Genomic DNA, 56,079 nt, shown 5'->3' with positions numbered 1-56,079 from the left:
GCTCCAGGCCTGGCTGGCCTCGCCGGAGCGCCAGGCGCTGATCGCCGAGGTGGCGCCGCTGCTGCGCGAGGCCGATGCCCCCGAGGTGCATGCCGACGCCGAATTCTGGTTCAAGCCGCCACGCTCCGGCGTGCGCCAGCCGCCGGCCTGGAAGCAGGCGGTGCTGACCTACCTGGTCATCGCGCCGCTGACGATGCTGATCCCGCCGCTGTGGCAGCCGCTGTTCGCGCGCTATCCGCTGCTGGCCGGCCCGGTGCCGAGCAACCTGCTGATCACCCTGTGCATCGTGCCGCTGGTGGTGTTCCTGATCATGCCGAGGGTGAGCCGCCTGTGCACGCCCTGGCTCAACGCCCGCTCGGGCGCCTTTTCCACTCCCCCCACCCCTGGAGGCGAACAACCATGAGCACCTTTACCACCCGCGACGGCGTCGAGATCTATTTCAAGGACTGGGGCAGCGGCAAGCCCGTGCTGTTCAGCCACGGCTGGCCGCTGGACGCCGACATGTGGGACTACCAGCTGCACCATCTGGCCAGCCACGGCTATCGCGCCATCGCCTTCGACCGCCGAGGCTTCGGGCGCTCCGGCCAACCGTGGAACGGCTACGACTACGACACCTTCGCCGATGACATCGGCGAGCTGATCGAGCACCTGGACCTGCGCGACGTCACCCTGGTGGGCTTCTCCATGGGCGGTGGCGACGTCAGTCGCTACCTGGCACGCCACGGTTCGGCGCGCGTGGCCAAACTGGCGCTGCTCGGCGCCGTCACCCCGCTGTTCGGGCAGAAGCCGGACTTCCCCCAGGGCGTCGACCAGGGTGTCTTCGACGGTATCCGCGGGGGTCTGCTGAAGGATCGCGCCCAGTTCCTCGCCGACTTCGCGCCGGTGTTCTATGGCACCAACCAGGGCCAGCAGGTCTCCGCGGGCGTCTTCACCCAGACCCTCAACATCGCCCTGCTGGCCTCGCTCAAGGGCACGATCGACTGCGTGACTGCCTTCTCGGAAACCGACTTCCGGCCGGACATGGCCAAGATCGACGTGCCGACCCTGGTGATCCACGGCGACGCCGACCAGGTGGTGCCCTTCGAGACCACCGGCAAGCTCGCCGCCGAGCTGATCCGCGGCGCCGAACTCAAGGTGTACGCCGGCGCCCCCCATGGTTTCGCGGTGACCCACGCCGAGCAACTGAACCGCGACCTGCTGGCCTTCGTCGCCCGCTGAGCCTTCCCGGGCGCCCTGCGCCCGGGCTTCTGACCCTGGTCCCGGAGGCCACATGCAACACGCCGATCTGATCCTGCACAACGGCAAGCTCCACACCGTCGATCCCGAGCGCCCCGAGGCGACTGCGGTCGCCATCAGGGACGGCGTCTTCCTCGCCGTGGGCAGCGACAGTGACGCCATGGCCCATCGCGGTCCGGCCACCCAGGTGGTCGACCTGCGCGGGCGCCGCGCCATCCCCGGCCTCAACGACTCCCACCTGCACCTGATCCGTGGCGGCCTCAACTACAACCTGGAACTGCGCTGGGAGGGCGTGCCTTCGCTGGCCGATGCCCTGCGCATGCTCAAGGACCAGGCCGAGCGCACCCCGGCGCCCCAGTGGGTGCGGGTGGTGGGCGGCTGGAACGAATTCCAGTTCGCCGAGCGGCGGCTGCCGACCCTGGACGAACTCAATCAGGCGGCGCCGGACACCCCGGTGTTCATCCTCCACCTCTATGACCGGGCGCTGCTCAACCGCGCCGCCCTGCGGGTGGTCGGCTACACCCGGGACACGCCCAATCCGCCTGGTGGCGAGATCCAGCGCGATGCCCGCGGCGAGCCTACCGGCATGCTGATCGCCCGGCCCAACGCCATGATCCTCTACGCCACCCTGGCCAAGGGGCCCAAGCTGCCGCTGGAATACCAGGTCAACTCCACCCGCCAGTTCATGCGCGAACTCAATCGCCTGGGACTGACCAGCGCCATCGACGCCGGCGGCGGCTTCCAGAACTACCCGGACGACTACCAGGTGATCCAGGAGCTGGCCGACGCCGACCAGCTTACCGTGCGCATCGCCTACAACCTCTTCACCCAGCGGCCCAAGGAAGAGCTGACCGACTTCAGGAACTGGACCAGCAGCGTCACCCTGCACCAGGGCACCGACTTCCTCCGCCACAACGGCGCCGGCGAGATGCTGGCCTTCTCCGCGGCCGACTTCGAGGACTTCCTCGAACCGCGTCCGGACCTGCCACCCACCATGGAGGCCGATCTGGAGCCCGTGGTGCGTCACCTGGTGGAGCAGCGCTGGCCGTTCCGCCTGCACGCCACCTACGACGAATCCATCTCGCGGATGCTCGACGTCTTCGAGAGTGTCAACCGCGACGTGCCCTTCAACGGGCTGCCGTGGTTCTTCGACCACGCCGAGACCATCAGCCCGCGCAACATCGAGCGGGTCAGGGCGCTCGGCGGCGGCATCGCCATCCAGGACCGCATGGCCTTCCAGGGCGAATACTTCGTCGATCGCTATGGCGCCCAGGCCGCCGAGCAGACCCCGCCGATCCAGCGCATGCTGGCCGCCGGCGTGCCGGTGGGGGCGGGGACCGACGCCACCCGTGTCTCCAGCTACAACCCCTGGACCTCGCTGTACTGGCTGGTCAGTGGCCGTACCGTGGGCGGCCTCGCGCTCTACCAGGAAGGCCTGCCACGGGCCACCGCCCTGCAACTGTTCACCCAGGGCAGCGCCTGGTTCTCCTCGGAGCAAGGCAAGAAGGGCCAGCTGCGGGTCGGCCAGCTGGCTGACGTGGCCGTGCTCTCGGCGGACTTCTTCAGCGTCGAGGAAGAGGCCATCAAGCACCTGGAATCGGTGCTGACCGTGGTCGGTGGCCGTATCGTCCATGGCGCCGAGGAATTCGAGCGCCTGGGTCCGCCGCCCCTGCCGGTCACCCCGGACTGGTCGCCAGTGGTCAAGGTGCCCGGTCACTGGAAGCCCGGCGCGCCGCTGCAGGCCGCCGTGCACCAGTGCGCCGGCGCTTGCTCCGTGCATGGCCACGGCCATGAGCGGGCGCGCCAGAGCCGGGTGCCGGTAAGCGACTTCAGTGGCTTCTGGGGCGCCTTCGGCTGCTCCTGCTTCAGCTTCTGAGGAGCGCCGTCATGACCGCCGCCGCCGTGACTCCCAACGCCGCCTCGCCCTGGCAGCCGCTGCGCCAGCGCACCTTTCGCTGGCTGTGGCTGGCCAGCATCGCCTCCAACATCGGCACCTGGATGCACGAGGTGGGCGCCGGCTGGTTGATGACCTCGCTGTCGGCCAGCCCCCTGGCGGTGGCCCTGGTCCAGGTGGCGGGGGCCTTGCCGATGTTCCTGCTGGCGCTGCCGGCCGGCGCCCTGGCCGACATCGTCGACCGGCGCCGCTATCTGCTCGGCGTGCAGCTGTGGATGGCCGTGGTGGCGCTGGCCCTGGCCGGCCTGACCCTGGCCGGCTGGATGACCGTGCCGCTGCTGCTGGGGCTGACCCTGGCGATGGGCGTGGGCACCGCGCTGATGCTGCCAGCCTGGTCGGCGCTGACCCCCGAGCTGGTCGACAAGCGCGAACTGCCCGCGGCCATCGCCCTGTCCAGCCTGGGCATGAACGTGGCCCGCGCCCTCGGCCCGGCCCTGGCCGGGGTGCTGGTCAGCCTGGCCGGTCCCTGGCTGACTTTCGCCCTCAATGCCGTTTCCTTCCTTGCCGTGATCGTCGCGCTCCTGACCTGGCGACGCCAACCTGCAGCCGCCGTGCTGCCCGCGGAGCGCCTGCTGGGCGCCGTCCGGGTCGGCCTCCGCTATGCCCGCAGCTCGCTCCAGCTGCAGGTGGTGCTGGCCCGGACCGCCGCGTTTTTCCTCGGCGCCAGCGCCGGCATGGCCCTGCTGCCCCTGCTGGTGCGCCAGGCCCTGCAGGGCACCGCCCTGGATTTCGGCATCCTGCTCGGTTGCGTCGGCCTGGGCGCCATCGGCGGCGCCATGCTCCTGCCGCGCCTGCGTGAACGACTCTCCAGCGACCTGCTGGTGGCCGGTGCCAGTGCGCTCTATGCGCTGGTCCTGCTCGGCCTGGCCTGGATCCGCGACTTCGCCTGGCTGCTGCCGGTGATGCTCGCCAGCGGCCTGGCCTGGATCGCCGTGCTCTCCAGCCTGCAGGTGGCGGCCCAGACCGCCGTGCCCGGCTGGGTGCGCGCCCGCGCCCTGGCCGTCTACATCCTGGTGTTCTTTGGCACCAGCGCCTTGGGCGGCTTGCTCTGGGGCGCCCTGGCCAGTCATTTTTCCCTGAGCCTGGCCCTGAGCGCGGCAGCCGGGGTGCTGCTGGCCTGCATCGGGCTGACCTGGCGCCTGCGCCTGCCGGTCACCCCGGCGGCCGACATCGCCCCTTCGCTGCACTGGCCGGCGCCCATCCTCGACGACTCCCTGGACCGCGAGCGCGGCCCGGTGATGGTCACCCTGGAATACGACATCGCCCCCGAGCACGGTCCGGCCTTTCGCCAGGCCATGCAGGCGGTGGGCGCCATGCGCCGACGCAACGGCGCCTTCTCCTGGGCGCTGCTGCAGGACAGCGCCGAACCGCGGCGCTGGCAGGAATTCTTCTGCGACGAATCCTGGCTGGAACACCTGCGCCACCACCACCGCGTCACCCAGGGCGAACAGCGCCTGGAAGCGGCGGCGCGCCAGTACCAGACCCCCGGCGTGCCCATCGCCATCCGCCATCTCCTGGGCGGCGCCTAGCGCACGCCCATTCAATCCCTAACCCACCACCACCCTGAGGACTCCACCATGAGCAAGCCCTACAACCGTCTCGACAAGAACGATGCCGTCGTCCTGCTGATCGACCACCAGGCCGGTCTGATCTCCCTGGTGCAGGATTTCACTCCCAGCGACTTCAAGAACAACGTCCTGGCCCTGGCCAACAGCGCCAAGTTCTTCGGCCTGCCCACCATCCTCACCACCAGCTTCGAGCAAGGCCCCAACGGCCCGCTGGTGCCCGAGCTGGTCGAGCTGTTCCCCGAGGCGCCGTACATCGCCCGGCCCGGCCAGATCAACGCCTGGGACAACGAGGACTTCGTCGCCGCCATCAAGGCCACCGGCCGCAAGCAGCTCATCATCGCCGGCGTGGTGACCGATGTCTGCGTGACCTTCCCGGCCCTGGCCGCCATCGCCGAAGGCTTCGACGTCTTCGTGGTGACCGATGCCTCCGGCACCTTCGACAAGACCGTGCAGCAGGCCGCCTGGGCACGCATGAGCGCCGCTGGCGTACAGCTGATGAACTGGTTCAGCGTCGCCTGCGAACTGCACCGCGACTGGCGCAACGACATCGAGGGCCTGGGCGCCCTGCTGTCCAACCACATCCCCAACTACCGCAACCTGATGACCAGCTACGCCAAGCTGGCCGCCAAGTAAGAGCCTATCCAAAGTCTGCTGCGCGTCGGCCAAACGGCGTTGAAGAGGCCCTGGGTCGCCAGCCCGGTCGGAATGCTCATTTACTATTTGTAAACTCCGCTTCCTCAGGCCTCTTCGCCTTGTTTGGCTCTAGCTCGCGAGACTTTGAACAGACTCTAAGGTAACGACAGTCAGGCGCCCTCCCGGCGCCTGGCCTTCGCGGAGGGATGCCGTGAATCGCAACGACCTGCGCCGCATCGACCTGCACCTGCTGGTGGTGTTCGAAAGCCTGATGCACGAGCGCAACCTCACCCGCACCGCGGAAAAGCTCTTTCTCGGCCAGCCGGCCATCAGCGCCGCCCTGGTACGCCTGCGTCTATTCTTCGACGATCCCCTGCTGGTGCGCAGCGGGCGGGCGATGGAGCCCACGCCGCGGGCCCTCGCCATTCTCGAACGGCTGCGCCCGGCGCTGGACGGCCTGTCCAATGCCCTGAGCGAGGTCGACGACTTCGACCCCGGCGCCAGTCGCGCGGTGTTTCGCCTGGGCATGTCCGACGACGTCGAATGTGGCCTGCTGCCGCCGTTGCTGGCCCATCTGCGCGAGGTGGCGCCGCACTGCGTGCTGGTGGTGCGCAACGCCAACTTCCTGCTCTTGCCCGGCCTGCTGGCCAGCGGCGAGGTGTCCCTGGGCATCAGCTACACCACCCAGCTGCCGGCCAATGCCAAGTGCCGCACCCTGAGGCACATCCGCGCCCTGGTGGTGCGCGCCGACCGCGATCCCGCGCCGCTGACCTTGGACGACTACTGCGCCCGGCCCCATGTGCTGGTGTCCATGTCCGGCGATCTCTGCGGCAACATCGACGACGACCTGGCGCGCCTCGGCCGCAGTCGCAAGGTGGCCCTGGGCGTGCCCCATTTCAACGGCCTCGGCGCGCTGCTGGCCGGCAGCGAATTGCTCGCCACGGTGCCCGACTACGCCGCCCGGGCGCTGGCTGCGGGCGGCGGCCTGCGTATCGAGGAACCGCCGTTTCCCATCGTCCCGGCCAAGCTGTCGCTGGTCTGGCGCGCGGCCCAGGACCAGGACCCGGGCGAGCGCTGGCTGCGCGGCGAGATCATCAGATTCATGGGCGAGACCCCCTAGCGCGGCGGCTATCAGCGCTGTCGATAAGCGCTATCCGCCGGTACGATTTATGGGAGAGGGGGTTGGCTTTCTAGGATGGCTGCATGTCTTCCGGAGCCCCTCCCATGAACCTCGCCATCCTCCGCAACGCCCTCCGCCTGCTGGCCTGTGCCGGCTTCCTCGCCCTGCTGGCCGGCTGCGCCAGCTCCCACAACGCCTACCTCAGGGATGGCAGCACGGCCTACCTGGTGCAGTGCAACGGAGTCTTCGGCAGCTGGTCCGGTTGCACTGGCGAAGCCGAGGAGCGCTGCAGCACCGGCAGTTACCGGGTACTCGCCCGCAACCACCTGGACGGCGCCAGCGAGGCCCAGGCCGAAGCCAGCGTCGCCGGCCAGTCCTACCCGGTGCGCAACCTGCTGGTGCAGTGCCAGGGCGAACAGCTGGCCTGGCGAGTGGGCAACTTCGTGCGCCGGCTGCCGGTCAGCGAGGGTTGAGGGTAGCCCAGCAGGCTGCCGCGCGTTCTGCAGCGCCTGAACACTTGCTCTGTTAGCCTGCCCGAATAGCCCCCTCTCCCTCTGGGAGAGGGCTGGGGTGAGGGCGCTCCCCGCACAGCGACGTCATCCTCGGAAAAGGCTGCGCCGTTTTCCAGCCTACGCTCCGATAGAGCTGAACGCCTGCTCGAATAGCCCCCTCTCCCTCTGGGAGAGGGCTGGGGTGAGGGCGCTCCGCACAACGACGTCACCCCTGGAAAAGGCTGTGTCGTTTTCCAGGCTACGCTCCGATAGAGCTGAACGCCTGCTCGAATAGCCCCCTCTCCCTCTGGGAGAGGGCTGGGGTGAGGGTGTTCCCCGCACAACGACATCATCCTTGGAAAAGGCTGCGCCGTTTTCCAGGCTACGCTCCGATAGAGCTGAACGCTCGCTCGAATAGCCCCCTCTCCCTCTGGGAGAGGGCTGGGGTGAGGGCGTTCCCCGCACAACGACGTCATCCCTGGAAAAGACTGCGCCGTTTTCCAGGCTACGGCTCTGCAATCAGACCGTAGGTTGGGTTGAGACGGCTCCATCGTCGAAGCCCAACAGGGATGTTCAGCCTCGGTCAATGTTGGGCTTCGCTGCGCTCAACCCAACCTACGCGGGCTCCAAGGCGCGGGCGCATTGGCGGGCCACCATGGCCGCGACGAGCCAAGCAGATTGCGATAGACCGTAGGTTGGTTTGAGACGGCTCCATCGTCGAAGCCCAACAGGGATGTTCAGCCTCGGGCAATGTTGGGCTTCGCTGCGCTCAACCCAACCTACGCGGGCTCCAAGGCGCGGCCGCATCAGAATCGCGGACCAAGAAGCGACTCACGCCCCAGGGGCCCGTCACCGGACCATACTCCGGCACGTAGCCCGCGCGGATCGCCTCAACGGCTGCACGGCCGACCGATGAGCGAGGGCTAATCCGCCAGCGCCTCTTCCAGGACCTTGAGAAACTCCCGCGTCGCCGGCGTCGGCAGGGGCGACCAGATGGCGTGGACGTTACGCTGCGGCGCATCGCTGACCGGCACCCGGGCCAGGTCGGCAAAGGTGCTGGCGATACTCTGGGGCACCAGGCCGATGGCCAGGCCGCGGCGGACGAAGCGCTCCAGCAACTGCATGTTGCCCGTCTCGAAACGCACCCGATGGGGCAGGCCCAGGGCGGCGAAGGCCTCGTCGGTCTGCCGCCGGGCACCGCTGCCTGCGGGCAGGTCCACCAGCGGCAGATCCACCAGCTCGTGGAGCGACAGCCTCTCCCGTCCCGCAAGAGCGTGCGCGGCCGGCAGCACCGCCACCAGTTCCTCGCTGAGCAGCAGGCGGCTGTCCACCGCCTCCAGGGCCACCTGGCGCGACAGGCCGATCAGGGCGAAATCCAGTTGCCGCTCGCGCACCGCCGCCAGCAGCGTCTCGCTCTTGTCCTGGCGCAGGCGGATGTCCACTTGGGGATGACGGGCATGGAAGGTGGCCAGCAACTCGACGATATCCAGGCGCGGCACTGAAGAGATCAGGCCCAGCGTCAGGGTGCCGCGAATGGCGCCGACCGCGGCGGCCACGTCCTGCTGCAACCGTTCCACCGCCGCCAGCGCCTGGCGCGCATGGACCAGCAACGCCTCGCCGGCGGGAGTGATGCGCACCTGGCGCGGCAGGCGCTCGAACAGGGTGGCGCCCAACTCGGCTTCCAGGCGGGCGATCTGGTGACTGAGCGCCGATTGCACCACATGGCAACGCTCGGCGGCGCGGGTGAAGTGGCGCTCCTCGGCCAGGGCGACGGCGAATTCCAGCTGCTTGAGATTCATGGTGCTATCTTTAAATGAGATCGAAGCCATCTTAACGATTCATTTAACCGATAGCTGCCGTTGGCCGATACTGACCAGCCCCTTTCTTGCCGGACCCTGCGGATGTCGAACCCCACGCCTCCTCTCAGCCGCTGGCTGACCCTGCTCATGGCCGTCGCCACCGGCATCGCCGTAGCCAGCAACTACTACAACCAGCCGCTGCTGCACACCATCGCCCAGCGCTTCGACCTCAGCTACACCCAGGCCGGCAGCATCGTCACCACCGCCCAACTCAGCTACGCCGCCGGCCTCCTGCTGCTGGTGCCCCTGGGGGACCTGCTGGAGCGCCGCCGGCTGATCGTCACCATGAGCGTGATCGCCGCCGCCGGCCTGGCCTTGAGCGCCACCGCCACCAGTCTGACCTGGCTGCTGGTGGGCACCGCCATGACCGGGCTCTTCTCGGTGGTGGCCCAGGTGCTGGTGCCCTTCGCCGCGACCCTGGCCGCGCCGGAGCAGCGGGGCAGGGCGGTGGGCACGGTGATGAGCGGACTCATCCTCGGCATCCTGCTGGCCCGCACCGTGGCCGGCGCACTCTCGTCCCTGGGCGACTGGCGTACCGTCTATGCCGTGGCGGCCGGTCTGATGCTGGCCACCGCCCTGGCCCTGCAGCTGGCGCTGCCGCGCTATCAGCAATCGGCGGGCCTGAGCTATCCGCGGCTGCTGGGTTCGGTGTTCGAGCTCTTGCGCGACGAACCCCTGCACCGCCTGCGCACCCTGCTGGGTTGCCTGGGCTTCGCCGTCTTCGCGGTGTTCTGGACGCCCCTGGCCTTTCTGCTCGCCGCCGAACCCTATGGCTTCAGCGACGGCACCATCGGCCTGTTCGGTCTCGCCGGCGCCGTGGGCGCGCTGGCTGCCAACCTGGCCGGGCGCATGGCCGACCAGGGCAAGGGAGGGCTCGCCACCAGCATCGGCCTGGCCTCCCTGACCCTGGCCTGGCTGCCCCTGGCCTTCGCCCAGCAGTCGCTGGCGGCGCTGCTGGTCGGCATCCTGGTGCTGGATCTCGCCGTGCAGCTCAGCCACGTCAGCAACCAGAACGTGGTCTATCGGCTGCGCCCGGAAGCCCGTAGCCGCCTCAACGCCGGCTACATGACCGGCTACTTCCTTGGCGGCTCCCTGGGTTCGCTGCTGTCGGCACGACTGTACGAACACTTCGGCTGGACCGGCGTCAGCCTGGCCGGGTGCCTGCTGGCCGCCACGGCGCTGGCCGTCTGGTGCCTGTTCCTGCTGCGTCAGCGTCAGGCGCGCGCCTGAACGCCATTATCAGCGCGGTCGATGATCGCTATCCCGAGGGACGATTTCTAGGCGCGGGGTGGGCTGGCGACAATGAGTCCACACCCACCCGACACAGGTACTCGCCATGAAAGCCCTCACCGCCCTCTTCGCCGCCACCCTGCTCACCACCGCCATCGCCCAATCCGCCCAGGCCGAGGAAAGCGCCCTGCGCCCCCTGGGTTCGCTAATCGAAACGCACCAGCAGCAGGATCGCACCCTGGCCGAGAACGGCGCTGAGCGCAGCCTGCAGCCCTCGATCCAGCGTCAGCAACAGCGCCTCGATCCGCGTCGCACCCTGGCCGAGAACGGCGCCGAGCGCAGTCTGCAACCCTCGATCCAGCGTCAGCAACAGCGCCTCGATCCGCGTCGCGCCCTGGCCGAAAACGGTGCCGAGCGCAGCCTGCAACCCTCGATCCAGCGCCAGCAACAGCGCCTGGACGGCCAACGCCTGGCCGCCGACGGCGCCGAGCGGACCCTCCAGCAGTGGCCCCAGCGTCAACCGACTCGCGGCGCCGTGGCGTGAGTCGGCCGGACCGTCAGCCGGTCGCGCAGATAGTCCGAGAACAGCTGGACGATGCGCGCCGACTGACGATGCTGGGGATAGACCGCATAGACCGCCGCGCTGGGCAGGGCGAAGTCTTCCAGCACCTGCACCAGCGCCCCTGAGGCCAGCGCCGCGCCGATGATGAAGGTCGGCAGCACCGCGATGCCCTGACCGGCGATGGCCGCGTCCCGCACCACTTCCCCGTTGTTGGCCCTGAGTTGACCCTGCATGGGTAGCACCAGCGGCTTGCCCCCACGCTGAAAGCGCCATTCCACCTGGCGGCCATGCCCATAGAGCAGACAGCTGTGCTCGGCCAGATCCTCCGGCTGCAGCAGCGGCGGCGCCTTCTGCAGATAATCCGGACTGGCACAGGTCACCAGCTGCATCTCGGTCAGGCGCTTGGCGATCAGACTGGAATCGGCCAGGGTGCCGATGCGGATCGACATGTCGTAGCCCTCCGCTAGCAGATCCACCGCCCGGTCATTGAGATCCAGCTCCAGGCGGATCTGCGGATAGGCCGAGAGAAAATCCGGCAGCAGGGGACTCAGGTGCAGGGTGCCAAAGGTCATGGGCGCACTGACGCGTAGCACTCCCTGGGGCACCGTCCGCCGGCTGGAAAGCAATTCCTCGGTGTCGTTGACGTCTTCGAGGATCTTCACCGCCCGTTCGTAGAGCAGCATTCCCAACTCGGTCGCCTGCAGGCGCCGCGTGGTGCGATTGAGCAGTCGCACCCCCAGACTTTCCTCCAGGGCCATGGTCCGCCGGCTGACGTATTGCTTGGACAGCCCCAGCTTGTCGGCGGCGGCGGTGAAGCTGCCCTCGTTCAGGGTGGTGACGAACAGGCGCAGGTCTTCGAAATTCATGGCGGCATCCAGGCAGCGGGAGACGTTTGACGACGGTCGGATCGCCGTCATTGTGCCAAATCGCCAGGCGTCCAGCGTCAGCCAGGCCGCTGGCGAGCGCGCAAAAGAAAACCCCCTCGCCACCTTGCGGTGAGGAGAGGGTTCTGGCGTTCGCCGTCGCTTAGACGTTGAAGCGGAAGTGCATGACATCACCGTCCTTGACGATGTAGTCCTTGCCTTCCAGGCGCCACTTGCCGGCTTCCTTGGCGCCGTTCTCGCCCTTGAAGGCGATGAAGTCGGCATAGGCCACCACTTCGGCGCGGATGAATCCCTTCTCGAAGTCGGTGTGGATGGCGGCGGCCGACTGGGGCGCGGTGGCGCCGACGCGGACTGTCCAGGCACGGACTTCCTTCACCCCGGCGGTGAAGTAGGTCTGCAGGTTGAGCAGTTCGTAGCCGGCGCGGATCACCCGGTTCAGGCCCGGCTCTTCCATGCCCATGGACTCGAGGAACATCTGCTTTTCCTCGTCGTCATCCAGTTCGGCGATTTCCGCCTCGATCTTGTTGCACACCGGCACCACCACGGCGCCTTCTTCTTCGGCGATGGCACGGACCACGTCCAGATGCGGGTTGTTCTCGAAGCCGTCTTCGGCGACGTTGGCGATGTACATCACCGGCTTGCTGGTCAGCAGGTGGAAGCTGCGCACCAGGCGCTTCTGTTCGTCGTCCAGGCCCTTCAGCAGGCTACGGGCAGGCTTGCCGGCTTCGAAGTGGGGGATCAGCTGCTCCAGCAGGGCCTTTTGCGCCAGGGCTTCCTTGTCACCGCCCTTGGCGTTGCGGGTCACGCGCTGCAGTTGCTTCTCGCAGCTGTCGAGGTCGGCGAAGATCAGCTCCAGGTCGATCACCTCGATGTCCCGCTTGGGATCCACCGAATTCGACACGTGGATGACGTTCTCGTCTTCGAAGCAGCGCACCACGTGGGCGATGGCGTCGGTCTCGCGGATGTTGGCGAGAAACTTGTTGCCCAGGCCTTCACCCTTGGAGGCACCGGCCACCAGGCCCGCGATGTCGACGAACTCCATGGTGGTGGGGATCACCCGCTCGGGTTTGACGATCTCCGCCAGGGCATTCAGTCGTGCATCGGGCATGGGCACGATGCCGCTGTTGGGCTCGATGGTGCAGAAGGGGAAGTTTTCCGCCGCGATACCAGATTGGGTCAGGGCATTGAACAGGGTGGACTTGCCGACGTTGGGCAGGCCGACGATGCCGCAATTGAATCCCATGGTGTGTGTCCTCGCGGAAGAAAAGGAAGAGGGTAGGGTAGGTCAGGCCTTGCGGCTGTGCAGGCGTTGCATGGCGCGGGTCAGGTCGCCGCTCAGCAGCTCCGGAACCACCTCCAGGGCGGCATCGATGCTGGTGTCGAGCAGGTCCTGCTCGCTGCGCGGTGCGCGGCCCAGCACGAAATTGGAGACCAGGCTGGCATGCCCCGGATGACCGATGCCCAGGCGCAGGCGCTGGAAGCCGTTCTGATTGCCGAGCTGGGCGATGATGTCGCGCAGTCCGTTGTGCCCCCCATGGCCGCCGCCGGTCTTGAGACGGGCGGTACCGGGTGGCAGGTCGAGTTCGTCGTGTGCCACCAGGATGGCTGCCGGCGGGATGCGGAAGAAGCCGGCGAGCGCCGCCACGGCCTGGCCGCTGCGGTTCATGTAGGTGGTGGGGATGAGCAGACGAACATCGTTGCCCGCGTGGCGAAAGCGCCCCACGAGGCCATGATACTTGCGCTCGACAGCCAGGCTCGCGCCTTGGGCGGCTGCCAATCGCTCAACGAAAAGGGCCCCTGCATTGTGCCGGGTCTGGTCGTATTCGGGGCCCGGATTACCCAGGCCGACGATCAGTTGGACGGCAGTCATGTCAAGAGCCCTTCTCTTTCAGGCGTGCGAGAACTTACTCGGCAGCGCCTTCTTCGGCAGCGCCGTCTTCAGCTTCTTCACGGATGCGCGGCATGTGGATGCTGGCAACCGGCAGATCGCTGCCGTGGGCCAGGGACACCAGCTCGACGCCAGCCGGGACGTTCAGGTCGCTCAGGTGAACGATCTGGTCCAGCTCGACCTTGGCCATGTCGACTTCGATGAATTCCGGCAGGTCTTTCGGCAGGCAGGAAACTTCGACTTCGTTGATGGTGTGCAGGATCTCGCCACCCTGTTGCTTCACGCCCACGGAGCTTTCCTGGTTCATGAAGTGCAGGGGCACGTGAGCGGTCAGCTTCTGACCGGCGACGACGCGCAGGAAGTCGGCGTGCATGACGTAGCCCTTGGAGGGGTGACGCTGCAGGGCCTTGACCAGGACGCTTTCGTTGCTGCCATCAACCTTCAGGGTGATGACGCTGGCGAAGGCGGCTTCGCTTTCCAGCATCTTGGCCAGGTCTTTGCCGACCAGGGTGATGGACGTCGGGGCCTTTTCGCCACCGTAGATCACGGCGGGAACGTTACCGGCATTGCGACGCAGGCGGCGGCTCGCACCTTTCCCCAGGTCGGAACGCACTTCGGCATTCAGAGTGAAATCTACCATTGTGAATCTCCAAGATAAGGAATCGGCAGTCCGAGACTTGCGACCAGTTCTACGGCCCTACCGACTAAAAAGCCCCGGTAGACCGTCACGGCCTTCCGGGGCGCTTCCAGAGCGGCTGTTCCTTAACGGAACATCGCGCTGATGGATTCTTCGTTGCTGATCCGACGTACCGCCTCGGCCACCACCGGCGCGATGTCCAGCTGGCGGATACGGCTGCAGGCCTGAGCCGCGGCGGACAGCGGAATGGTGTTGGTCACCACCAGCTCGTCCAGCACGGAGTTGTCGATGTTCTCGATGGCCCGACCCGACAGCACCGGGTGGGTGCAGTAGGCCAGGACCTTGGCGGCGCCGTGTTCCTTCAGGGCCTTGGCCGCGTGGCACAGGGTGCCGGCGGTATCGACCATGTCGTCGACCAGCACGCAGGTGCGGTCCTGGATGTCACCGATGATGTGCATCACTTCCGACTGGTTGGCCTTGGGACGACGCTTGTCGATGATCGCCAGGTCCACACCCAGGCTCTTGGCCACGGCGCGCGCACGCACCACGCCACCGATATCCGGGGAGACGATCATCAGATTTTCGAAACGCTGGTCTTCGATGTCATCCACCAGGGCGGGGGAGCCGTAGATGTTGTCCACGGGAATATCGAAGAAGCCCTGGATCTGGTCGGCGTGCAGATCGACGGTGAGCACACGATTGATGCCCACCACGGTCAGCATGTCAGCCACGACCTTGGCGGTGATGGCGACGCGTGCGGAACGCGGACGGCGATCCTGGCGCGCATAACCGAAATAGGGGATGACTGCGGTGATACGAGTGGCCGAGGAGCGGCGGAAGGCATCGGCCATCACCACCAGTTCCATCAGGTTGTCGTTGGTCGGCTCGCAGGTGGGCTGGATGATGAAGACATCCTTGCCCCGTACGTTCTCGTTGATTTCGACACTGATCTCGCCATCGGAGAATTTTCCGACGGAGACGTCACCGAGAGGGATATGCAGCTGGCGCACGATGCGCCGTGCCAGATCGGGGTTGGCGTTCCCCGTGAAGACCATCATCTTGGACACGCTGCAGTTCCTGCGGCTTGAGGTGGGTCTTGGAAGGAAAATGGCAGGGGCGGCTGGATTCGAACCAACGCATGGCAGGATCAAAACCTGCTGCCTTACCGCTTGGCGACGCCCCTGTATCTTGCAGAGTACTAGCTGTACTCATTCTCTGGTCAGGCTTGCCAGCGCCCGGTGCAACATGGAAGTGTTGCTACCTTTGGCTACGAAGCCTGGAAGTGATGCTGGTAGCTGGCTAGCTACTGTATCAGCTTCGGTCTTATTTGGAAAGCTTCCAAATATGCAACCTCCAGTGCCGGTTAATCTAGCTGAAACAAATTTGTTTAGCAAGATCAAAGCGTTACGAATTTCTGGGTAACGCCTTTCGACCGTACTCTGGCAGTCGTTTCGACCTGACCACTTGAGAACGGCGCAAACTTTAATGGGGGGAGTGTCCCGTGTCAACAGCGGATCGGAAAAAATTTCTGCTGTACTTACAGAGACTTGCGGCACGGCCACGAGATACCAGGGTTCCGGGGGGGCGACCGGGGTGAGCTTTTCACCCACGCCCTCGGCGAAGGCGGCCTGGCCACGGACGAATACCGGCACGTCGGCGCCCAGGCGCAGCCCCAGTGCCGCCAGGTCGTCGAGGCTGGCGCCCAGGCCCCAGAGATGATTCAGGCCGAGCAGGGTGGTGGCGGCATCCGAACTGCCGCCACCAATGCCGCCACCCATGGGCAGGCGCTTGGTCAGCCAAAGGTCGGCACCCTGGCGGGTGCCGCTTTCCTGCTGCAGCAGCCGGGCGGCGCGCAGGATGAGATTCTGCTCGGGGGCGACGCCCGGCAGGCCGTCGTGCAGGTGCAATTCGTCGTCATCGCGTCCGGCAAAGCCCAGGTCGTCGCCCCAGTCGAGAAACTGGAACAGCGTCTGCAGCTCGTGATAGCCGTCCGGGCGGCGGCCGAGGATGTGCAGGAACAGATTGAGCTTGGCCGGCGCCGGCAGGGTGAAGGCAGGCGCCATGGTCATTTGCCCAGCTCGCGCGGCTGCCAGGTCTTCACCACCAGAATGACTTCCAGGTCCTTGCCGGTGAGCTTGAGGCGCTCGGGCAGGGTGTAGCCGTTCTGCTCGGTGTAACGGGTGTATTCGACGGTCCAGCCGTCCTGTACCAGGCGCGCCAGGTGGCTGTCGGCGTCCAGGGTCAACTGGCTGCGACTGTCCGGCGCCGGCAGGCCGCGCACCCACCAGAGCAGGTGCGAGACCGGCAGGCGCCAGCCGAGTTGCTGTTCCAGCAGGGCCTCGGGGGAATCGGCCTGGTAGCTGCCCTGGCCGGAGACATCGAGGGTGACGGCACCCGGACGCCCGGTGAGCCGGGTGGCGCCACGGCCGAGGGGGCCGGCCAGGCGGATGTCGTAGTAGTCCTGGCGCTGCAGCCAGAACAGGGTGCCGCTACCGGAATCGCGCGGGGCGCGGATGCCGACCTTGCCGTCGATCTGCCAGCCGTCGAGGGCGGCGATACGTTGCTTGTGGGCCTGCCACTGGGCGGCATTGCCCTGGCCTTCCACGGCCTCCTGGCGAGAGGTGCTGGCGCAACCGGCCAGCAGGGCGAGCAGGAACAGGGTGAAGAGGGTACGCACGCGGATCATCGGAGGGTTTCGCTTCCAGTCAGGCGTTTGAGGGTGCTGCGCAGGATGGCGTCATCGGCGTCGGCGTCGAGGCCCACGCGCCAGACCTTGCGCGCTTCGCTGCGCTTGCCCTGGGCCCAGAGCACCTCGCCCAGATGGGCCGCCACTTCGGCGTCGGGAAAGCGTTCGTAGGCCTGGCGCAGATAGCGTTCGGCGTCGGCCAGCTGGCCCTGGCGATAGCGGATCCAGCCCATGCTGTCGAGGATCGCCGGGTCGTCCGGACTCAGCTGGTGCGCCTTGTCGATCAGCTGGCGCGCCTCGGCCAGTCGCGGGGTGCGATCGGCCAGGGTGTAGCCGAGGGCGTTGAGCGCCATGGCGTTGTCGGGGTCGTGGGCGATGATGTAGCGCAGATCGGCCTCCAACTGACCGAGATCGCCGCGCTTTTCCGCCAGCATGGAGCGGACATAGAGCAGGTTGAGGTCGTTGGGATACTGCTGCAAGGCCTGCTGCACGGTCTGGTCGGCGAGGGTGGTCTGGTCGGCACTGGCCAGGCCTTCGACTTCCAGCAGATAGAGCGGCACGGCGTATTCGCTCTGGCGCTTGCGGGCATCGGCCAGGCGCTGACGGGCCTCGGCGATACGGCCGCTGCCCAGCAGGATTTCCGCCTGGCGCTGCTGGGCGGCCAGGTAGTCGGTGCCTGGCCCGACCTGGGTGTATTCGGCCAGCGCCTGCTCGGGCTGGTCGAGTTCTTCGTAGCTGCGACCCAGGTTGAGGTGCGCGGCGTCCACATGGCTGCCGCGGTCGATCAGTTCTTTCAGATAGATCTGGGCTTCGCGCCAGGCCTGGGCTTCCAGGCAGACCAGCGCCAGGGAGAATCTCAGGTCGTCGTCGTCCGGGAACTGGGTGACCAGCTCGGCGAATTCGCGCTTTGCCTGGTCCAGGCGATCCAGTTCCACCAGCAGCCGGGCATGGGCCAGGCGCAGGCGGCGGTCTTCCGGGTGCTGGCGGATGCCGGCTTCGAGCAGCGGCAGGGCCTCGGCGCTGCGGTCCTGGCTCTGCAACAGGCGGGCGCGCAGGAGCAGCGGCGCGACTTCGCGCCTGGCCGCCGGATTGCGCTCCAGCAGCTTGAGGGCTTCGTCAGCCCGGCCATCCTGCTGCAAGAGCAGCGCCTTGCCGAACAGCAGCTGGCCATTGTGCGGATACTTGGCCAGCAGCCGGTCGAAGCTCTTGAGCAGGCCGGCGCGGGTGGTCTCGTCGGTTTCAGCCGCCGAGAGGGCGAGGAAATCGAAATGGGTGTCGCCCTGACCCTGGAGCACGCGCTCCATGTAGACCATGGATTCGTCATAGCGACCGGCGCGGGCCAGCATGATGGCGGCGGCGCGCTGGGCATCCAGGTTGTCGGGGGCGTTGCGCGCCCAGATCTGCGCGGTTTCCAGCGCCGGGGTATCGGCGCCCAGGTATTCGGCGATGCGGAAGGCCCGCTCGGCTATCCCCGGATCCTGGGTCGACTTGGCCTGCTCGACATAGTTGGTCAGGGCGATGTCGAAACGGTTGCGCTGACCGGCCAGCTCGCCGACCAGCAGGTCATAGAGGGTGTCTTCGCGAAAGGAGCCGGCCGGTTGCGGCGTGCTGGTCTTGGCGGTGGGCGGCGGGATGGCGGCGGCGGGCGTCGGCTGCCGGCCGAGGTTCTGGCAGCCGGCGAGCAGCAGGGCGGTCGTCAGCAGCGCAAGGTATCTGGTCATAGGGTCAAGGCGGCCTTTTTACAGTCGGTCCATCATGCCACAAGAGTCGCCGTGGCCGCGTCGCGCATGCGGAGCGGCGGGCCGAGAAGTGCGGTGGTCGAGGCTGTTGACGCCTTTTGCCCGGCAAGATTCATTCGCCCAGGCTATGACGGCGATTGTCCGACGTCTCGTCGCTGCTGGTTGTCGCCACCGCCCGCGCGTAGGACAATGTTCGGCTTTCCCAATCCGTTCGACTGCTTGCGTCCATGGCCTTTCTCGCGCTCGGCATCAATCACAAGACCGCCTCGGTTGAGGTGCGCGAACGCGTGGCTTTCACTCCGGAGCAGACGGTCGAGGCCCTGCGCCAGCTGGAGCAGGCCACCCACAGTCGCGAAGCGGCGATTCTTTCCACCTGCAATCGCAGCGAACTCTACCTGGAGCTGGAGCCCAGCCTGGCGGAAGCCGTGCTGGCCTGGCTCGCCCAGTACCACCGGGTCCCCCTGGAAGACCTGCGCGCCAGCATCTACCTGCACCAGGACGAAGCCGCGGTCCGCCACATGATGCGGGTGGCCGCCGGACTGGATTCCATGGTGCTGGGCGAGCCGCAGATCCTCGGCCAGCTCAAGTCGGCCTATGCCGTGGCCCGCGAGGCCGGCACCGTGGGGCCGCTGCTGGGCCGGCTGTTCCAGGCCACCTTCAATACCGCCAAGGCGGTGCGCACCGACACGGCGATCGGCGAGAATCCGGTGTCGGTGGCCTTTGCCGCGGTCAGCCTGGCCAAGCAGATCTTCAGCGACCTCAGTCGCAGCCAGGCGCTGCTGATCGGCGCCGGCGAGACCATCACCCTGGTCGCGCGCCATCTGCACGAGCAGGGTGTGCGCCGCATCGTCGTCGCCAACCGCACCCTGGAGCGCGCCAGCCACCTGGCGGAAGAATTCGGCGCCCACACCGTGCTCCTGGCCGATATTCCCGACGAACTGGTCAACAGCGACATCGTCATCAGTTCCACCGCCAGCCAGCTGCCCATCCTCGGCAAAGGGGCGGTGGAGCGGGCGCTCAAGCAGCGGCGGCACAAGCCCATCTTCATGGTCGACATCGCCGTGCCGCGCGACATCGAGCCGGAGGTGAGCGAGCTGGAGGACGTCTACCTCTATACGGTGGACGACCTGCACGAGGTGGTAGCGGAAAATCTCAAGAGTCGCCAGGGCGCGGCCCAGGCCGCCGAGAAGCTGGTGCTGGCCGGGGTCGAGGACTTCATGCAGCGGCTGCGCGAGCGCGCCGCGGTGGACGTGGTCCGCGCCTATCGCCAGCAAGGCGAGCAGATCCGCGACGACGAACTGGCTCGCGCCCAGCGCCAGCTGGCCAATGGCGTCGATCCCCAGGAAGCCCTGGCGGCCCTGGCACGCAGCCTCACCAACAAGCTGATGCACGCACCGAGTGTGCAGCTCAAGAAACTATCCGCCGAGGGGCGCGTCGATGCGCTGACCCTGGCTCAGGAACTCTTCGCCCTCGACGAGGGTTTGGACAAGACATGAAGACCTCTCTGTTGCACAAGCTCGACGGTCTGCAGGACCGCTTCGAGGAGCTGACCGCGCTGTTGGGCGACGCCGAAGTCATCAGCGACCAGACCCAGTTCCGCGCCTATTCCAAGGAATACGCTGAACTCGAGCCGGTCAACCAGGCGTTCACCGAATACCGCAAGGTGCAGGCCGACCTGGAGGGTGCCCAGGCGCTGCTCAAGGACAGCGATCCGGATCTGCGCGAGATGGCCGAGGAAGAGGTCGGCACCGCCAAGGCGCGGCTGCAGGAACTGGAAGACGAATTGCAGCGCATGATGCTGCCGCGGGATCCCAATGACGGCCGCAACGTCTTCCTGGAAATCCGCGCCGGTACCGGCGGCGACGAGGCGGCGATCTTTGCCGGCGATCTGTTCCGCATGTACTCGCGCTATGCCGAACGCCAGGGCTGGCGCCTCGAGGTGCTCTCGGAGAACGAGGGCGAGCACGGTGGCTTCAAGGAGGTCATCGCTCGCGTCGAAGGCGACAGCGTCTACGCCAAGCTCAAGTTCGAGTCCGGTGCGCACCGGGTGCAGCGGGTCCCGGAAACCGAATCCCAGGGCCGCATCCACACCTCGGCCTGCACTGTGGCGGTGCTGCCCGAGCCCGACGAGCAGCAGGCCATCGAGATCAATCCGGCCGATCTGCGCGTCGACACCTATCGCTCCTCCGGCGCGGGCGGCCAGCACGTCAACAAGACCGATTCCGCGGTGCGCATCACCCACCTGCCCACCGGCATCGTGGTGGAGTGCCAGGAAGAGCGTTCGCAGCACAAGAACCGCGCCAAGGCCATGGCCTGGCTGTCGGCCAAGCTCAACGACCAGCAGGACGCGGCGGCGCACAAGGAAATGTCCGACACCCGCCGGCTGCTGGTGGGTTCGGGCGACCGCTCCGAGCGCATCCGCACTTACAACTTTCCCCAGGGCCGGGTGACCGATCACCGCATCAACCTGACCCTCTATTCGCTGGGCGAGGTGGTCAACGGCGACGTCCAGCAGATCATCGATCCGCTGCTGCAGGAATACCAGGCCGACCAGCTGGCGGCGCTGGGAGACTGAGCCATGGCGACCATCGGCGCCCTGTTGCGCGAAAGCCAGCTGCCGGATTCGCCCAGCGCCCGCCTGGATGTGGAACTGCTGCTGGCCGCCGCCCTGGACAAGCCACGCAGCTACCTGCGCACCTGGCCGGAAAAACTGGTGCCGCGCGAGGCCCTGGCGCGTTTCCAGGCCGATCTCGAACGGCGCCGGCAGGGTGAACCTGTGGCCTATATCCTTGGCCAGCAAGGCTTCTGGTCGCTCGATCTGGAAGTGAGTCCCGATACCCTGATCCCCCGCCCCGATACCGAGGTGCTGGTGGAAACCGCCCTGGCACTGCCCCTGGCCGACGAGGTGCGGGTACTGGATCTGGGCACCGGCACCGGTGCCATCGCCCTGGCCCTGGCCCATGAACGACCGCGCTGGCAGGTCAGCGGCGTGGATCGTATTGCGGCGGCGGTGGCGCTGGCGCAACGCAACGCCCAGCGCCTGCGCCTGGGCAATGCGGTCTTCCAGCAGAGTCACTGGTTCGGCGCCCTCGCCGGGCAGCGCTTCGACCTGATCGTCAGCAATCCTCCCTATATCGCCGGCAGCGATCGCCATCTGGACGAGGGCGACGTGCGTTTCGAACCGCGCAGTGCCCTGGTGGCCGGCGTCGATGGCCTGGACGACATCCGCGAACTGGTCGCGGCGGCGCCCGCGCACCTGCAGCCGAGTGGCTGGCTGTGGCTGGAGCACGGCTTCGACCAGGCCGCCGCGGTGCGCGAACTGCTGGTTCGCCAGGGGTTCGTCGAGGTCGAGAGTCGCCAGGACCTGGGTGGTCACGAACGCATCAGCGGAGGGCGTCGGCCATGCTGAGCGACAGTGAGCTGCTGCGCTACAGCCGGCAGATCCTGCTGGCCCAGGTGGATATCGACGGACAATTGCGTCTGAAAGACGCCAGGGTGCTCATCGTCGGTCTCGGCGGTCTGGGTTCGCCGGTGGCGCTCTACCTGGCCGCCGCCGGCGTCGGCGAATTGCACCTGGCCGACTTCGACCGGGTCGACCTGAGCAATCTGCAGCGCCAGGTGCTGCACGATGAAAGCCGCATCGGCCAGGGCAAGGTGGATTCCGCCCTGCAACGCCTGGCGGCGCTCAATCCCGAAGTACGCCTGGTGCCCCTGCGCGAAGCGCTGGACGCCGACAGCCTGGCGGCGCGCATCGCCACGGTGGATCTGGTGCTGGACTGCTCGGACAACTTCACCACCCGGGCGGCGGTGAATGCCGCCTGCGTGGCCACGGGGCGACCGCTGGTGAGTGGCGCGGCCATTCGCCTGGAAGGCCAGCTCAGCGTCTTCGATCCGCGTCGCGCCGACAGCCCCTGCTACCACTGCCTCTATGGCGAGGGCAGCGAGGCGGAACTCAGTTGCAGCGAAGCCGGGGTGCTGGGGCCGGTGGTGGGCCTGGTGGGCAGTCTGCAGGCGCTGGAAGCGCTCAAGCTCCTGGCCGGCTTCGGCGAGCCGCTGGTGGGACGGCTGCTGCTGGTGGATGCGGCGGGCAGTCGCTTCCGCGAATTGCGGGTCAGGCGCGATCCGGGTTGCCCGGTGTGCGGCGCCCGCCATGGCTGACGAGGCGCCGGTCGGGGTCTTCGACTCGGGCGTCGGCGGCCTGTCGGTGCTGGCGGAGATCCGCCAGCTGCTGCCGGCGGAAACCCTGCATTACGTCGCCGATTGCGGCCATATCCCCTATGGCGAAAAGACCCCTGCCTTCATCCGCGAGCGCTGCCAGCTGATTGCGGCGCGGCTGCACGCGCAGGGCGCCAAGGCCCTGGTGGTGGCCTGCAACACCGCCACCGTGGCGGCGGTGGCCGATCTGCGCGAACGCTATCCCCGCTGGCCCATCGTCGGCATGGAGCCCGCGGTCAAGCCCGCCGCGGCGGCGACCCGCAATGGCCGAGTCGGGGTGCTGGCGACCACCGGCACCCTGCAGAGCGCCAAGTTCGCCGCCTTGCTGGACCGATTCGCCCTAGGCGTCCAGGTGCTGACCCAGCCCTGCCCGGGACTGGTGGAACAGGTCGAGCGCGGCGATCTGCACGGCCCCGAGACCCGGCGCCTGCTGCAGGACTTTCTCGCGCCCTTGCTGGCAGCGCAGTGCGACACCCTGATCCTGGGCTGCACCCACTATCCCTTCCTGCGGCCCTTGCTGGCCGAACTGGTGCCACCGCAGGTCATCCTGGTGGACACCGGCGCCGCCGTGGCGCGGCGCCTGCAGAGTCTGCTGGCGCTGGACGAGCGCCTGGCGAAAGGGCCGGCCGGCCCTACGCGATTCTGGACCTCGGGCGATCCCGCCGAGCTTCGCGCCGTGCTGCCGCAACTTTGGCCGGCAGGGGCCGAGGTAAAGGCGTTCGTCTGACTTTTCCGCCAGGGTTTCGCTCGCCAAATGCCAGTCCAGCGACTAGCATCCGACCTTGTAGGTAAAAATATCCCGTGCTGTGAACACCTTCACGTCTTGATGGTCAATGCTCGCAGTTCGTAAAAACTAGAAACATCCATAAGGGCACTCTCATGAACAAATTGCTTTCGCTCGCAGTAGCCGCCGCGCTTGCGCTGGGTGGCGTGGCATCGGCACAGGCTGTGGAAATCACCGGGGCAGTCGGGGCCACCAGCCAGAGCGGCATGACCTACCGCATCGGTGCCGGCTGGAATTGGGACAAGAGCTGGTGGCAGAGCTCCACGGGCCGCCTGACCGGCTACTGGGATGCAGGCTACACCTACTGGGAAGGCGACAATGGCCGGTCTTCCGACCAGCATTCGCTGTCCTTCGCCCCGGTGTTCGTCTACGAATTCGGCCAGGGCCGGGTGAAGCCCTTCGTCGAGGCCGGTATCGGCGTCGCCGTCTTCTCCAGCACCAAGGTTGGCGAGCAGGACCTGGGCTCGGCCTTCAACTTCGAAGACCGCATCGGCCTGGGCCTGAAGATCGGCGATACCCAGCGCGTCGGCATCCGTGCGACTCACTATTCCAACGCCGGCATCAAGCAGCCCAACGACGGCATCGAGTCCTATGCGCTGTTCTACAGCCACACCCTCTGATCCAGGGCCGATATGAAAAAAGCCGGACCTAGTCCGGCTTTTTCGTGTCCGTCTTGCGCGCCATGCCGCGGTAGGCGGCCAGCGCCCGCTGGCGACTCTCGCCCAGGTCCACCAGCGGCGTCAGGTAGCGGCCTCCCGGGGTATGCACGGCCTTGCCCTTGAGGTCGGCCAGTTCCGGCACCCAGGTACGCACATAGTCGCCCCGGGCATCGATCTTCAGCGCCTGGGTGTGGGGGTTGAACACCCGGAAATAGGGCACCGAATCGGTACCGGTGGAGGCGCTCCACTGCCAGCCGCCATTGTTGGAGGCCAGGTCGCCATCGATGAGGTGCCGCATGAACCAGCGCTCACCCTCGCGCCAGTCGATCAGCAGGTTCTTGCACAGGAACATGGCCGTCAGCATGCGCATGCGATTGTGCATCCAGCCGATCTGCAGGAGCTGGCGCATGGCGGCATCGATGATGGGAATCCCGGTGCGCCCCTGTTGCCAGGCTGCGAGGCCTTCGGGGTCGTCGCGCCAGGGCAGGGCGGTCAGGTCCTGGTTGAATGGCTGGTGCCGGGATACCCGGGGATAGCCCACCAGCACATGACGATAGAATTCGCGCCAGAGCAGCTCGGTGATCCAGGTGGCCGCCCCCTGCTTGCCGCCGCTGAGCAGGCCATCGTTGGCCCGGACCGCCGCCTGCAGACACTGGCGGGGCGTCAGCACCCCGGCATTGAGATAGGCCGACAACTGGCTGGTACCGGGTTCGGAAGGAATGTCCCGCGCCCGCTGATAGTCTTCCAGATCATCCTGGATGAAGGCTGCCAGGCGCTGCAGCGCCGCCTCTTCCCCTGCCGGCCACAGCCCTTGTAGCTCGGCGGCGGTCGCAGCGAAGCCCTCAACCGCGGTGGGCAGCTCGTCCGCAGTGACCGGGCCCTGCTGCTGCTTGCCCGGGGCGGGCAGGGGTGTCGGCAGGCCGGTTTCCAGGCGTGCCAGGCAGGTCTTCCTGAACTGACCGAAAACCTTGAAATAGCCACCGCTCTTGGTCAGCACCGTACCCGGCGCGAACAGCGTCTGGTCCAGGTAGCGATGGGTCGCCAGACCCGCGTCTTCGAAGGCCTTGACCACGGCGTCGTCACGGGCGGCTTCGTTGACCCCGTATTCGTCATTGAAATGCAGGTGCTCGACGCCCAGCTCCCGCGCCAGGTCGAGCAGCACCTGGGGCGCCTGCGCCCAGTGCTCGGCGCGGCGGACCAGCAAGGGGATACCAAGAGACTCGAGTGTCTTGCCCAGTTCGGCGAGATTGCGCAGCCAGAAGTCGACCTTTACCGGCGCCTCGTCGTGCACCTGCCATTGGGCGGGACTCAGCAAGAAGACGGCTGCCACCGGCCCCTGTTCGGCGGCGGCGTGGAGAGCGGGATGATCGAGGGTGCGCAGGTCGGTTCGAAACCAGACGAGCTGACTCATGCATGGCGTTCCTGACGCAGCAGCCCGGCACTCTGCAGGCGATCGAAGGCCTCGCCTGGACTGCGCGCCGGTGCGGCATCGGCGGTGAGGGATTCGCCCAGCGCACCGAGGGTCAGGCAGGGACGCGCATGGCGATTGGCGAAGGTCTGCAGCTGGCGACGCAGCTCGCTGTCGGGGCGGCTGTCACGGCAGAGAATCAGTGCCCGGGGTTCGAGCTGTTCGACCAGGCGATCCAGATTACCCGCGGGTACCGACCACTCCACCAGTTCCACCGGGCATTCCGCGGCGCTGATCAGCCAGGCGCAAAGCCACAACGAGGTGTTCATCGGCGTCTCGTCGAGATTCAGCAGCACCAGGGGCGCGCCTCTCAGGCTGTGCTGGCTGTGATAGATCCGCGCACCCAGCTTGCTGCGCAGCCAGGACTGGAAGAACACCTGTTGCAGACGACCATCGTCGGTCGCCTGGCTCAGGCGCTCCAGCTCCCGCAGCAGCGGCCAGAGCAGCTGGTCCAGCAGCACCCGGGGTGGATAGAGCGAGGCGGCGCGGTTGTAGGCTTCGTCCAGCGCACGTGAAGCCAGTCGGCCGATGGCGTCCATCATCTCCTGATGGATGGCCTGCCAGGGCGTATCGCTGGGGATCACTGCGGGCCGTTGTTCGTCGAGCAGCCCCTTGACCTGGCTGACCGCCACGCCGCGGGCGATCCAGGCGAGGACCTGCTGCACGCGGACCACATGGGCCTCGCTGTACAGCCGATGACCCTTAGGCGTGCGCTTGGGGACCAGCAAGCCATAGCGCCGCTCCCAGGCCCTCAGCGTCACGGCGTTCACGCCGGTACGCCGGGCGATTTCCCGGATGGGCAGCCAGCCCTCGTGGAGAGCGGACTGGTAGTCCTGATCTTCGCCGTTCGACGACGAAGGCAAGGGAGTGGCGCTAGATGGCATTTCGCAGACTCAGACGTTCGGGGTGCGGTTGGAGATAGGCCTGCTCGTTCACATAACGATCCGGATGCTGGCGGAAGTGGTGCTTGAGCAGCGTCAGGGGCACGACCAGGGGGACGATGCCCTCGTGGTACTGCTCGATCAGTTGCTGCATTTCCTGCTTCTCGCTGTCGCTCAGGACCCGACGCAGATAACCGAATAAATGATAGAGCACATTGCAATGAGTACCACGGGTGGCGCACTTCTTCAGCGCGGCCATCAGGCCGCTGAAATACTCCTGCCCCAACTCGTCCAGATTGCGCTGGCCGATGCTGCCGACCAGCTGGCCGAGGGCCCGCGCGCGATGGGCGTCATGGGCCATGAGCTGGTACTTGTAGCGTGAATGATAGGACAGCAGCGCCCGCGCCGTCAGACCTTGTTGCAGCAGTTGCTGCCAATGGGCATGGGCGAAGACGCGGGTGACGAAGTTTTCCCGCAGCACCGCATCGTTCAGCCGACCGGCTTCTTCCACCGGCAGGTCCGGTCGTAGACGCATGACGGCGGCGGCGAACAGGCCGCGGCCCTCGGTTTCGCTACCCTGGCCGTTGGCATGGTAGACCTTGACGCGCTCCATGCCGCAGGAGGGCGATTTCTGCATGAAGATGAAGCCGGACAGGTCGGTCAGCTCACCCGCCATCTTTTCCCCGTAGCCGGTCAGGGCGGCGGTCACGTCCAGGCTGGGGTCGACGGTACCCACCGCGCGCGGCGCCTGGGAGTCGCCCACCAGCCGGATGGGTTCGCGGGGCGTGCCGAGACCGATGGCCATTTCCGGGCAGACCCGGACGAAGTCGAAGTGCTCCGCGAAGGTCTGGCTGCAGAGCCGGGATTCCTTGTGTCCACCGTTGTAGCGGACTTCGTCACCCAGCAGGCAGGCACTGATACCCAGGCGCGGGCGGGGCAGGCTGGAGGAGGAGTTGGCAACCATGGAGATCCCCTGTCGTGTATTTTCTTGTACAAGGTTTTCCTATTTGTACAAGTTTGGTGCAACTTACGACAGGGGGCTGCGGCAAAAGATTCGCCGCAGGTTACAGACGGCGTGCGCTTCGTCGATTAATCCAGACTGCCCAGGAGCTGCTGCGCGGCCTCATGACCACTCAACCAGGCACCTTCCACCCGACCGCTGGAGCACCAGTCGCCACAGACGAAGACGCCCATGTCGGGATCGGCCAGGGCGCCCCACTGGTGGGGTTGCGCGGGGCGGGCATAGAGCCAGCGATGGGCCAGGCTGAAGGTCGGCGCCGGCAACGGGCAGCCGATCAACTCGGCGAAGGCGCCATGCAGGCGTTCGATCACCTCGTCCTTGGAGGCGTCGATGTGCGCCTTGCTCCAGGTGCTGGTGGCATGCAGGACCCAGGTGTCCAGGGTGGTGTCGCGCTCGGGCTTGCAGCGATTGCGCGCCAGCCAGTCCAGTTCGCTGCCCTGCACGAAGCAGCCTTCCACCGGGGTCTGCAGGGGGGTGGGGAAGGCCAGGGCCACCGACCAGGTCGGTTCCATGCTGACGCCGGCCACGGTGGCCGCCAGCTTGGGCACGCTGGACAGCAGCGCCGTGGCCTGGGGCGCCGGCATGGCGATGATGACCTGGGCGAAGGGCCCATGGGTCTCGCCGCCGGCATCCAGCAGGTGCCAGTGCTGGGCTCCGCGAAAGACCTCGGTGATACGGCAGTCGAAGGTAACCGGCAGATCGGCGAGGAGGTGGCGGGTGATGGCGCTCATGCGCGGCACCCCGACCCAGCGCGGCTGTTCGTCCTGGGACGGACTCAGGCGACCGTCGCGATACTGGTAGAGCGCCGGATTCCATTCGGCCGCGCAACCGGCCCGACGCCACTCGTTGAGGGCGTCGATGAAGCGCCGGTCGCGGGCGGTGAAATACTGGGCGCCCAAGTCGAGGGCGCCGGCTTCGCTGCGCTTGCTGGCCATGCGGCCGCCGCTGCCGCGGCTCTTGTCGAAGATCTGGACCTGCTGCCCGGCGCGAATCAGCGTCTGGGCCGCGGCAAGTCCGGCTATTCCTGCGCCAACGATGGCGATGGGGGCAGTCATGATGGACCTCGCTTGTCTGACGATTCGCCCTTGTCGAACGTTTGCGCGCGCAAGGGCTCTACGGCTACGACTGGCAACCGTTCTGGATCTTTCGACCCACGACCATACCAAACAATCCTCTTCCCTTCGTTCAGATGCATACGGGCGGCAGGGCAATACGAGAAGGAAGTGACGACATGCATATCCTGCTGACCGGTGGCACCGGATTGATCGGCCGTGCGCTGTGCCGCCAATGGGCGGCCGCCGGGCACCAACTCACCGTGCTCAGTCGCGACCCTGGGCGAGTGGCGCGCGAATGCGGACCTGGCGTGCGCGGTATCGCCCAACTGGAGGCACTGGGCGACGAACATCTGGACGCGGTGGTCAACCTGGCCGGCGCCCCCATCGCCGACAAGCCCTGGACCCGGGGGCGCAAGGCCGAACTCTGGCAGAGCCGCATCGGCACCACCGAGCGCCTGATCGAATGGCTGCGTGGCCGCCCGCAGAAACCCGCGGTCCTGCTGTCCGGCTCGGCCACCGGTTTCTATGGCGACAGCGGCGAGAAGCCGGTGAGCGAGGCGGACAGCCTGGCCGGTCCCGACTTCGCTGGCGAGTTGTGCCTGGCCTGGGAGCAGGTCGCCAACGAAGCCGAGAAGCTGGGCATCCGCGTGGTCAACCTGCGTACTGGCCTGGTGCTGGCCGCCGACGACGGCTTCCTGCTGCGCCTGCTGCCGCCCTTCCGCTTCGGTCTCGGCGCGCGCCTGGGCAATGGACGCCAGTGGATGCCCTGGATTCATTTACGGGATCAAATCGGGGCCATCGATTTTCTTCTCAACCGAAGCGACGCCCAGGGTCCCTATAATCTCTGTGCCCCCCAGCCGGTCCGCAACCGCGAGTTCACCGAAGCGCTGGGACGGGCCTTGCGGCGCCCGGCGCGATTGCTGATTCCCGCCTTCGCCCTGCGCCTGATGGGAGAGCTGTCCATCCTCCTGCTGGGTGGCCAGCGCGCCCGGCCCGAGCGCCTGCTCGCGGCCGGGTATGTCTTTCGCTATCCCGAGCTGGACGCGGCCCTGGCCGACCTGCTCGCTGCCAAGGATTCACGATGACTACCAACGCTCTGCTGCTCGCCAACCTGGGTTCGCCCGATTCGCCCCACGTCCCCGACGTGAAGCGCTATCTGAACCAGTTCCTGATGGACCCCTATGTGGTCGATCTGCCCTGGCCGCTGCGTCGCCTGCTGGTGTCCCTGGTACTGATCAAGCGACCGGCCGCCTCGTCCGAGGCCTATGAGTCGATCTGGTGGGACGACGGCTCGCCGCTGATCGTGCTCAGCCGCCGCTTGCAGGACGCCGTACGGCCCCTCTGGCGGCACGGTCCGGTGGAGCTGTGCATGAGATACGGCGAGCCCTCGGTGGAAACCGTGCTCAAGCGCCTGGCTAGTCAGGGCATCCGCGAGGTGACCTATGCGCCGCTCTATCCGCAATTCGCCGACAGCACCACCACCACCGCCATCGTAGAGGCGCGGCGGGTGATCGAGGCCCACCAGCTGCCGCTGACGCTGAAGATCCTGCCGCCGTTCTACGACCGTCCGGAATACCAGGCGGCGCTGGCGGCCAGCGTCGAGCCCTATCTGCAGGAGCCCTACGACCACCTGCTGCTGTCCTTCCACGGCCTGCCCGAACGGCACATCCGCAAGCTGGTCAAGGATCGCAAGCACGACCTGCGCGCGCCCGACAGCAGCAAGGTCTCCGCCAAGGCCCTGGCCGTCTGCTATCGCAGCCAGTGCCAGCGCACCGCCGAACTGGTGACCCGGCGCCTGGGCATTCCCGATGGCAAGTGGTCGGTGTCCTTCCAGTCGCGACTGGGCAAGGACAAGTGGATCGAGCCCTACACCGAGGCGCGGCTGGACGAGCTGGCCAAGGCCGGCATGAAGCGTCTACTGGTGATGTGCCCGGCGTTCGTCGCCGACTGCATCGAGACGCTGGAAGAGATCGGCGATCGCGGGCGCGAGCAGTTCATCGAAGCCGGTGGCCGGGAGCTGGTGCTGATTCCCTGCGTCAACGACGACCCGGCCTGGGCGCAGGCGCTGGTGGCATTGTGCGAAGAGGTGGCGGAACTGCCGCCGCAGCCGATCGAGCAACCGCGGATGCCGGCCTAGGCCGGCATCCGGGACCGCGTCCTCAGAGCAGCGGGCGCTCTGGCGGTTCGGCGTCCTTCTTCCAGGCGTTGTGCCCGGGCAGGACCAGGTTGAGACCGATGGCGATCAGGCCGCAGAGGGAGATGCCCTTGAGGCCGATCTCGCCGTTGCCGAAGACGATGCCGCCGATGCCGAACACCAGGGTCACCGAGACGATCACCAGGTTGCGCGCCTCGGACAGATCCACCTGGTGGCGGATCAGGATGTTCAGCCCCACCACCGCGATGGAGCCGAACAGCAGGCAGAGGATGCCGCCCATGACCGGCACCGGGATGGTCTGCAGCGCCGCTCCGAACTTGCCGACGAAGGCCAGCACCATGGCGAAGCCGGCGGCCCACAGCATGACCCGCGGATTGTGGTTCCTGGTCAGCATCACCGCGCCGGTCACCTCGGCGTAGGTGGTGTTGGGCGGACCTCCGAACAGACCGGCGGACGAGGTGGCCAGGCCGTCACCCAGCAGGGTGCGGTGCAGGCCGGGCTGCTTGAGGTAGTTCTTGCCGGTCACGCCGCCCACCGCGATCACCCCGCCGACGTGCTCGATGGCCGGCGCCAGGGCCACCGGCACCATGAACAGGATGGCACCCCAGTGGAATTCCGGCGCGACGAAGGCCGGGATCGCCAGCCAGGGCGCGGCGACCATGCCCTCGGTATGAACGATGCCGAAGACGAAGGCCAGCGCGTAGCCGACAGAGACCCCGGCGAGGATGGGCACCAGGCGGAACATGCCCTTGCCGTAGATGGCCACCAGCAGGGTGGTGACCAGCGCCGGCATGGAGATCATCATCGCCGTGGCATAGGGCACCAGCTGGGCGCTGCCGTCCCCGGCCTTGCCCATGGCCATGTTGGCCGCCACCGGCGACAGTCCCAGGCCGATGGAGATGATCACCGGGGCGATCACCACCGGCGGCAGCAGGCGATCGATGAAGCCCACGCCGCGCACCTTCACCGCCAGCCCGAGGAAGGTGTAGACGAAGCCGGCCGCCACCACCCCGCCGAGCACCGCCGGCAGACCGAATTCAGCCTTGGCGGCGATGATCGGGGCGATGAAGGCGAAGCTCGACGCCAGGAACACCGGCACCTGGCGACCGGTGACCAGATGGAACAGCAGGGTGCCGAAGCCTGCGGTGAAGAGGGCCACATTGGGGTCCATGCCGGTGATCAGCGGCATCAGCACCAGGGCGCCAAAGGCCACGAAGAGCATCTGGGCGCCGACCAGGATCTCCCGCCAGAGCGGTTCCCGCGCGGTCACGCTCAGGCGTCCTTCTGCTTGGTGCCGAAGATCTTGTCACCGGCATCGCCCAGACCCGGCAGGATGTAGCCGTGCTCGTTGAGGCGCTCGTCGATGGAGGCGGTGTAGAGGCGCACGTCCGGGTGGGCTTCCTCGACCGCGGCGATGCCCTCGGGCGCCGCGACCAGCACCAGGGCGCGGATTTCCTTGGCCCCGGCCTTCTTCAGCAGGTCGATGGTGGCGATCATGGAGCCGCCGGTGGCCAGCATGGGATCGATGATCATGGCCAGGCGCTGGTCCAGTTCACCTACCAGCTTTTCCAGGTAGGTGTGGGCCTGCAGGGTGGATTCGTTGCGGGCGAGGCCCACCACGCTGACCCGGGCGCTGGGGATCAGGCTGAGCACGCCGTCGAGCATGCCGATGCCGGCGCGCAGGATGGGCACCACGGTGACCTTCTTGCCGGAGATCTTTTCCACCTTGACGGTGCCGCACCAGCCTTCGATGTCCACCTCTTCCACCGGCAGGTCCTTGGTCGCTTCGTACGTCAGCAGGGCGCCGACTTCCTGGGCCAGTTCGCGGAAGTTCTTGGTGCTGATGTCGGCGCGCCGCATCAGGCCGAGCTTGTGACGGATGAGCGGGTGGCGGATTTCGTGGACGGGCATGGGATTCTCCAGAGACGGTAGGGCAGCGGATCGAGGACGTTTTCGGTACGACCGGCGGCCCGAAGGCCTGCCGCAGGAAGGGCAGGCGCACAAAAAAACCGCGGTACATTAAAGCATCCGACTCGAGGTGGGCAGTACCCTGCGACAATAGTAGCCGCCTGGCGGCGCTTGAGATCGCTTCGCGGTGTCTGTACCTTTGCCGCCTTTTATCCGCGCCAACCATCAGGCAGGCGCCCCATCCCCCGGAGAAGCCCCATGTCCGCCGATCTCGCCCACATCCGCCAGATCATGCAGGAAGCCGATTGCCTGTATGACGAAGCCCAGGTCGAAGCGGCCATCGACCGGATCGCCGCGTCCATCACCGCCGATCTCGCCGAGCGCAATCCGGTGGTCTTCTGCGTGATGAACGGCGGTCTGATCCTGACCGGCAAGCTGGCCACCCGGCTGAATTTCCCGCTGGAAATGTCCTACCTGCACGCCACCCGCTATCGCAACGAGACCACCGGCGGCGAGCTGTTCTGGAAGGCCAAGCCCGAGGTGTCCTTCATCGATCGCGATGTCCTGATCGTCGACGACATCTTCGACGAGGGCCACACCCTCAAGGCCATCATCGACTTCTGCCGCCATGCCGGCGCCCGCGAAGTCCACACCGCGGTGCTGATCGACAAGACCCACGACCGCAAGGTCAAGGGCCTGGAAGCCACCTACGTCGGCCTGCCCTGCATCGATCGCTACATCTTCGGCTACGGCATGGACTACAAGGGCTACTGGCGCAACGCGCCCGGCATCTATGCCGTGAAGGGGCTGTGACCGCGCGGCTGTTCGATCAGGCGCTGTTCGCCGACCTGCTCCGGCAGGCGGCAGCCAGCCCGCGTCGGCGTGCCCATCACAACCTGCATCGCATGGAAGAACCCTGCCATCGCCTGGTGGTGGGAATGTGCGAAGACAGCTACATCCCGCCCCATCGCCACCTGGATCCGCACAAGGCCGAGAGTCTGCTGGTGCTGCAGGGTCGGCTCGGGCTGCTGACCTTCGGCGACGAAGGGCAGGTGCTGCTGCGCCGCGAACTGTCCCAGCGCGCCGGTTGCCCGGGCGTCGATCTCGCCGCCGGGCACTACCATGCGCTGGTGGCCCTGGAGGGCGACTGCCTGTTCTTCGAATGCAAGGCCGGACCCTTCGTGCCCCTGGACGAAGCTGAACGACCGGCCTGGGCCCCACTGGAAGGCGCAGCCGATGCCGAGCGCTATCGCCGCTGGATGCGCGCTCAATTCGATTGAACTTTTGATCGGGGTCGCGGTATTGCCGCGGTTTTGTCACTGGCGGGCAGGTGAGGGGCGGGGTTAGAATCGGCCCTCCTTTTCTCCAAAGAATCCCCCAGCACAGGTAGCCAAAGGATGCGCAAGGATAAAAAGCAGGTCATCGGTGAAGAGATCAGCGACGAGCAGATCAAGCTGTTTCTCGCGGTCGAGCCGGCGGACGATACCCCCGCGTCTCTGCACAAGCTGGTCAAGGCCTATCGCGGCCTGCGCCCGGACGACTTCGAGCGCTTCGTCGGCTTCTTCGTCGAGGCCGGCTACGATCTGGATGCCCGTAACGACCAGGGCGAAGACTTCATCGAGCTGATCCGCAGCCATCGCCAGGCCGAGCCCTATATCGACGCCTTGCGCGCCGCCCACGCCTGATTGGCCGCATAAAAAAGAAACCCCGCCATGGCGGGGTTTCTTTTTGCCTGGTGAGCGGGCCGCCTGAGCGACCCGGCGGCCATCAGGCGTCGCGGTTGCGGGTCAGCAGCGCGGGCTTTTCGCTGCGCGGCCGGCTCGGCATCTCTTCCAGCTGCTCCAGGGTCGGCAGGCGATCGGCACGCGACGGCTTGTGCACAATCTTCGGCTGCGGCTTGTTCGACGCCCGCTCCTCGGTGGCATAGGCGCGCGGTTCGCTGGGCGCGGCTTCGTAGGGCCGGGCGGCACGGGGCTGGCCGTTCTGGCCACGCCGCTTGCCGGGCTGCTGCTGTTGCTGGCTGCGCGGACCGCGGGCAGCACCCTGGCCCTGGCCCTGGCCTTGACCCTGGCGGGGCTGGCCTTGGCTGCCGGTCGCGGCGGCGCGCGGTGCGTTGCCGCCGTTGCCACTGCGCGGACCCTTGCGACCCTTGCCCTGGTAGGGGCTCACGTAGTCGACGCTGTTGCCGAAGTTGTCGTAGGCATCATCCAGGAATTCTTCCGGATCACGATTGCGCGGCTGCTGGGCGACGGCCTGGCCGGGTTGCACGGCGGCCTTGTCCTGGCCGGCGTCATCGCGATCGCGGCGGTCGCGACGATTGCGGGAACGACCCTTGCGCTCACCCTGGGGCTGGGCGCCGGACTGCTCGCCACTGGCGGCCTTGCCCGGGTTCTGGCCCTGGCCCTGATTCTGGCTTTTGCCTTCGCTGCGCGCCGGCTTGTCGGCCTTCTTCTGGCGATTCTGCTGCGGCTTGCCACGCGGCTCGCGCGGCGCCCGGACTTCCGGCTGCTCGGGCGGCACGGACTGCGGGTCGAAGCCCTGCATGTCGCCGTCCGGGATGCTCTGCTTGGTCAGGCGCTCGATGGCCTTGAGCAGTTTCTCTTCGTCCGGCGAGACCAGCGAAATGGCTTCGCCGCTACGACCGGCCCGACCGGTACGGCCGATGCGGTGGACATAGTCTTCCTCGACATTGGGCAGCTCGAAGTTGACCACGTGGGGCAACTGATCGATGTCCAGGCCGCGGGCGGCGATGTCGGTGGCGACGAGGACACGCACCTCGTTGCTCTTGAAGTCGGCCAGGGCCTTGGTGCGGGCGTTCTGGCTCTTGTTGCCATGGATCGGCGCCGACGGCAGGCCATGCTTGTTCAGGTACTCGGCCAGGCGGTTGGCGCCGTGCTTGGTCCGGGTGAACACCAGCACCTGTTCCCAGGCACCCAGGGTGATCAGGTGGGCGAGCAGGGCGCGCTTCTGGTTGGCGGGGATGCGGAACAGCCGCTGTTCGATGCGCTCGACGGTGGTGTTCGGCGGGGTGACCTCGATCCGCTCGGGATCCTGCAGCAGCTTGCCGGCGAGGTCGGTGATGTCCTTGGAGAAGGTGGCCGAGAACAGCAGGTTCTGGCGGCGGGCCGGCAGACGGGCCAGGACCTTCTTCACGTCGTGGATGAAGCCCATGTCCAGCATGCGGTCGGCTTCGTCCAGCACCAGGATCTCGACGGCGGACAGGTCGACGCTCTGCTGACCGGCGAGGTCCAGCAGACGACCCGGGCAGGCGACGAGCACGTCGACACCCTTGGCCAGGGCGGTGACCTGCGGCTTGAGGCCGACGCCGCCGAAGACGCAGGCGCTGCGCATGGGCAGGTCGCGGGCGTACACCTTGAAGCTGTCATGGACCTGGGCCGCCAGTTCACGAGTCGGCGTCAGCACCAGCACGCGGGGCTGCTTGGCCACATAGTGGTGACCATCGGGATGACCGTTGGGAAACAGGCGCTCGAGCACCGGCAGCGCGAAGCCACCGGTCTTGCCGGTGCCGGTCTGGGCAGCCACCATCAGATCGCGACCCTGCAGGACGGCCGGAATGGCGCGTTGCTGAACAGGCGTGGGATTCGTGTAGCCAGCGTCTTCCACAGCGCGGGCAAGGGCCTCGGAGAGACCGAGGGAAATGAAGGACATGCGGGGTTCCTGTCTCTGTCGGCGTCCCGCCGACGTGGGGGCGCGGTTGCGCTGCCGGTTGACGTCCGAAAGGCTTGGGACGTCTCGCCCACCCTCGTCATCCTGCGCTGGATGACGAGTCGGACGATGACCGGTAGCGGTAGTCACGATTGGGTAAAGTCGCCGCCAGTTCGCCTGGCCGACTTCAAAAACCGAGGTTTCGCCAGATGGCGATACACGGCTCCGCTTGGTTCAGGGTATAGAAGTGCACACCGGGTGCCCCACCTTCGAGCAGTCGCTCGCAGAGGTCGGTCATGACTTCTTCGCCAAAGGCCTGGATGCTCTGGGTGTCGTCACCGTAGGCTTCCAGTTGCTTCCGCAGCCAGCGTGGCAGTTCAGCGCCACAGGCATCGGAGAAGCGCGCCAACTTGCTGTAGTTGGTGATCGGCATGATGCCAGGGATCACTGGGGCTTCGACTCCCAGTTTGCGGACACGTTCCACAAAATGGAAGTAGCAATCGGCGTTGAAGAAGTACTGGGTGACCGCGCGGTCAGCACCGGCCTGCATCTTGTACACGAAATTGCGCACGTCGTCCGTAAAGCTGCGCGCCTGCGGATGGGTTTCCGGATAGGCGGCGACTTCGATATGGAAGTGATCGCCGGTTTCCTCGCGGATGAAGGCGACCAGATCGCTGGCATGGCGCAATTCGCCACCGCCGGACAGACCCATGCCGGACGGCAGGTCGCCACGCAGGGCGACGATGCGGTTGATGCCGGCTTCCCGGTACTGCTGCAGCAACTCGCGCAGCTTGGCCTTGCTGTCACCGACGCACGACAGGTGCGGCGCGGTCGGCACCCCGACCTCGTCGTTGAGCTGGCGCACGGTGCGATAGGTGCCGTCGCGGGTCGAGCCGCCGGCGCCATAGGTGCAGGAAAAGAACTCCGGCCCATGACTCGCCAGTTGCCGCGCGGTGGCGATCAGCTTCTCGTGGCCCGCTTCGGTCTTGCAGGGAAAGAATTCGAAACTCAGACTGGGTTTCACGTCGTCTCTCTCGTCGGCGGCCACCCGCTCCGGGGAGCGGGTGGCCTGGCCATCAGTAGCGGTAGCTGTCGGGCTTGAAGGGGCCTTCCTGGGTCACGCCGATGTACTTGGCCTGAGCTTCGGTCAGGCGGGTCACCACGCCACCGAAGCCCTTCACCATTTCCAGGGCCACTTCCTCGTCGAGCTTCTTGGGCAGGACCATGACGGTGACGTTGGCGGTCTTCTCGGCGACCGGCAGGTCGGCGAACTTCTCCTGGTACAGGTGGATCTGCGCCAGCACCTGGTTGGCGAAGGAGCCGTCCATGATGCGGCTGGGGTGGCCAGTGGCGTTGCCCAGGTTCACCAGGCGGCCTTCGGCCAGCAGGATCAGGTAGTCGTCGTTGGCCGAATCGACGGTCAGGCCGGTGCGGTGGATCTTGTGCACCTGCGGCTTCACCTCTTCCCAGCCCCAGTGCTTGCGCATGAAGGCGGTGTCGATCTCGTTGTCGAAGTGACCGATGTTGCACACCAGGGCACGCTTCTTCAGCGCCTTGAGCATGTTGGCGTCACAGACGTTGACGTTGCCGGTGGTGGTGACGATCAGGTCGATCTTGCCCAGCAGGGCGCGATCCACCGAGGCTTCGGTGCCGTCGTTCAGGCCGTCGACATAGGGCGAGACCAGCTCGTAGCCGTCCATGCAGGCCTGCATGGCGCAGATCGGGTCGACTTCCGAGACCTTGACGATCATGCCTTCCTGACGCAGCGAGGCGGCCGAGCCCTTGCCCACGTCGCCGTAGCCGATCACCAGCGCCTGCTTGCCGGACAGCAGGTGGTCGGTGGCGCGCTTGATGGCGTCGTTGAGGCTGTGGCGGCAGCCGTACTTGTTGTCGTTCTTGCTCTTGGTGACCGAGTCGTTGACGTTGATCGCCGGGACCTTGAGGGTGCCGTCCTTGAGCATGTCCAGCAGGCGGTGCACGCCGGTGGTGGTCTCTTCGGTGATGCCGTGCACGCGCTCCAGCACCTGCGGATACTTGTCGTGCAGGATCTGGGTCAGGTCACCGCCGTCGTCCAGCACCATGTTGGCGTCCCAGGGCTGGCCGTCCTTGAGGATGGTCTGCTCGATGCACCACTCGTATTCGGCTTCGGTCTCGCCCTTCCAGGCGAACACCGGGATGCCGGCGGCGGCGATGGCGGCCGCGGCCTGGTCCTGGGTGGAGAAGATGTTGCAGCTGGACCAGCGCACTTCGGCGCCCAGGGCTACCAGGGTCTCGATGAGCACGGCGGTCTGGATGGTCATGTGGATGCAGCCGAGGATCTTGGCACCGGCCAGGGGTTGCTCGCCGGCATACTTGCCACGCAGGGCCATGAGGGCGGGCATTTCCGATTCGGCGATGATGACTTCGCGACGACCCCAGTCGGCCAGGGAGATGTCGGCGACCTTGAAATCGTTGAAAGCGGCAGGCGTGAGGACAGCGCTCATTGAAGAGTCTCCATTCGTTAGGTGCGAATGGGCGCCGTTGATGCGTTCTGATAACGCTCCGTTCGAGCCTGACAACGTCTGACGTCATGCCGGCCGTGATGCCCGCGCCAGCGGCGGGTCGGCTAGGATGGGATAACGCAGCGTGCTGCAGCGCCCCTCGAACGGAAGGCGGGGCGGCCTGGTGGCCGCGATGCGCGGGCAGTATAACGAGGATCGCGATAAACCCAAAGGGTGGCGCTCTGCCTCATGTCGACCGGAATCTACCGCGCGCACCCTGATCTGATGCCCCAACCCCCTGGAAATTCAAGGAGCCCTGATGAACTTCCATACCCGCAAGTGGGTGAAACCCGAAGACCTCAACGCCAATGGCACCCTGTTCGGCGGCAGTCTGCTGAAATGGATCGACGAAGAGGCGGCGATCTACGCCATCGTGCAGCTGGAAAATCCCAAGGTGGTGACCAAATACATCTCGGAGATCAATTTCATCAGCGCCTCGCGTCAGGGCGACATCATCGAGCTGGGCATCACCGCCACCGAGTTCGGGCGTACCTCCATCACCCTGAGATGCGAGGTGCGCAACAAGATCACCCGCAAGAGCATCCTCACCATCGACAAGATCGTCTTCGTCAATCTCGACGAGGAAGGCAATCCGGTGCCCCACGGCAAGACCCGGATCACCTACGTCGAGGACAGGTTCAAGGAGTCGCCTTGAGTCCGGCGCGGGTCACGTCCAGGCGCCGCCGTTCGGCCCAGTAGAGCAGCAGTTCGCGCAGTTGCGAGAGTTCGATCGGCTTGCCCATGTGGCCGTCCATGCCGGCTTCCTGGGCGCGATCCTTGTGCTCGGCGAGGATATGCGCGGTGAGGGCCACCACCGGGGTGCGCGAACGATGATTCTGCTGCTCCCAGGCGCGTAGCCGGCGGGTGGCGCCGAAGCCGTCCAGCAGGGGCATCTCGCAATCCATCAGGATGAGGTCATAGGTGTTCTGCTGGAGCTTTTCGAAGGCCTCCAGGCCATTGCTCACGGTATCGGGTTCGACGCCGAGCTTTTTCAGCATGCCGCGGATCACCTTGACCGAGATGCTGTTGTCCTCGGCCACCAGCACGCGGAAGTCGCCGGGAATGCCGCTGGGCTGTTCCTGGGGCTCGGGTTCGCTGACCCGCTGGCCGCGGCGCGACAGTTCGTCGGCCAGGGTGGCCCTGAGGGTATAGCCGGCCACCGGCTTGGCCAGTACCCGCTTGATGCCGGCGTTGCGGGCGATCACCTTGCTCGGCGCATTGCTCAGCCCGGTGAGCATGATCAGCAGCAGATCGTGGTTGAGATTCTCGTCTTCGTTGATGCGCGCGGCGAGCTGCATGCCGGTCATGCCCGGCATCTGCTGATCGAGCAGCACCACGTCGAAGTATTCCCGCAGGTGCGACTGGGTGCGCAGCAGGGCCAGGGCCTCGCGCCCGGAGGCAGCGGTGACCGCCTGCATGCCCCAGGCGCTGCACTGCTGCTGCAGGACCTTGCGGCAGAGCTCGTTGTCATCGACCACCAGCACCCGCACGTCCTGCAGCGGATAGTCGCTGTCGCCGCGCGACAGCACCAGCGCCTGGGCCGGGATGGGCAGGCTGATCCAGAAGCTGGAACCGCCCTCGGCGTTGTTCTGGATGCCGAAGTCGCCCTGCATCAGCAGCACCAGCTGGCGGGCGATGATCAGGCCGAAATCCAGGCTGTCGGTGTCGCTGGCGAGGAAGTCGCGGCGGTCGAGGTGGGTGGACAGCAGCTGGCGACTCAGCGCCGCATCCAGCGGGGTGCCGCTGTCCTGCACCGAGATGCGCAGGCGTGGCGGCTGGCCGGTGGCCTCTTCCAGGGAGATCACCAGCAGGATCTCGCCTTCCTCGGTGCGCTGGAAGGCGTTTTCCAGCAGGTTGAGCAGGATCTGGCGCAGGCGGGTCGGATCGCCGATGAAACGGCGGGGCACCTGGGGCTGGATGAAACTGAGCAGTTCGACCCGGTGCTCCTCGGCGCGCGGCCGGAAGATGTCCAGGCAGTCGTCGAGCAGGGCATTGAGGTCGAAGGTGACCTCCTCGAGTTCGATCTGGCCGCTTTCCAGGCGGGTGATGTCGATGATCTCGTTGATCAGATTGAGCAGCTCGGCGCCGGCGCTGTGGATGGTCTGCACATAGTCGCGCTGCTTGGCCGACAGCGCCGTGCCCTGCAGCAATTCCGTCATGCCCAGCACGCCGTTCATGGGAGTGCGGATCTCGTGACTGATGCGCGAGAGAAATTCGGCCTTGCCCTTGAGCTCCGCATGGTCGGCGGCCCTGTCGCGGGTGCGGGTGAAATGTTCTTCGCGCAGATAGCGACGCCGCTCCTCCAGCGCCAGGGTCAGCAGGATGCCGCTGAGCATGCAGCTGGCGATCAGGCCGCGGCCCATCCACACCGGCGGATTGGCGTAGCCGGCCAGGATCGGCAGCGCGATCAGCCCGGCCAGGGCCAGCAGGGCGCAACTCATCACCAGCAGCCGCGCATAGCGGGCGCCCTGGTGCCAGCGCTCCAGGGCGATGACCAGGCAGGCGAACAGCGCCAGGCCATTGACCGCCATCAGCCAGTCGCCGACATAGAATTCGCCGGCGGCGATGCGCGCCACGGCGGCCAGGCCGACCAGGGCCAGCAGGCCCCGCAGCGTGCGGCGGACCCAGAGCGGCAGCCGCCGCCAGCCAAAGAAGCCGCCCACGAAATTCAGTCCGGCGGCGCTGCAGGCCAGCACCGACAGATCGGTCAGCAGCGGCGTCTGGCTCTTGAAGGTGCCCAGGAAGAACTTGCTCAGTCCGAAGATGTTCAGGGCCACGCAGACCAGCATCACCAGCAGCAGGGTGAGGGCGCTGGTGGCGCGACTGCGGTGGTAGAGCAGCTGGGCGCCGTTGTACAGCGCCAGCATGGCCAGGCAGCCGAGCAGCACGCCGAACATCACCAGGCGATGGGTGATCTCGGCTTCGGCACTGCTGCTCAGGGTCAGGGCGATCCGCATCGGCTGGGGCGATTCGAATCTCAGGAAGAGGTCGAGCGGCTGATCGCTCTGCGGAATCGGAAAGACGAAGTCGCGACTGAGTTGCTGCGGATTGAGCAGCGGCCGCGACAGGCCGTCGCGGATCTCGCTGAGCAACTGGTCGTCGCGATAGGCGAAGAAATCCAGATAGCCGACGTTGGGCGAAATGATGCGCAGCAGTCGCTGCTGGGTGTCGGGCTGGATGCGGGTGTGCAGCCAGAGCGCACCGGCACCGGCCGGGCGGTGGGCCCTGGCGGTGGTCAGCGGCTTGAAGGCGGACAGCCGATCGCGGACATCATCGAGCGAGAATTCGCCGGTGACGTCCTCGTACTGCGCCCAGACCGCATCCGGCGAATTCTCGGCCTGCACGGAATTGGCCACCAGCAGCAACAGCAGCCAGCTGACCACAAAGCCTATGGCGATCCAGAGCCGGTGCACGAGAGTTCCCTTCGCAAATGCGGACGTCGAGTATAGATCAGCCCGTCACGTCTGTTGACGTAACAGTGTAACAGGCCGATCCCTTAGGCGAGCTTCACTGTCGCTCGCGAGCGATGGCGCGGTAGCCGATGTCGCTGCGGTAGAAGCAGCCCTTCCAGGTGATTTCCCGGGCCAGCACATAGGCGTTCTGCTGGGCGGCGGAGACCGTTTCGCCCAGGGCCGTGGCACACAGTACCCGACCGCCGGCCGTGACGACCTGACCGTCGCGCAGGCTGGTGCCGGCGTGGAACACCTTGCCCGGCAGGGCTGCGGCGGCTTCGAGACCGGCGATGGCGTCACCCTTGGCGTAGTCGCCCGGATAGCCGCCGGCGGCCAGGACGATGCCCAGGCTCGGCCGCGGATCCCAGCAGGCTTCGATCTTGTCGAGGGCCTCGGCCAGGGCGGCTTCCACCAGCAATACCAGGCTGGATTGCAGGCGCAGCATCACCGGCTGGGTCTCGGGATCGCCGAATCGGCAGTTGAATTCGATGACCTTGGGCGCGCCACTCTGGTCGATCATCAGACCGGCATAGAGGAAGCCGGTGTAGACATTGCCTTCGCTGGCCATGCCGGCCACGGTCGGCTCGATGATCTCGCGCATGACCCGGTCATGGACTGCCGCGGTCACCACCGGCGCCGGGGAGTAGGCGCCCATGCCACCGGTGTTGGGACCGCTGTCGCCGTCGCCGACGCGCTTGTGGTCCTGGCTGGTGGCCATCGGCAGCACGTTCTTGCCATCGACCATGACGATGAAGCTGGCTTCCTCGCCATCGAGGAATTCCTCGATCACCACTCGCGCACCGGCATCGCCGAAGGCATTGCCGGAGAGCATGTCACGCACGGCGTCCTCGGCTTCGGCCAGGGTCATGGCGACGATTACGCCCTTGCCGGCGGCCAGGCCGTCGGCCTTGATCACGATGGGCGCACCCTGCTCGCGCAGATAGGCCAGGGCCGGCTCCACCTCGGTGAAGTTGGCGTAGGCGGCGGTGGGGATCTGGTGGCGCGCGAGGAAATCCTTGGTGAAGGCCTTGGAGCCTTCCAGCTGCGCAGCGCCGGCGGTGGGGCCGAAGCAGGGCAGGCCACGGCTGCGGAACAGGTCGACCACCCCGGCCACCAGCGGCGCCTCGGGGCCGACGATGGTCAGCTCGACGTTGGCGGCGGCGAAGTCTGCCAGTTGCTCCAGGGCCAGGACGTCGAGGGCGACGTTCTCGCACTTGGCTTCGGTGGCGGTGCCGGCGTTGCCGGGCGCGACGTAGACCTTGGTGACCCGGGTGTCCTGGGCGACCTTCCAGGCCAGGGCGTGTTCGCGACCGCCGCTGCCGATGATGAGTACGTTCATGAAGCTTTCCTCTGGGCGGACGCTGGGCACGTCCGCCACGCAAATGGGTCGACGGCGAAGGCTGCGGCCCTCGCCGTGGCGGGCCTTAGTGGCGGAAGTGGCGCATGCCGGTAAAGACCATGGCGATGCCGGCTTCGTCGGCGGCGGCGATCACCTCGGCGTCGCGCATGGAGCCGCCCGGCTGGATCACCGCGGTGATGCCGTTGGCCGCGGCGTTGTCGATGCCGTCGCGGAAGGGGAAGAAGGCGTCCGAGGCCATGACCGCGCCGGCCACGGCCAGGCCGGCGTGCTCGGCCTTGATGGCGGCGATGCGCGCCGAGTTGACGCGGCTCATCTGGCCGGCGCCGATGCCTACGGTCTGCTGCCCCTTGGCGTAGACGATGGCATTGGATTTGACGAACTTGGCCACCTTCCAGGCGAAGATCAGGTCTTGCAGCTCCTGCTCGCTGGGCGCGCGCTGGGTCACCACCTTGAGGTCGTCGGCGGTGATCATGGCGATGTCACGGCTCTGCACCAGCAGGCCACCGTTGACGCGCTTGAGGTCCAGGCCGGGCTTGCGCTCGGCGGGCCACTCGCCGCACTCCAGCAGGCGGACGTTGGCCTTGGCCGCGACGACTTCGCGGGCTTCGGCGCTGACGCGCGGGGCGATGATCACCTCGACGAACTGGCGCTCGACGATGGCGCGGGCGGTCTCGGCGTCCAGTTCGCGGTTGAAGGCGATGATGCCGCCGAAGGCCGACTCGCTGTCGGTGGCATAGGCCAGTTCATAGGCCTGGCGGATGTCGCCGGCGACGGCCACGCCGCAGGGATTGGCGTGCTTGACGATGACGCAGGCCGGTTCGTCGTAGCTCTTCACGGTTTCCAGGGCGGCATCGGTGTCGGCGACGTTGTTGAAGGACAGTTCCTTGCCCTGCAGCTGGGTGGCGGTGGCCACGCAGGCCTCGCTGGCGTGCTCGACATAGAAGGCCGCCTGCTGGTGCGGATTCTCGCCGTATCTCATGTCCTGCGCCTTGATGAACTGGGCGCTGAAGGTACGCGGGAAGGCGGCGCGGCCGGTGGTGGACAGGGTCTCGGCCTGCTGGTCGATGCTGCCCAGGTAGTTGGCGATCATGCCGTCGTAGGCGGCGGTGTGCTCGAAGGCCTTGAGCGCCAGGTCGAAGCGCTGGGCATAGGTCAGGCCACCGGCCTTGAGGTCGTCGAGGATGGCCGCGTAGTCGCTGGCATTGACCACGATGGCGACGTCCTTGTGGTTCTTCGCTGCGCTGCGGACCATGGTCGGGCCGCCGATGTCGATGTTCTCGATGGCGTCGGCCAGGCTGCAGCCGGGCTTGGCCACGGTGGCGGCGAAGGGGTAGAGGTTGACCGCGACCAGGTCGATCGGGCGGATGCCGTGCTCGCTCATCACCTCGTGGTCGACGCCGCGACGACCGAGGATGCCGCCGTGGATCTTCGGATGCAGGGTCTTGACGCGACCGTCCATCATCTCCGGGAAGCCGGTGTAGTCGGCGACTTCCACCGCCGGGATGCCTTCATCGCGCAGCAGCTTGTAGGTGCCGCCGGTGGACAGGATTTCCACGCCGATGGCCGCGAGTTCGCGGGCGAAGTCGACGACGCCCGTCTTGTCGGACACGCTGATCAGCGCACGGCGGACGGGGAGGCGAGAGGTCTGGTCGGTCATGGTCATGTCCATCAGGAGGAGAAAGACCGCCGGTCAAGCCCTCTGGGCCGCCGACGATGAGGCGGATCAGAGCAGGTCGTACTGCTTGAGCTTCTTGCGCAGGGTGCCGCGATTGAGCCCGAGCATCTCCGACGCCTTGGTCTGGTTGCCCTTGACGTAATTCATCACGCTTTCGAGCAGGGGTGCTTCCACTTCGCAGAGCACCATGTTGTAGACGTCGGTCACCGGCTGCCCATCGAGGTGGGCGAAATAGTTGCGCAGCGCCTTTTCCACGCTGTCGCGCAGCGTCTGACCCTCCTGCAGGGGAGCGGTCAGGTGCTGCTTGAGGTCGCCGTTGTCACTCACGGGCGCTGTTCCAGTCAAAGTCTCGGTCATCGAATTCATGCCACCTGCTTCCCGGTCGGGGGCTGCGCGAAGAACGCGCGGATGCTGGCGTGCTGGGCTTGGGTGTCTTGCAGTTGGTTGAACTGGGCGCGCGATTCCGCGGCGCCCGGCCGGTCGGCCAGGTACCAGCCGACGTGCTTGCGGGCGATGCGCACGCCCATTTCCGGGCCGTAGAAGGCATGCAGGGCGTCGAGGTGCTCCAGCAGGATGGCCTCCACCTCGGCATCATCGGGGGCCGCCAGGTGCTCGCCGGTCGCCAGGTAGTGGGCGATCTCGCGGAAGATCCAGGGTCGCCCCTGGGCGGCGCGGCCGATCAGCAGGCCGTCGCAGCCGGTGTGCTCGAGCACCCAGCGGGCCTTTTCCGGGTTGTCGATGTCGCCGTTGGCGAACACCGGGATAGCGACCGCCTGCTTGATGGCGGCGATGGTGTCGTACTCGGCGGCGCCGAGGAACCTGTCGTCCCGGGTGCGGCCATGCACGGCCAGCGCCTGGATGCCGGCGGCTTCGGCCAGCTGCGCGATGCGCAGGCCGTTGCGATTGTCGGGATTCCAGCCGGTGCGGATCTTCAGGGTCACGGGGACGTCCACGGCGGCGACCACCGCGGCGAGGATCTCGGCCACCAGGGCCTCGTCCTTCATCAGCGCGGAGCCGGCGGCCTTGTTGCAAACCTTTTTCGCCGGGCAGCCCATGTTGATGTCGATGATCTGGGCACCCAGTTCGACATTGCGCTGGGCCGCCTCGGCCAGCATCGCCGGATCGCCGCCGGCGATCTGCACCGAACGCGGTTCCTGCTCGCTGGCGTGGATCAGGCGCAGCCGCGACTTGCGGCTGTCGTAGAGCCGCACGTCGCTGGTCACCATTTCCGACACGGCCATGCCGGCGCCGAGTGCCAGGCACAGGCGCCGGAAGGGCAGGTCGGTGACCCCGGCCATGGGCGCGAGAATCAGCGGATTGGGCAAGGTATAAGGGCCGATGCGTACCATCGACATATCTTTTTCCCTGGCGAATAGGCGCCTGTTCCGCCTGCGCCGGAAACCGGCCGCGGACAGGGGCTGCTGTGCTTGAAAAGGGTTGGGAATGATACCCGCTCGCCGCCTCCGGATAAAGCGCGAGTTGGCTAGTTTATGAGCAATTCACCCTGGAGCTACTCCGGCGAGAAGAAGCTCAGACTGTAATTCACGGCTCGCGGACCGGGGTCGAGAATGTCCAGGGCGATGTGGATCGGCGTCTGCGGCGGCATCTCGTCCTGGCCTTTCAGTTCGCCGTTCAGGTATTCGCCCGGCTTGAAGCGGCGGCTGGCGAGCAGTTGGCCATTGAGGTCGGCGAAGCGCAATTCCAGCAGCGGAAAGGGCTGCGAGAAGGGTGCCCGGTTGTAGAGGATGGCATCGACGCGCAGCGCTCCGGAAAATTGCGGGTGGCTGCGCACCACCAGGTTGCTGCTGCGGATCTGCTGCACATCGACCTTGGACGGCACCTTGCAGCCGAGGCTGGCACAGGCCTGGACGAACAGCGGGCGATAGCTGTCCTGCCGCGCCAGTTCGTCGAAGTGATAATAGACGTACTGGCCGGCCAGGCCGAGCAGCGCCAGCAGGCAGAGCAGGATCCACAGCAGGCGGCGACCCCAGCGCGGGCGCTGCGGGTGACCGTCCAGCTGCAGCGGTTCGTCGTGCAGGTCCAGCAGCGGATCGTCCTGCCATTCCGGTTCGCTGCGCAGGCCGCTCGCGGCCTTGGCTGGCGGCGGCTCGTCGTCGCCGTCGCGATCGGCGCTGAGGGATTCGGCAACCGGCTCCTGCCAGTCGTCGAGGCGGCCCAGGCCGGGTTCGGCGCGCTCGTCTTCGTCGGCTTCAACGCGGCCGAGCGCGGGCTCCTGGCGTTCGACCGGCGCGGCGGTGAGGGGTGCGGGCGGCGTCGCCGGGGCAGGCTTCAGCGGGGCGCGCACGGCCGCGAGCGGAGCCGCTGGCGCTGCGGCAGGCAAGGGGCTGATGGCGGGCTCGGGCTCGGGCTCCGGCGCGAAGGCCGGCTCGGATTCGAGCTGCGGTTCCGGCTCGGCGGCGGTAAGGGATAGCGGCAGTGGCTCGGACTCCGGCTCCGCCTCGGGCTCGGCCTGCATTAGCAGCGACTCCGGCTCGGGTTCGCGCTCGGCGGATACGGCGCCAAGCGACGGCAGCTCGTAGGCTTCTTCGTCGTCCTGGGGGCGGCGGGCAGCCAGCCCCAGGGCCGGTGCCGGTTCTTCGCGCGGCGTGGGCACGGCAGGTAGTACAGCCTCGGCGGACGGTGTGGCCACGGCGGGAGGCGTCAGCGGGGCGACCGGCGCGCGGCGCTGTTCCTCCAGGGCGCCCAGGCGGGCGACCTCGGCGTCCAGCTCCAGGTGGCTCAGGTCCAGTTCGTCATGGGTCCAGGCCGCTTCGCTGGTCGTGGGTGCCGGCTCCGCTATGGGTGGCGTGGGCGCGGGTTCCGGTGCCGTCAGGGGCGCGGCCTGGTTGCTGGCGTTGAACACTTCCAGGCAGACGCCACAGCGTACGTCGCCGTCCGCGGCGGCCAGGTGTTCCTGGGTGACGCGGAAGCGGGTATGGCAATGCGGACACTGGGCGACGAGGGATTCGGTCATGGCGAGGCGACAGCCAGGGAGTGAAGCGCGCTAGTGTACCCGAAGGCCCTGGCGAAAGAAGGGCCTGCACCGGGCCGCCGGGTGAGCGGACCGGTGGCGCCCCGGCGGATCAGCGGCGGCGGGTCCCGCTGATGCGCACCCAGCCGTCGAGGGTGGCGGTGGGTTCCAGGTCGAAGCAGCCGGCGTAGGCGGCGCGGACGTCCTCGGCCTGCTCGGAGAGGATGCCGGAGAGGGCCAGGCGACCGCCGATGCGGGTCAGGCGGGTGATCTGCTCGGCCAGGCCGACCAGCGGACCGGCGAGGATGTTGGCCACCACCACGTCGGCCGGTTCGCCTGGCAGATCGGCGGGCAGGTACAGCGGAAAGCGTGCCGGGTCGATGCCGTTGCGGTTGGCGTTTTCCCGCGAGGCTTCCAGGGCCTGGACATCGATGTCGGTGCCCACGGCGCGCTCGGCGCCCAGCAGCAGGGCGGCGATGGCGAGGATGCCCGAGCCGCAGCCGAAATCCAGCACCTGCAGGCCCTGGACCGGTTCGCCGTCCAGCCACTGCAGGCACAGCGAGGTGGTGGGATGGGTGCCGGTGCCAAAGGCCAGGCCCGGATCCAGCAGCAGATTGACCGCTGCGGGTTCCGGGGCCTCGTGCCAGCTGGGGACGATCCACAGCCGCTGGCCGAAGCGCATGGGCTGGAAGTTGTCCATCCAGCTGCGTTCCCACTCCTGGTCTTCCAGGCGCTCCACCTCGTAGGTCAGGCCGTTGGCCAGCAGCTGCACGCGCTGTTCCAGGGCCGCGGCGTCGGTATCGCCTTCGAACAGCGCCAGCAGGTGGGTCTGGGACCACAGCGGGGTGGTGCCGAGATCCGGCTCGAAGATCGGCTGGTCCTCGGCGTCCATGAAGGTCACCGAGACCGCGCCCAGTTCGAGCATGAGGTCTTCGTAGGTTTCCGCCTGGGCGGGAGTGAGGGCGAGGCGGACTTGCAGCCAGGACATGATGGGCTACCTGAATCGGGTCAAAGCGGGGAGGGTAAATGAAAACGGGCTGCCCGAGGGCAGCCCGTTCGCTGAATCAGAGATCGTCATGCACTCAATGGCGCATGCCGAGCTTCTTCTCCAGATAGTGAATGTTCACCGCGCCCTGGCCGAAGGCCTGGTCACGGGTCAGCATCCGGTGCAGATCGGCGTTGGTCTTGATGCCGTCGACGATCAGCTCGTCCAGGGCGTTGCGCATCCGGGCCATGGCCTCGTCGCGGGTCTTGCCCCAGGTGATCAGCTTGGCGATCAGCGAATCGTAGTTCGGCGGAACCTTGTAGCCGCTGTACAGGTGCGAATCCACCCGCACGCCGTTGCCGCCCGGTGCATGGTAGTGCTTGACCAGGCCCGGGGAGGGCATGAAGGTCTTGGGGTCTTCGGCGTTGATCCGGCACTCGATGGCGTGACCGGTGATCTTGATGTCTTCCTGCTTGATCGACAGCGGGTTGCCAGCGGCGATGCTGAGCATCTCCTTGACGATGTCGACACCGGTGATCATCTCGGTCACCGGATGCTCCACCTGCACGCGGGTGTTCATCTCGATGAAATAGAAGCGACCGTCTTCGTAGAGGAACTCGAAGGTGCCGGCGCCACGGTAGCCGATGTCGACGCAGGCCTTGACGCAGCGCGCCAGGACTTCTTCACGGGCCTTCTCGTCGATCTGGGGCGCAGGCGCCTCCTCGATGACCTTCTGGTGGCGACGCTGCAGCGAGCAGTCGCGGTCATAGAGGTGCACGGCGTTGCCCTGGCCATCGGAGAGCACCTGGACTTCCACGTGACGCGGATTGCCGAGGAACTTCTCCATGTAGACCATGGAGTTGCCAAAGGCGGCGCCGGCTTCGGTCTGGGTCAGCTTGATCGACTTGATCAGCTCGGCCTCGTCCTCGACCACGCGCATGCCGCGACCACCACCGCCACCGGCGGCCTTGATGATCACCGGATAGCCGACTTCGCGGCCAATGCGCAGGCACTCGGCCTCGTCATCTGGCAGGGCGCCGTCGGAGCCCGGCACGGTGGGCACGCCGGCCTGCTTCATGGCGTTCTTGGCGGACACCTTGTCGCCCATCAGGCGAATCACGTCGGCGGTAGGGCCGACGAAGGCGAAACCGGACTGCTCCACCTGCTCGGCGAAGTCGGCGTTCTCGGCGAGAAAGCCGTAGCCGGGGTGGATGGCGGTGGCGCCGGTGACTTCCGCGGCACTGATGATGGCCGGGATGTTCAGGTAGGACAGGGGCGAGGGGGCCGGGCCGATGCACACCGATTCGTCGGCGAGGGACAGATGCATCAGTTCGCGGTCGGCGGTGGAATGAACCGCCACCGTCTTGATGCCCAGCTCCTTGCAGGCACGCACCACGCGCAGGGCGATTTCCCCGCGGTTGGCGATCAGGACTTTTTCCAGCATCGTGGGCTCCACGGGCTTAGACAATGGTGAACAGCGGCTGGTCGAATTCGACGGGCTGACCGTTCTCGACCAGCACCTGGCCGATGGTGCCGCTGGCTTCGGCTTCAATGTGGTTCATCATCTTCATGGCTTCGACGATGCACAGGATGTCGCCTTTCTTCACCTGCTGGCCGACTTCGACGAAGGCCGGAGTGGTGGGCGAGGACGCGCGGTAGAAAGTGCCGACCATGGGCGAGCGAGCCACGTTACCGGTCAGTTGCGGAGCGGCGGCCTCGGTAGCAGGCGCAGCGGCGGCCGGAGCGGCAGCCGGAGCGGCGACCGGCGCGGGCGCGGCGGCGTAGACGGTCTGCATGCCCTGGTTGCGGCCGGTGTTGCGGCTGATGCGGACGGACTCTTCGCCTTCGCGGATTTCCAGCTCGTCGATACCGGACTCTTCCAGCAACTCGATCAGTTTCTTGACTTTACGGATGTCCATTGGCGTTGGCTCTCCCCTCGGGTTCAGGTGATGTTCTGGATATTGGGTCGCGCTCAGCCGCGGGCGGCGAGCTGTTCGCAGGCGGCTTCCAGCGCCAGGCGATAGCCACTGGCGCCGAGCCCGCAGATCACACCGACCGCCACATCGGAAAAATAGGAGTGGTGGCGGAAGGCTTCGCGCTTGTGCACGTTCGACAGGTGCACTTCGATGAATGGGATGCTCACCGCGAGCAAGGCGTCACGTAGGGCGACGCTGGTATGGGTGAAGGCCGCCGGATTGATCAGGATGAAATCCACCCCTTCGTCGCGCGCGGCGTGGATGCGTTCGATCAGCAGGTGCTCGGCGTTGCTTTGCAGAGACTGCAGGCGATGCCCCGCCGCGGCGGCGCGGGCTTCGAGGTCGGCGTTGATCTGGGCCAGGGTGGTGGCGCCGTAGACGCCCGGCTCGCGGGTGCCCAGAAGATTCAGGTTGGGCCCGTGCAGTACCAGCAGATGCGCCATAGCCACTTGCCTCGCGATTTCGCAACCAGATTGGCCGCGGACTATGCCGCAACCGGAGGTGACTGTCCAGTCGCTAGACGTTTGCCGGAAATGCCCGCACGTTGGGCGAAATTCTTTTAATCGCTGGTGATAAGCCTTTTTGCTTCGTCGAGTCGGGCGAGAAAGCCCGCGGCGTCGATTTCGCCGACGATGCGCGCCTTGGCCTGCTCCCGGCCTCCTGCATCGTAGAACAGGATCGCCGGCGGGCCGAACAGGCCGTGCTGCTCCAGCCACTGGCGCTGTTCCCGGCTGCTTTGCGTCATATCGAAACGGATCAGCGTGAAGTCGCGCAATTGCGCCTGGATCTCGGGGTTGCCGAACACCTCGCGCTCGATCAGCTTGCAGCTGATGCACCAGTCGGCATAGACGTCCACCAGCAGCGGTCGCCCGCTGCCGAGGCTGCTCGCCAGGGCGGCGGGATCGCTCAGACTGCGCATGACCTCCGCGCGGGCAGCCACCGCGGGTACCGCGGAGTCACCTAGCGGCCGCAGGGGATCGCTGGCACCGCGCAGGGCGCCGATGCCGGCGGCCGCGCCATAGACCACCAGGGCCAGGCCCGCCAGTTGCGCCAGGCGCTGGCGGGGCGGCTTGGGCACGAAGTCCAGGGCGCCGAGGAACAACCCGACCCCGGCGGCCAGCAGGCCCCAGGCCGCCAGCGCCAGGGGTCCCGGAAGGAGGCGTTCGAGCAGCCACAGGGCCACCGCCAGCAGCAGGACGCCGAAGGCATTGCGCATGCCCACCAGCCAGGCGCCGCTGCGTGGCAGCAGGGCGCCGCCGCCGGCGGCGATGAGGATCAGCGGGGCGCCCATGCCCAGGCCCAGGGCAAACAGCGCCAGGCCGCCGCCGAGCCAGTCGGCGGTGCTGCTGATATAGAGCAGGAGGCCCGCCAGGGGCGCCGAGACGCAGGGCGAGACGATCAGGCTGGAGAGCACGCCGAGGGTGGCCGCGCCGCCCAGGGAGCCGCCGCGGGTGCCGCTGGCGAGCTGCTCCAGGCGCTCGCGCAGGGCCGCCGGCAGGCGCAGTTCGAAGAGGCCGAACATGGCCAGGGCGAACAGCGCGAACAGCGCCGCGAAGGGAATCAGTACCCAGGCCGACTGCAGTTGCGCCTGCAGGTTGAGACTGGCGCCAAAGACACCCATGAGCGCGCCCAGGGCGGCAAAGCTCAGGGCCATGGGCACCACGTAGGCCAGCGCCAGCAGCAGGCCACGTCCCGGGCGCGCCTTGCCGGCCAGTACCACCGCCGAGACGATGGGCAGCATCGGCAGGACGCAGGGGGTGAAGGTCAGTCCCAGGCCGGCGAGGAAGGCCAGCAGGATCCGGTTCCAGCCCACTTGGTCGGGGGTGGCGGCGGTGACCGCCGGGCTCGCCGCGGCGGCGGCCGCAGGACCGGCGATATCCAGGGTGCGGGTTTCCGGCGGGTAGCAGAGACCGCGATCGGCGCAGCCCTGGTAGGTCACCCTGATCTGGCCGCCGCGGTCGGGCGCCAGGGGCAGGGGGATGTCGACGCCGGCGTGATAGACCTGGACGTCGCCGAACCACTCATCGTGCTTGGGCTCGCCGGGCGGCAGGGCCACCGGCGCGGTCAGCAGGCCGGGGTCGGCGTCGAAGGCGAAGCGCTGCCGATAGAGGTAATAGCCCTCGGCGATGGTGAAGCGCACCTGGGGGCGGCCCTCGGCGTCGCGCCGCTGCTCCAGGCGAAAGGCCTGATCCACCGGCAGGAATTGCTGACTGGGACGCTGACCGTCCAGGCCCAGCGCGGCCGCCGGGCGCGGCGCATCGAACAGGCCGGCGGTGGCGGGCAGGGTCAGCAGCAGGGTGAGCAGGAACAGCAGGACACGCATGGGCTTCTCGGCGATCGGCAGCGGCCGATCATAGCAGAGGCATCCGGTTGGTCTGGCTAGAGGTACTGGCGCACGCAATTGCGTCCCGCATGTTTGGCGGCATAGAGGGCTTCGTCCGCCTGCTTGGCCAGCAGGGGCATCTCCTGTCCGGGCTGCAGCTGCGCCACGCCGGCGCTGAAGGTGCAGCTGAGCTCCTTGGGCGGCGCCGGATAGTGGATCTCGGCGAAGCGCTGGCGGATCTCGTCGATCAGGCGGGTGGCGGTGGCCAGGTCGGTATCGGGCAGCACGATGGCGAATTCCTCGCCGCCATAACGGCCGATATGGTCGGACTTGCGCAGGCGCTGCTTGAGGAACAGCGCCAGACTCTTGATCACCCGATCGCCCATGGGGTGGCCGTAGTGGTCGTTGACCTGCTTGAAATGGTCGATGTCCAGCATGGCGAAGGTGATCGGCCGCTGGCTGCGCCGCGCGCGGAAGCAGGCGTCTTCCAGCAGTTGCAGGGTGTGGGTGTGGTTGTACAGGCCGGTGAGGCTGTCCTGGACGATGCGCGCCTGCAGGCTGCGCGCCCGGGCGGCGCGGGTGCGCACCGTGGCGATCAGGTGGCGCGGCTTGATCGGCTTGGTGAGGAAGTCGTCGCCGCCCTCGCTCATGGCGTCCAGCTGCTTGTCGAGGTCGTCCTCGGCCGACAGATAGATGATGGGCACGCTGACGTAGCGCTCGTGCTGGCGGATGACCTTGGCCAGCTCGGTGCCGGTGCACTCCGGCATGTACATGTCGAGGATGATCAGGTCGGGCACGAATTCGGCCAGGTGCGCCATCACCGCGCCGGGCTGCATCAGGGTGCGGGTGACGATGCCGGCGCTGTTGAGCGCCATTTCCGTGGCCATGGCCTGGGCGCGGGAGTCGTCCACCACCAGGGCGCGGATCGGGTCGTAGTAGACGGTGCGGGTGAGGGTCTCGATCTTTTCTAGCAGCCGCGCCGAATCCAGGGTGCCGGTGTAGAACTCCTGGCCGCCGGCACGTACCGCGGCCAGGCGGAACGGGGTGTCGGCTTCCTGGTGGCTGTAGAACAGCACCGGCAGCTTGCGCTCCAGACCGGTCTGGGCCTCCAGCGCCAGCTGGATGCCGGTGCCCGCGCCACCGAAGTCCACGTCCATGACGATGACCGCCGGGTGGCGGCTGTCCATCATCGCGCGGAAGTCGTCGGCACTGTGGATGATCTGGATGGTGACGCCGAAGTATTCCATCTGCTGCGCCAGGCGCTCGGCGCGCTCGCCGTCGAGCAGGGCGATGTAGATCGGCTTGCGCAGCGGCGGCAGGCTGGTGGTCTCCAGCTGGTCGCCCTGGCGCAGCCCGGTGCGCGACAGGCTCTGCATGGCCTGGCTGAGTTCGGTGATGGCCTGGCTGTTGAGGCGCCCGCGATTGGCGGTGACCTGGGCCAGGGAAGCGCCGATGGCCTCGGCGAGTTCGGCATGACCCTGCTGCTCGAAGCGCTTGGCATATTGCAGCAGGCGCGCGTTGGCGTCGGTCAGCTCGACCAGGCTGCCGGCCGTCCACTCGTCTCGTTGCAGCCGTTGCCAGATCTCCAGCACCTGGCGCGACTGGTGGATGACCCGTTGCGCGAAGTGCAGCTTGAGGCGGTCCCGGCTCGGATCATCTGGTTCGCTCACGAATTGTTCCGTCATTCTTGAGGTGGTGGCCCTATGCTACCAATTGCTGGCTGGCAGGGGAGAGGCGGTACCCTGGTTAGCGGCGGCTATGCCGCTCGCATGGACACTGTCGGTCGCTTCTGGAGTAGCGTCCGTCGCCTGTTACCCTAGTCTCGGAAGCGGCTGCCCAGGCGCATGGCGCCCGCACTGCTGGCGGTGGCGGCGCAACCGGCGTCGCGGGCGGGGGTCCAAGCGCCAACATCTTTGAAATCATTGCAAGGAATTGCCCATGCGGGAGTGGAACTTGAGGTCGGGATGGCTCCGGCTGGTGGCAGTGCTGATCGCGCTCTACCTGCTGGTCACCCTGGCGATAGGCTGGTACTGGAGTCGCGAACCGGATTTCTTCCCGGTACAGCAGCATGCCCAGGAGGCGGCTGCGGCCAGTGGTCGCAAGCTGGTGCTCGGCTACACCACGGTCGAGACCCTCAAGCAGGTGGCAGGTACCCTGCTGGACAAGCCGGGCGGCTATCTCTCCAACGACATCTTCCCGCCGGGCCTCTGGCTCGACGACATGCCGTCCTGGGAATACGGCGTGCTGGTGCAGACCCGCGATCTGGCGCGCGCCCTGCGCAAGGACTTCGCCCGTTCCCAGTCGCAGTCCACCGAGGACGTCGACCTGGCCCAGGCCGAGCCGCGCTTCAACTTCGACAACCACAGCTGGGCCATGCCCTCGTCGGAGTCGGAATACCGCGCCGGCATCGCTTCCCTGGATCGCTACCTGGCGCGCCTGGGTGGCCAGAACACCCAGGGCCAGCCCACCGCCTACTTCTATTCGCGCTCGGACAACCT

Annotated in this window: 52 protein-coding genes, 1 tRNA gene and 1 riboswitch (2 of these 54 running past the window's edge); of the genes, 22 read left to right on the top strand and 31 right to left on the bottom strand. The window is 66.9% G+C overall.

The window, feature by feature from the left end; all coding sequences use genetic code 11:
• The 7 genes from FHR73_RS20835 to FHR73_RS20805 all read left to right on the top strand — a co-directional run.
• Positions 1-403 carry the 3' portion of an antibiotic biosynthesis monooxygenase gene (locus FHR73_RS20835; protein WP_183633799.1) on the top strand. Its footprint begins 227 nt before the window's first position, so only the last 403 of its 630 coding nucleotides appear in the window; its start codon lies off the left edge, out of view; its stop codon occupies positions 401-403.
• Positions 400-1,218 (top strand): alpha/beta fold hydrolase, encoded by an 819-nt coding sequence (locus FHR73_RS20830; protein ID WP_183633798.1) that lies wholly within the window; start codon positions 400-402, stop codon positions 1,216-1,218. The genes FHR73_RS20835 and FHR73_RS20830 overlap by 4 nt, the downstream gene beginning before the upstream one ends.
• A 52-nt stretch (positions 1,219-1,270) precedes the next feature.
• Positions 1,271-3,112 carry an amidohydrolase gene (locus FHR73_RS20825; RefSeq protein WP_183633797.1) on the top strand — a complete coding sequence of 614 codons (1,842 nt, stop codon included), beginning with the start codon at positions 1,271-1,273 and terminating at the stop codon, positions 3,110-3,112.
• A gap of 11 nt (positions 3,113-3,123) precedes the next feature.
• A complete protein-coding gene (locus FHR73_RS20820) occupies positions 3,124-4,719 on the top strand; it encodes an MFS transporter (protein WP_183633796.1) in 1,596 nt (531 codons plus the stop codon).
• A gap of 48 nt (positions 4,720-4,767) precedes the next feature.
• A complete protein-coding gene (gene ycaC / locus FHR73_RS20815) occupies positions 4,768-5,391 on the top strand; it encodes an isochorismate family cysteine hydrolase YcaC (protein ID WP_059313433.1) in 624 nt (207 codons plus the stop codon).
• Between the two features lie 211 nt (positions 5,392-5,602).
• Positions 5,603-6,511, top strand: coding sequence for a LysR substrate-binding domain-containing protein (locus tag FHR73_RS20810; protein ID WP_183633795.1), 909 nt, complete (start codon positions 5,603-5,605; stop codon positions 6,509-6,511).
• Positions 6,512-6,615: 104 nt separating this feature from the next.
• Complete coding sequence (locus FHR73_RS20805) at positions 6,616-6,984, top strand: hypothetical protein (protein WP_183633794.1); 369 nt, start codon at positions 6,616-6,618, stop codon at positions 6,982-6,984.
• A gap of 941 nt (positions 6,985-7,925) precedes the next feature.
• Here FHR73_RS20805 and FHR73_RS20800 read toward each other — a convergent pair.
• Positions 7,926-8,801: a LysR substrate-binding domain-containing protein gene (locus FHR73_RS20800; RefSeq protein ID WP_183633793.1), complete on the bottom strand. Its 876-nt coding sequence runs from the start codon at positions 8,799-8,801 to the stop codon at positions 7,926-7,928.
• Positions 8,802-8,903: 102 nt separating this feature from the next.
• Here FHR73_RS20800 and FHR73_RS20795 point away from each other — a divergent pair, with 102 nt between their 5' ends.
• The gene (locus tag FHR73_RS20795) at positions 8,904-10,091 is read left to right on the top strand and encodes an MFS transporter (protein ID WP_183633792.1); all 1,188 of its coding nucleotides are present in this window, start codon (positions 8,904-8,906) and stop codon (positions 10,089-10,091) included.
• Positions 10,092-10,197: 106 nt separating this feature from the next.
• A complete protein-coding gene (locus tag FHR73_RS20790) occupies positions 10,198-10,635 on the top strand; it encodes a hypothetical protein (RefSeq protein ID WP_183633791.1) in 438 nt (145 codons plus the stop codon).
• Here the strand turns inward: FHR73_RS20790 and FHR73_RS20785 are convergent.
• The 9 genes from FHR73_RS20785 to FHR73_RS20745 all read right to left on the bottom strand — a co-directional run bounded on the left by FHR73_RS20785 (position 10,608) and on the right by FHR73_RS20745 (position 18,469).
• On the bottom strand, positions 10,608-11,519 hold the full coding sequence (locus FHR73_RS20785) for a LysR family transcriptional regulator (RefSeq protein WP_183633790.1): 912 nt from the start codon (positions 11,517-11,519) through the stop codon (positions 10,608-10,610). The genes FHR73_RS20790 and FHR73_RS20785 overlap by 28 nt on opposite strands.
• Before the next feature lie 160 nt (positions 11,520-11,679).
• The gene (gene ychF / locus FHR73_RS20780) at positions 11,680-12,780 is read right to left on the bottom strand and encodes a redox-regulated ATPase YchF (protein WP_183633789.1); all 1,101 of its coding nucleotides are present in this window, start codon (positions 12,778-12,780) and stop codon (positions 11,680-11,682) included.
• A 42-nt stretch (positions 12,781-12,822) separates the two neighbouring features.
• Positions 12,823-13,407 carry an aminoacyl-tRNA hydrolase gene (pth, locus tag FHR73_RS20775; RefSeq protein WP_183633788.1) on the bottom strand — a complete coding sequence of 195 codons (585 nt, stop codon included), beginning with the start codon at positions 13,405-13,407 and terminating at the stop codon, positions 12,823-12,825.
• A gap of 34 nt (positions 13,408-13,441) precedes the next feature.
• Positions 13,442-14,065, bottom strand: a complete 624-nt coding sequence (locus FHR73_RS20770; protein WP_183633786.1) for a 50S ribosomal protein L25/general stress protein Ctc — start codon at positions 14,063-14,065, stop codon at positions 13,442-13,444.
• A 122-nt stretch (positions 14,066-14,187) separates the two neighbouring features.
• A complete protein-coding gene (locus FHR73_RS20765; RefSeq protein ID WP_007161553.1) occupies positions 14,188-15,129 on the bottom strand; it encodes a ribose-phosphate pyrophosphokinase in 942 nt (313 codons plus the stop codon).
• 41 nt (positions 15,130-15,170) lie between these two features.
• Positions 15,171-15,245 (bottom strand) — tRNA-Gln (locus FHR73_RS20760).
• 25 nt (positions 15,246-15,270) lie between these two features.
• Positions 15,271-16,125, bottom strand: a complete 855-nt coding sequence (ispE, locus tag FHR73_RS20755) for a 4-(cytidine 5'-diphospho)-2-C-methyl-D-erythritol kinase (RefSeq protein ID WP_183633845.1) — start codon at positions 16,123-16,125, stop codon at positions 15,271-15,273.
• A 2-nt stretch (positions 16,126-16,127) separates the two neighbouring features.
• A complete protein-coding gene (gene lolB, locus FHR73_RS20750; RefSeq protein ID WP_007161555.1) occupies positions 16,128-16,748 on the bottom strand; it encodes a lipoprotein insertase outer membrane protein LolB in 621 nt (206 codons plus the stop codon).
• A complete protein-coding gene (locus FHR73_RS20745; RefSeq protein WP_183633784.1) occupies positions 16,745-18,469 on the bottom strand; it encodes a tetratricopeptide repeat protein in 1,725 nt (574 codons plus the stop codon). Before FHR73_RS20745 ends, lolB begins: the two co-directional genes overlap by 4 nt.
• Before the next feature lie 245 nt (positions 18,470-18,714).
• On the opposite strand from FHR73_RS20745, the gene hemA reads away from it, so the two are divergent.
• The 6 genes from hemA to FHR73_RS20715 all read left to right on the top strand — a co-directional run bounded on the left by hemA (position 18,715) and on the right by FHR73_RS20715 (position 24,106).
• Positions 18,715-19,983, top strand: coding sequence for a glutamyl-tRNA reductase (gene hemA, locus FHR73_RS20740; RefSeq protein WP_133861550.1), 1,269 nt, complete (start codon positions 18,715-18,717; stop codon positions 19,981-19,983).
• Entirely contained in the window at positions 19,980-21,062 is a 1,083-nt protein-coding gene (gene prfA / locus FHR73_RS20735; protein WP_183633783.1) for a peptide chain release factor 1, read from the top strand. Before hemA ends, prfA begins: the two co-directional genes overlap by 4 nt.
• Positions 21,063-21,065: 3 nt before the next feature.
• Complete coding sequence (prmC, locus tag FHR73_RS20730) at positions 21,066-21,896, top strand: peptide chain release factor N(5)-glutamine methyltransferase (RefSeq protein ID WP_183633782.1); 831 nt, start codon at positions 21,066-21,068, stop codon at positions 21,894-21,896.
• Positions 21,890-22,645, top strand: a complete 756-nt coding sequence (locus tag FHR73_RS20725; RefSeq protein ID WP_183633781.1) for a molybdopterin-synthase adenylyltransferase MoeB — start codon at positions 21,890-21,892, stop codon at positions 22,643-22,645. Before prmC ends, FHR73_RS20725 begins: the two co-directional genes overlap by 7 nt.
• Positions 22,638-23,429, top strand: a complete 792-nt coding sequence (gene murI, locus FHR73_RS20720) for a glutamate racemase (protein ID WP_183633780.1) — start codon at positions 22,638-22,640, stop codon at positions 23,427-23,429. Before FHR73_RS20725 ends, murI begins: the two co-directional genes overlap by 8 nt.
• A 152-nt stretch (positions 23,430-23,581) precedes the next feature.
• Entirely contained in the window at positions 23,582-24,106 is a 525-nt protein-coding gene (locus FHR73_RS20715; RefSeq protein WP_183633779.1) for an acyloxyacyl hydrolase, read from the top strand.
• Between the two features lie 28 nt (positions 24,107-24,134).
• Here the strand turns inward: FHR73_RS20715 and FHR73_RS20710 are convergent, their stop codons facing one another.
• From FHR73_RS20710 to FHR73_RS20695, 4 genes are all read right to left on the bottom strand, one after another.
• A complete protein-coding gene (locus tag FHR73_RS20710; protein WP_183633778.1) occupies positions 24,135-25,556 on the bottom strand; it encodes a deoxyribodipyrimidine photo-lyase in 1,422 nt (473 codons plus the stop codon).
• A complete protein-coding gene (locus tag FHR73_RS20705; protein ID WP_183633776.1) occupies positions 25,553-26,476 on the bottom strand; it encodes a MerR family transcriptional regulator in 924 nt (307 codons plus the stop codon). Before FHR73_RS20705 ends, FHR73_RS20710 begins: the two co-directional genes overlap by 4 nt.
• 10 nt (positions 26,477-26,486) lie before the next feature.
• Positions 26,487-27,458, bottom strand: coding sequence for a DUF523 and DUF1722 domain-containing protein (locus FHR73_RS20700; protein ID WP_183633774.1), 972 nt, complete (start codon positions 27,456-27,458; stop codon positions 26,487-26,489).
• A gap of 125 nt (positions 27,459-27,583) precedes the next feature.
• Positions 27,584-28,681: an NAD(P)/FAD-dependent oxidoreductase gene (locus FHR73_RS20695; RefSeq protein WP_183633772.1), complete on the bottom strand. Its 1,098-nt coding sequence runs from the start codon at positions 28,679-28,681 to the stop codon at positions 27,584-27,586.
• A gap of 65 nt (positions 28,682-28,746) precedes the next feature.
• Between FHR73_RS20695 and FHR73_RS20690 the strand changes: the two genes are divergently transcribed.
• Together FHR73_RS20690 and FHR73_RS20685 are read left to right on the top strand one after the other, a co-directional pair.
• Positions 28,747-29,655 (top strand): TIGR01777 family oxidoreductase, encoded by a 909-nt coding sequence (locus FHR73_RS20690; protein ID WP_183633770.1) that lies wholly within the window; start codon positions 28,747-28,749, stop codon positions 29,653-29,655.
• Positions 29,652-30,707, top strand: a complete 1,056-nt coding sequence (locus tag FHR73_RS20685; protein WP_183633768.1) for a ferrochelatase — start codon at positions 29,652-29,654, stop codon at positions 30,705-30,707. The genes FHR73_RS20690 and FHR73_RS20685 overlap by 4 nt, the downstream gene beginning before the upstream one ends.
• Before the next feature lie 22 nt (positions 30,708-30,729).
• On the opposite strand, the gene FHR73_RS20680 is transcribed toward FHR73_RS20685, so the two are convergent.
• Complete coding sequence (locus FHR73_RS20680) at positions 30,730-32,001, bottom strand: uracil-xanthine permease family protein (protein WP_183633844.1); 1,272 nt, start codon at positions 31,999-32,001, stop codon at positions 30,730-30,732.
• Positions 31,998-32,636, bottom strand: coding sequence for a uracil phosphoribosyltransferase (upp, locus tag FHR73_RS20675; protein ID WP_145155384.1), 639 nt, complete (start codon positions 32,634-32,636; stop codon positions 31,998-32,000). The genes FHR73_RS20680 and upp overlap by 4 nt, the downstream gene beginning before the upstream one ends.
• A 255-nt stretch (positions 32,637-32,891) precedes the next feature.
• Between upp and FHR73_RS20670 the strand changes: the two genes are divergently transcribed.
• The 3 genes from FHR73_RS20670 to FHR73_RS20660 all read left to right on the top strand — a co-directional run bounded on the left by FHR73_RS20670 (position 32,892) and on the right by FHR73_RS20660 (position 34,318).
• Positions 32,892-33,446: a hypoxanthine-guanine phosphoribosyltransferase gene (locus FHR73_RS20670; protein ID WP_183633767.1), complete on the top strand. Its 555-nt coding sequence runs from the start codon at positions 32,892-32,894 to the stop codon at positions 33,444-33,446.
• Complete coding sequence (locus FHR73_RS20665; RefSeq protein ID WP_183633766.1) at positions 33,443-33,913, top strand: WbuC family cupin fold metalloprotein; 471 nt, start codon at positions 33,443-33,445, stop codon at positions 33,911-33,913. The genes FHR73_RS20670 and FHR73_RS20665 overlap by 4 nt, the downstream gene beginning before the upstream one ends.
• Positions 33,914-34,030: 117 nt before the next feature.
• Positions 34,031-34,318, top strand: a complete 288-nt coding sequence (locus FHR73_RS20660; RefSeq protein WP_007161573.1) for a PA4642 family protein — start codon at positions 34,031-34,033, stop codon at positions 34,316-34,318.
• Positions 34,319-34,400: 82 nt separating this feature from the next.
• On the opposite strand, the gene FHR73_RS20655 is transcribed toward FHR73_RS20660, so the two are convergent.
• The 3 genes from FHR73_RS20655 to ahcY all read right to left on the bottom strand — a co-directional run bounded on the left by FHR73_RS20655 (position 34,401) and on the right by ahcY (position 38,782).
• Positions 34,401-36,302: a DEAD/DEAH box helicase gene (locus tag FHR73_RS20655; protein WP_183633765.1), complete on the bottom strand. Its 1,902-nt coding sequence runs from the start codon at positions 36,300-36,302 to the stop codon at positions 34,401-34,403.
• Positions 36,303-36,486: 184 nt separating this feature from the next.
• Positions 36,487-37,323 (bottom strand): methylenetetrahydrofolate reductase [NAD(P)H], encoded by an 837-nt coding sequence (metF, locus tag FHR73_RS20650; protein WP_133861534.1) that lies wholly within the window; start codon positions 37,321-37,323, stop codon positions 36,487-36,489.
• A gap of 52 nt (positions 37,324-37,375) precedes the next feature.
• The gene (ahcY, locus tag FHR73_RS20645) at positions 37,376-38,782 is read right to left on the bottom strand and encodes an adenosylhomocysteinase (RefSeq protein WP_183633764.1); all 1,407 of its coding nucleotides are present in this window, start codon (positions 38,780-38,782) and stop codon (positions 37,376-37,378) included.
• 22 nt (positions 38,783-38,804) lie between these two features.
• Positions 38,805-38,947, bottom strand: a riboswitch (S-adenosyl-L-homocysteine riboswitch).
• A 151-nt stretch (positions 38,948-39,098) separates the two neighbouring features.
• Between ahcY and FHR73_RS20640 the strand changes: the two genes are divergently transcribed.
• A complete protein-coding gene (locus FHR73_RS20640; RefSeq protein WP_064309293.1) occupies positions 39,099-39,494 on the top strand; it encodes an acyl-CoA thioesterase in 396 nt (131 codons plus the stop codon).
• On the opposite strand, the gene FHR73_RS20635 is transcribed toward FHR73_RS20640, so the two are convergent.
• The 12 genes from FHR73_RS20635 to FHR73_RS20580 form a co-directional block, all read right to left on the bottom strand.
• Positions 39,478-42,252 (bottom strand): hybrid sensor histidine kinase/response regulator, encoded by a 2,775-nt coding sequence (locus tag FHR73_RS20635; RefSeq protein WP_183633763.1) that lies wholly within the window; start codon positions 42,250-42,252, stop codon positions 39,478-39,480. The two genes, FHR73_RS20640 and FHR73_RS20635, sit on opposite strands and share 17 nt — an antisense overlap.
• Positions 42,253-42,346: 94 nt before the next feature.
• Positions 42,347-43,630, bottom strand: coding sequence for a phosphoribosylamine--glycine ligase (gene purD, locus FHR73_RS20630; protein WP_183633762.1), 1,284 nt, complete (start codon positions 43,628-43,630; stop codon positions 42,347-42,349).
• Positions 43,631-43,715: 85 nt separating this feature from the next.
• The gene (gene purH / locus FHR73_RS20625; protein ID WP_183633761.1) at positions 43,716-45,308 is read right to left on the bottom strand and encodes a bifunctional phosphoribosylaminoimidazolecarboxamide formyltransferase/IMP cyclohydrolase; all 1,593 of its coding nucleotides are present in this window, start codon (positions 45,306-45,308) and stop codon (positions 43,716-43,718) included.
• A gap of 66 nt (positions 45,309-45,374) precedes the next feature.
• Positions 45,375-45,692 (bottom strand): DNA-binding transcriptional regulator Fis, encoded by a 318-nt coding sequence (fis, locus tag FHR73_RS20620; protein WP_026083845.1) that lies wholly within the window; start codon positions 45,690-45,692, stop codon positions 45,375-45,377.
• Positions 45,689-46,681: a tRNA dihydrouridine synthase DusB gene (gene dusB / locus FHR73_RS20615; RefSeq protein WP_183633760.1), complete on the bottom strand. Its 993-nt coding sequence runs from the start codon at positions 46,679-46,681 to the stop codon at positions 45,689-45,691. The genes fis and dusB overlap by 4 nt, the downstream gene beginning before the upstream one ends.
• 155 nt (positions 46,682-46,836) lie before the next feature.
• Positions 46,837-48,300 (bottom strand): DUF3426 domain-containing protein, encoded by a 1,464-nt coding sequence (locus tag FHR73_RS20610; RefSeq protein ID WP_183633758.1) that lies wholly within the window; start codon positions 48,298-48,300, stop codon positions 46,837-46,839.
• Between the two features lie 109 nt (positions 48,301-48,409).
• Positions 48,410-49,285, bottom strand: a complete 876-nt coding sequence (prmA, locus tag FHR73_RS20605) for a 50S ribosomal protein L11 methyltransferase (RefSeq protein WP_183633756.1) — start codon at positions 49,283-49,285, stop codon at positions 48,410-48,412.
• A 94-nt stretch (positions 49,286-49,379) separates the two neighbouring features.
• On the bottom strand, positions 49,380-50,726 hold the full coding sequence (accC, locus tag FHR73_RS20600) for an acetyl-CoA carboxylase biotin carboxylase subunit (protein ID WP_183633755.1): 1,347 nt from the start codon (positions 50,724-50,726) through the stop codon (positions 49,380-49,382).
• A gap of 16 nt (positions 50,727-50,742) precedes the next feature.
• A complete protein-coding gene (accB, locus tag FHR73_RS20595; RefSeq protein ID WP_183633753.1) occupies positions 50,743-51,201 on the bottom strand; it encodes an acetyl-CoA carboxylase biotin carboxyl carrier protein in 459 nt (152 codons plus the stop codon).
• 53 nt (positions 51,202-51,254) lie between these two features.
• On the bottom strand, positions 51,255-51,701 hold the full coding sequence (aroQ, locus tag FHR73_RS20590; protein ID WP_183633751.1) for a type II 3-dehydroquinate dehydratase: 447 nt from the start codon (positions 51,699-51,701) through the stop codon (positions 51,255-51,257).
• 116 nt (positions 51,702-51,817) lie between these two features.
• Positions 51,818-53,581: a protein-disulfide reductase DsbD gene (gene dsbD, locus FHR73_RS20585; RefSeq protein ID WP_183633749.1), complete on the bottom strand. Its 1,764-nt coding sequence runs from the start codon at positions 53,579-53,581 to the stop codon at positions 51,818-51,820.
• Between the two features lie 56 nt (positions 53,582-53,637).
• Positions 53,638-55,251 carry a PleD family two-component system response regulator gene (locus FHR73_RS20580; protein ID WP_311630625.1) on the bottom strand — a complete coding sequence of 538 codons (1,614 nt, stop codon included), beginning with the start codon at positions 55,249-55,251 and terminating at the stop codon, positions 53,638-53,640.
• Positions 55,252-55,519: 268 nt separating this feature from the next.
• Between FHR73_RS20580 and FHR73_RS20575 the strand changes: the two genes are divergently transcribed.
• A protein-coding gene (locus FHR73_RS20575; protein WP_158890967.1) for a DUF2333 family protein crosses the window boundary here: on the top strand, positions 55,520-56,079 show its 5' portion. 457 nt of this gene lie beyond the right edge of the window; 560 of the gene's 1,017 nt are visible here — the first part of the coding sequence; the start codon lies at positions 55,520-55,522; its stop codon lies off the right edge, out of view.

Origin of the sequence: Pseudomonas sp. AS2.8, from assembly GCF_014190935.1 — a bacterium.
Taxonomy (GTDB): domain Bacteria; phylum Pseudomonadota; class Gammaproteobacteria; order Pseudomonadales; family Pseudomonadaceae; genus Chryseomonas.
This window is presented reverse-complemented; position numbering and strand designations above follow the sequence as displayed.

Coding starts and splice junctions, on each gene's coding strand:
- FHR73_RS20785 (WP_183633790.1), bottom strand. CDS start 11,519: ATGAATTTCGAAGACCTGCGCCTGTTCGTCACCACCCTGAACGAGGGC.
- FHR73_RS20795 (WP_183633792.1), top strand. CDS start 8,904: ATGTCGAACCCCACGCCTCCTCTCAGCCGCTGGCTGACCCTGCTCATG.
- aroQ (WP_183633751.1), bottom strand. CDS start 51,701: ATGGCGCATCTGCTGGTACTGCACGGGCCCAACCTGAATCTTCTGGGC.
- FHR73_RS20830 (WP_183633798.1), top strand. CDS start 400: ATGAGCACCTTTACCACCCGCGACGGCGTCGAGATCTATTTCAAGGAC.
- ycaC (WP_059313433.1), top strand. CDS start 4,768: ATGAGCAAGCCCTACAACCGTCTCGACAAGAACGATGCCGTCGTCCTG.
- FHR73_RS20610 (WP_183633758.1), bottom strand. CDS start 48,300: ATGACCGAATCCCTCGTCGCCCAGTGTCCGCATTGCCATACCCGCTTC.
- murI (WP_183633780.1), top strand. CDS start 22,638: ATGGCTGACGAGGCGCCGGTCGGGGTCTTCGACTCGGGCGTCGGCGGC.
- fis (WP_026083845.1), bottom strand. CDS start 45,692: ATGAATTCGATGACCGAGACTTTGACTGGAACAGCGCCCGTGAGTGAC.
- purD (WP_183633762.1), bottom strand. CDS start 43,630: ATGAACGTACTCATCATCGGCAGCGGCGGTCGCGAACACGCCCTGGCC.
- prmA (WP_183633756.1), bottom strand. CDS start 49,285: ATGTCCTGGCTGCAAGTCCGCCTCGCCCTCACTCCCGCCCAGGCGGAA.
- lolB (WP_007161555.1), bottom strand. CDS start 16,748: ATGATCCGCGTGCGTACCCTCTTCACCCTGTTCCTGCTCGCCCTGCTG.
- FHR73_RS20655 (WP_183633765.1), bottom strand. CDS start 36,302: ATGTCCTTCATTTCCCTCGGTCTCTCCGAGGCCCTTGCCCGCGCTGTG.
- purH (WP_183633761.1), bottom strand. CDS start 45,308: ATGACCGACCAGACCTCTCGCCTCCCCGTCCGCCGTGCGCTGATCAGC.
- upp (WP_145155384.1), bottom strand. CDS start 32,636: ATGCCCGTCCACGAAATCCGCCACCCGCTCATCCGTCACAAGCTCGGC.
- FHR73_RS20770 (WP_183633786.1), bottom strand. CDS start 14,065: ATGGTAGATTTCACTCTGAATGCCGAAGTGCGTTCCGACCTGGGGAAA.
- FHR73_RS20685 (WP_183633768.1), top strand. CDS start 29,652: ATGACTACCAACGCTCTGCTGCTCGCCAACCTGGGTTCGCCCGATTCG.
- FHR73_RS20800 (WP_183633793.1), bottom strand. CDS start 8,801: ATGAATCTCAAGCAGCTGGAATTCGCCGTCGCCCTGGCCGAGGAGCGC.
- ychF (WP_183633789.1), bottom strand. CDS start 12,780: ATGGGATTCAATTGCGGCATCGTCGGCCTGCCCAACGTCGGCAAGTCC.
- FHR73_RS20725 (WP_183633781.1), top strand. CDS start 21,890: ATGCTGAGCGACAGTGAGCTGCTGCGCTACAGCCGGCAGATCCTGCTG.
- FHR73_RS20670 (WP_183633767.1), top strand. CDS start 32,892: ATGTCCGCCGATCTCGCCCACATCCGCCAGATCATGCAGGAAGCCGAT.
- FHR73_RS20660 (WP_007161573.1), top strand. CDS start 34,031: ATGCGCAAGGATAAAAAGCAGGTCATCGGTGAAGAGATCAGCGACGAG.
- FHR73_RS20820 (WP_183633796.1), top strand. CDS start 3,124: ATGACCGCCGCCGCCGTGACTCCCAACGCCGCCTCGCCCTGGCAGCCG.
- FHR73_RS20805 (WP_183633794.1), top strand. CDS start 6,616: ATGAACCTCGCCATCCTCCGCAACGCCCTCCGCCTGCTGGCCTGTGCC.
- accB (WP_183633753.1), bottom strand. CDS start 51,201: ATGGACATCCGTAAAGTCAAGAAACTGATCGAGTTGCTGGAAGAGTCC.
- FHR73_RS20710 (WP_183633778.1), bottom strand. CDS start 25,556: ATGAGTCAGCTCGTCTGGTTTCGAACCGACCTGCGCACCCTCGATCAT.
- FHR73_RS20825 (WP_183633797.1), top strand. CDS start 1,271: ATGCAACACGCCGATCTGATCCTGCACAACGGCAAGCTCCACACCGTC.
- prfA (WP_183633783.1), top strand. CDS start 19,980: ATGAAGACCTCTCTGTTGCACAAGCTCGACGGTCTGCAGGACCGCTTC.
- hemA (WP_133861550.1), top strand. CDS start 18,715: ATGGCCTTTCTCGCGCTCGGCATCAATCACAAGACCGCCTCGGTTGAG.
- FHR73_RS20690 (WP_183633770.1), top strand. CDS start 28,747: ATGCATATCCTGCTGACCGGTGGCACCGGATTGATCGGCCGTGCGCTG.
- FHR73_RS20640 (WP_064309293.1), top strand. CDS start 39,099: ATGAACTTCCATACCCGCAAGTGGGTGAAACCCGAAGACCTCAACGCC.
- prmC (WP_183633782.1), top strand. CDS start 21,066: ATGGCGACCATCGGCGCCCTGTTGCGCGAAAGCCAGCTGCCGGATTCG.
- FHR73_RS20790 (WP_183633791.1), top strand. CDS start 10,198: ATGAAAGCCCTCACCGCCCTCTTCGCCGCCACCCTGCTCACCACCGCC.
- FHR73_RS20715 (WP_183633779.1), top strand. CDS start 23,582: ATGAACAAATTGCTTTCGCTCGCAGTAGCCGCCGCGCTTGCGCTGGGT.
- dsbD (WP_183633749.1), bottom strand. CDS start 53,581: ATGCGTGTCCTGCTGTTCCTGCTCACCCTGCTGCTGACCCTGCCCGCC.
- dusB (WP_183633760.1), bottom strand. CDS start 46,681: ATGTCGATGGTACGCATCGGCCCTTATACCTTGCCCAATCCGCTGATT.
- pth (WP_183633788.1), bottom strand. CDS start 13,407: ATGACTGCCGTCCAACTGATCGTCGGCCTGGGTAATCCGGGCCCCGAA.
- accC (WP_183633755.1), bottom strand. CDS start 50,726: ATGCTGGAAAAAGTCCTGATCGCCAACCGCGGGGAAATCGCCCTGCGC.
- FHR73_RS20700 (WP_183633774.1), bottom strand. CDS start 27,458: ATGGTTGCCAACTCCTCCTCCAGCCTGCCCCGCCCGCGCCTGGGTATC.
- ahcY (WP_183633764.1), bottom strand. CDS start 38,782: ATGAGCGCTGTCCTCACGCCTGCCGCTTTCAACGATTTCAAGGTCGCC.
- FHR73_RS20745 (WP_183633784.1), bottom strand. CDS start 18,469: ATGACCAGATACCTTGCGCTGCTGACGACCGCCCTGCTGCTCGCCGGC.
- ispE (WP_183633845.1), bottom strand. CDS start 16,125: ATGGCGCCTGCCTTCACCCTGCCGGCGCCGGCCAAGCTCAATCTGTTC.